Source organism: Noviherbaspirillum sp. (assembly GCF_036563305.1).
GTDB lineage: Bacteria > Pseudomonadota > Gammaproteobacteria > Burkholderiales > Burkholderiaceae_D > Noviherbaspirillum.
In genome coordinates this window covers 1-57,671 of the sequence record NZ_DATCMQ010000017.1, presented here as the reverse complement: position 1 = coordinate 57,671, position 57,671 = coordinate 1, and the positions used below count along the sequence as shown (strand labels likewise).

Sequence of the window (57,671 nt, the reverse complement as noted above, 5' to 3'; positions counted from 1 at the left end):
GGTCATGATCGCCTTCATTTCCTTCACCGCATTCTTCCAGCCGATGAAAACCGCCTGGGCGACGATCGCATGGCCGATGTTGAGCTCGGCGATTTCCGGAATCGCGGCAATTGCCTGCACGTTCGTGTAATGCAGTCCATGACCGGCGTTCACCTTCATCCCGTACTTGAGGCCCTCCAACACGGCCGACTGCACCCGCTCTAGCTGCTGCCGGGCCTCGCCTTCCGTCCGGGCCTCCGCGTATTGGCCGGTATGCAGTTCGATCACGGGCGCGCCCGCTTCCGCGGCCGCCTTCACCTGGGCGGCATCGGGATCGATGAAGAGGCTGACCCGGATGCCCGCCGTCTGCAACTGGCGGACCACGCCCTGCACCTGGGTGAAGTAGCGCACCACGTCCAGTCCGCCTTCGGTGGTAATCTCTTCCCGCCGCTCCGGCACCAGGCATACATCCTGGGGCCGCAGCCGCAGCGCGAAGTCGATCATTTCGGTCGTGATGGCGGACTCGAGGTTCATGCGCGTGCGCAGCTGCGGCAGGATCGCCTCGACGTCCGCGTCCCTGATGTGCCGGCGGTCTTCCCGCAGGTGGAGCGTGATGCAGTCCGCACCGGCCTCCTCCGCCAGCAAGGCGGCCTGGATGGGATCGGGATAGTTCGTGCCGCGCGCATTGCGCAGGGTCGCGACGTGGTCGATGTTGACGCCGAGATCGATGACGGGCTTGTGGGGATGTAAGAGACTCATGAGAGACGCCTTGGCTATAACTGCGTTAAATCTATCAGAATCTGCCTGGTATTGAGCTGCGCGCCGCCGAGATGATGGGCCAGCAGGAAGCGCATCAGGAACTTGCTTTGCGATTGCGTTATTGCGTCGGAATAATCGTCCCTGTCCATGTCGAGCAGCGTCTTGCCGGCGACCCTCGGTATGTCGTCGGCCGGGCGTGCCGGGCGGGGTCCGCGCTCCGGGTCGACGACGTACAGCTTGTCGGGCAACACCGGCCCGCCGCTCGCCGTGCACAGCGTCAGGTTGCTTCCAACCCCGGTTTCCTTGAGCAGCGCCCGCTCGAAGCGGCGCAGGACGATGGGGGCGGGTTCGCCGTGGGCAAGTTCGTTCAGGGTCGCAATGTACTGCCCGAAGAGTGCGGGATGCGGATCGTCACGGGCCAGCAGCTTGACCAGCAGTTCGTTCAGGTAAAACCCGCACAGCAGGGCCGACTTTTCCAGCGGCGGCATGCCCCCGACCCATTCCGCATCGGTCAGCGTGCGGACCTCCGCCTTGCCGGTCCAGCTCACCGCCAGCGGCTGGAATGTCTGCAGGACGCCGCGCAGTTTCGAATGGGGCCGCTTGGCGCCCTTGGCCACAAGCGCAATGCGCCCGAAGTCGCGCGTGAAGACCTCGACGATCAGGCTGGTTTCCTTGTACGGATAGCTGTGCAACACGAAACCCGGCTGGGCCGCGATCTTGCCTTCCTTCTCCCGACGCGCGGGCGCAGGCCGCCTTTGCGGCCCTGCAGGCTGGCCGCGGGACGGGCCGGCATCCTCCGGAGAATCCGTTATCGTGATCGGCAAAGTCATTGCTTGAGGTTCCCGTGCGAATGGGCGTGCGCGCCAAACACTGCGGATTTCGCTACTCGTAGCCGTAGGCACGCAGCCCCGCCTCGTTGTCTGCCCAGCCGGACTTCACCTTCACCCAGATTTCGAGGTAGACCGGCCCTCCGAACAACCGCTCCATGTCGAGGCGCGCCTGGGTCGAAATCTCCTTGAGCTTCGCCCCCTTCTGGCCGATCACCATCGCCTTGTGGCCGTCGCGCTCGACGAGGATCGCAGCGAAGATCCGACGCAGATTGCCTTCCTGTTCGAACTTTTCAATCAGGACGGTGCTCGTGTACGGAAGTTCCTCGCCGACGAAACGGAACACCTTCTCGCGCACGATCTCCGAGGCCAGGAATTTCTCGCTGCGGTCAGTGATGTCATCCTCATCGAACATCGGCGGGTTTTCCGGCAACAGCTTCTCGATTTCCGATTCGAGCACATCGAGCTGGAATGCCTGCTTGGCGGATACCGGCACGACCGAGGCGAACGCGGCGTCGGCACTCACCTGCTGGGTGAAGGCGACCAGGGATTTCTTGTCCTTGATGCGGTCCCACTTGTTCATCACGAGGATGCACGGCACGTTCTTCGGCAGCAGGTCGAGCACCTGCTTGTCCGCCGGGCCATAGGTCCCGGCCTCCACGATGTACAGGATGACATCCGCGGCGGTCAGGGTGGTCGTGACGGTGCGGTTCAGTGTCCGGTTCAGCGCATTCGAATGCCGGGTCTGGAAGCCGGGCGTATCGACATAGACGAACTGTGCCGAGGGACGGGTCTGGATCCCGGTGATCCTGTGGCGGGTCGTCTGCGCCTTGCGCGAGGTGATGCTTACTTTTGCGCCTACCAGCGCATTCATCAACGTCGATTTGCCGACGTTCGGACGCCCGACGATCGCAATGTAGCCGCATCGGAAGGCATTGGAAGCATCTTGAGGATTCATGCAGTCTTGGTTTGAGTGGGCGCGCCGGCAGCGGCAGCGACATGCCCATCATCCGGATCCGGCGCGGTTCCGGTGGCGGCAACAGCGGGAGCACCTGCCTTGAGATCGAGTTTGCTCTGCTTGGCTTCCGCACCCCTGTGCTCGGGTTTCGGTTCGGACTTCGGTTCGGTTCTCAGTTCGGGCTTCGTCTCGGGCTTGGCTTCGGATTTGACCGGCTTCGCGCGCTTCTTGCCTTCATCCTCGATGGGCGCATCAGGCTGTATGGTCGCGATGCCGGCCAACTTGAGTTGCGAGGAACGCGGCCGGCTCTTGCGGCCCGCGGCCGCCGTCTTCGCCATTGCCGCCTGCACCGCCTCCAGTGCCAGCTTGGCCGCAGCCTGTTCCCCTGCCCGCCGGCTTCCGCCCGTGCCGAAAACCTGGATCTCAAGCTTGGGAATCAGGCATTCGATCTCGAACTCCTGGTTGTGGGCGGCACCATGGGTCGCCACGACGTTGTACTGCGGCAGGGCGATCTTCTTGGCCTGCAGGTACTCCTGCAGCAGGGTTTTGGCATCCTTGCCCAGGGTCTTCGGGTCGACGGTGTCCAGGATCGGGATGTAGAGGGCCCGAATGACATCGCGGGCGGCGTCGAAGCCGGCGTCGAGAAAGGTGGCGCCAAACAGTGCTTCAAGCGTGTCTGCGAGGATCGACGGGCGACGGAAGCCGCCCGACTTCAGTTCGCCCTCGCCGAGACGCAGGAACTGAGAGAGCTCGAGCCGCTGCGCGATCTCATACAGCGACTGCTGCTTGACCAGATTGGCGCGCAGGCGCGACAGGTCGCCCTCGTCGATCTTGTTGTAGCGCTCGAAGAGCAGGGACGCGACCACGCAGTTCAGAACGGAATCGCCGAGGAACTCAAGCCTTTCGTTATGCACGCTGCTATGGCTGCGATGGGTCAAGGCCTGCTGCAGCAGAACAGCATCCCTGAACGTGTGGCCCAACCGGTTTTGCAATAGCTTGAGATCCATCTGTTAGTCGCTTACTTCCCCTTTTACTGCACAACCTTCTGCGGACGGCCGGTGCCGGTGGTCGCCTCGTAATCAAGAACGAGGCTGGCCGGTCCGACCAGTTCAATTTTCTTCTGATACGCCACGCTGACCTCGAAGCCTTCGCCGGTCTTCGTGATATCGAGATCCTTGCCGGTCACCGACTCGATGTAGGCGGTGACCCGCTGCTTCTCGAACGATTCCTGGATTTCCCGCGGGGTCGTACCCGCATTCTTCGCGGTGACGATCGCCTTCTTGATGGCCGCGTATTCGACGACCGTGGGCACGACCTTCATCGCGAGAACCGCAAGCAGCGCCACGATGACGATGACAAAAAGAAAACCGACCAGCGAAAAGCCCCGCGGCCGACACTTGCGGCCCATATTGCCAACCATACATTCCCCCTGCTTCTAGTTATATCCCGCAGTCCGCCTACTCGAATCCGCCGATGCGGGTAAGGTCGCCCAGGTTCATCCAGATGAAGAATGCCTTTCCGACAATATTCTGATCCGGGACGAATCCCCAGTACCGGCTATCCAAACTGTTATCCCGATTATCCCCCATCACGAAGTAATGTCCAGCGGGGACGGTACAGGCAAATCCTTCCACGTTGTAGCTGCAATTTTCCCGCGACGGGAACGGATCCGGGTTCTGGACATAGGAGGGAGCGCGCTCGTCGTTCAGGATGCGGTGTGGCGCTGCACCCGGCAGCAACTCGCGGAACTGCTTCGAATAGCTCAGATGCTCCTCGTCCAGGTAATCATCCAGCGGCTCGTAGGAAACCACTTTACCATTGATCGCTAGGCGTTTGTTTTTGTACACAATTTTGTCGCCCGGGATCGCGACGACACGCTTGATGTAGTCGAGGGACATGTCCTTCGGATACTTGAAGACCATGACGTCGCCGCGCTGCGGGTCGTTGATCTCGATGATCTTCTTGTTGATGATCGGCAGCCGGATCCCATAGGTGAATTTGTTGACCAGGATGAGATCGCCGATCTCGAGGGTGGGCACCATGGAACTGGAAGGGATCTTGAACGGTTCGTACAGGAAGGAGCGCAGAAAGAAGACCAGCGCGATGACCGGGAAGAAGCTGCCGGAGTATTCGATCCAGGTCGGCTGCCGCAGCATCTCGGCTTCCAGCCGTGAACGGTCGCCCTGGTCCACCTTGATGCCATCGGCGCGGAGCTTCTCCTGTCGCGCGTCGTACTCCGCGAGTGCATGGGCGGCACGCATCCGGCGGCGCGGCGCCAGGTAGAAGACGTCCATGAACCAGACGATGCCGGTGGCGACAGTGAGAATGAACAGGATCAGTGCAAAGTTGCCAAGGATCGCTTGCAATGTCATTTATCTTCCACTTGTAAAATCGCGAGAAATGCTTCCTGGGGCACTTCCACCGAACCCACCTGTTTCATGCGCTTCTTGCCGGCCTTCTGCTTTTCGAGCAGTTTGCGCTTGCGTGTGATGTCCCCGCCATAGCACTTCGCCAGCACGTTCTTGCGCATCGCCTTCACGTTCTCCCGGGCGATGATGTTGGAGCCGATTGCTGCCTGAATCGCCACGTCGAACATCTGCCGGGGAATCAGTTCGCGCATTTTCGCCGCGACTGCCCGGCCGCGGTATTGACTGTTCGTGCGATGAACGATGATAGCGAGGGCGTCCACCTTGTCGCCGTTGATGAGCATGTCCACCTTCACGACGTCGGCGGCGCGGTACTCCTTGAACTCGTATTCCATCGACGCGTACCCGCGCGAGGTCGATTTCAGCCGGTCAAAGAAGTCGAGCACGATTTCCGCCATCGGCATTTCGTAGGTCAGCATGACCTGCTTGCCGTGGTAACTCATGTTGACCTGTACCCCGCGCTTCTGGGTGCAGAGCGTGATTACCGCGCCGACGTACTCCTGCGGCATGTAGAGATTGACGTTGACGATCGGCTCGCGGATCTCCTCGATCTTGGACGGTTCGGGCATCTTCGACGGGTTGTCGACCATGATCGTCGTGCCGTCGCGCTGCACCACCTCGTACACGACCGTAGGTGCGGTCGTGATCAGGTCCATGTCGAATTCGCGCTCAAGTCGCTCCTGCACGATCTCCATGTGCAGCAGGCCGAGGAAGCCGCAGCGGAAACCGAACCCCAGCGCCTGGGACACTTCCGGCTCGTACTGCAGGGCCGCGTCGTTCAGCTTGAGTTTTTCGAGCGATTCGCGCAGTGCGTCGTACTGGTTTGCCTCGACCGGAAACAGGCCGGCGAACACCTGCGGCTGGATTTCCTTGAAGCCGGGCAGCGGCGCGGGCGCCGGCTTGCCCGCGAGCGTAATGGTGTCACCGACGCGCGCAGCCTTCAGTTCCTTGATACCGGCGATCACGAAGCCCACTTGCCCTGCCGCAAGTACGTCACGCGCCTGGGATTTGGGCGTGAATACCCCGATGCTTTCGGTGAGGTACTGCGCGCCGGTCGCCATCAGCGAAATCTTTTCCTTCGGACGGAGGGTGCCGTTCACGATACGCACCAGCATCACCACGCCGACGTAGTTGTCGAACCAGGAATCGATGATCAGTGCCTGCAGCGGGGCACTGGGGTCGCCCTTGGGCGGCGGGACCTTGGTGATGAGGGCCTCCAGCACGTCCTCGACGCCAAGGCCGGTCTTGGCCGAGCAGCGGACCGCGTCGCTGGCGTCGATGCCGATGACATCCTCGATTTCGCCACTGGCGTTTTCGGGATCGGCGGACGGCAGGTCGATCTTGTTCAGTACCGGGACGACTTCGACATTCAGGTCGAGTGCGGTATAGCAGTTGGCGACGGTCTGGGCTTCCACGCCCTGCGACGCGTCAACCACGAGCAGCGCGCCCTCGCATGCGGACAGCGACCGGCTCACTTCGTAGCTGAAGTCGACGTGGCCCGGCGTGTCGATCAGGTTCAGGTTGTAGACCTTGCCGTCGCGGGCCTTGTACGACAGCGCCGCGGTCTGCGCCTTGATCGTAATGCCCCGCTCGCGCTCCAGATCCATGGAGTCCAGCACCTGCGCCTCCATCTCGCGGTCGGAGAGTCCGCCGCAGATCTGGATGATGCGATCTGCCAGCGTCGACTTGCCGTGGTCGATGTGAGCGATGATCGAGAAGTTGCGGATGTTGTCCATTAAATAAGATTCAATTACAAAAAAGGCGCTCCGAACGGGGAAGCATCCCCAAGCGAGCGCCTAAGACAGAACGTTGTTCGATGGCCGCCATTCTACCGGATTTCGGAGCGGAAAACCGGCTGGCGCGGTGGTTAGCCCTCAGTTTTGCTGCCTTTCGACGCAGGCCGACGCAAGCTAGATTGCGGCGAGGAACGCCCGGGTTTTCGGCTCGTCAAGGAAGTAATGGCATAGCTGGACTGTGTCGCCGTCCTCCCTGCGTCCGAACAGTACCGGCACGAGTTCGTCGAACTGGGCAACGAGGCTCTCGTCGCCGTCGATGTCGATGATCTCGACTGTGAACGGATATTCTCCGCTCAACGACTGCAGGGCTTCCAGCATGTCGTCGCAAAGATGGCAGTAGGACCGCCCGTAGAGGGTGAAATGGATCACGGAAGTGGAAACGAAGGCCGGATATTCAGCCGACGCATGCAATGAAAGACCTCATTGTACCTTCCTCCGTTTGGCTCGGAGGGTGTTGGCGGGATGGCTACGTCAGCCGTCCCGCCAACCACTTATTGTCCTGCCGGTCGAATCGGCACGAACTGGGAAGCGTCGCCGCGGCGTACCAGGACCACTGCCAGCTTGCGGGGTTCAAGCTTGGCGACGAGGGCATTGAACTGGCGCGCGTCCTTCACGTCGCTGTTGTTCAGACGGAGGATGATGTCGCCGGTCCGCAGCCCTGCACGCGCAGCCGCCCCCTCGGATGCGTCGACAATGACGCCGCCGTCCACCTTCAGTTCCTTGCGTTGCGCCTCCGAAAGGTCGCTCACCACGAGCCCGAGCGCGTTAGGCGTCTGCTCAGGCTTGGACTTGCGTTCTTCCTTCTTGGCAACGGCCTCGGGCTCCAATTCGGCAACCGTCAGCGGCAGCTCCTTGCTCGCCCCCTTGCGCCAGACCGTCACCGTCGAGCGGGTGCCCGGCTTGGTCGCGCCCACCAGCCGTGGCAGGTCGGACGACTTTTCGATTTGCGCGCCGTTGTATCGCAGGATGATGTCACCCGCTTCCAGCCCACCTTTTTCAGCCGGCCCGCCGGGTTCCACCCGTTGTACCAGTGCGCCCTGCGCCCGGGCCAGGCCGAGCGATTCCGCGACGTCCTTGGTCACTTCGCCGATCTGCACGCCGATACGGCCACGGGTGACGCGACCCGCCGTACGCAATTGCTCGGCCACGCGCATCGCCTCGTCAATCGGAACGGCAAACGAAATCCCCATGTAGCCGCCGGACCGGCTGTAGATCTGCGAATTGATCCCGATGACCTCGCCGCGCATGTTGATCAGCGGCCCACCGGAATTGCCGGGATTGACAGCGACGTCGGTCTGGATCAGCGGCAGGTAGTCGCCGGTATCGCGGGCTTTCGCCGACACGATGCCGGCGGTAACGGTATTGTCGAGGCCGAACGGCGAGCCAATGGCAATCACCCATTCTCCCGCCCGCAACTTGCTTGGGTCCCCGATCGTGAGGCGCGGCAGGTTTTGGCCCTCGATCTTCACGACTGCAACGTCGGTGCGCTTGTCGACGCCGATGATCTTCGCCTTGAATTCGCGCTTGTCCGTGAGCGTCACATAGACCTCGTCGGCACCCTCGACCACGTGCGCATTGGTGAGGACGAAGCCATCAGGAGAGATGATGAACCCGGATCCGACGCCGCGCGGCACTTCCTCCTCCTGCTGCGGCCCTTGCTTGCGGCGCGGCTGGCGATCCGGCTGGGGCGCCTTCGGCATGGGTACGCCGAAGAAGCGGCGGAAGAATTCCTGCATCTCTTCGTCTTCTGCACCCGGTGCGGCGCCCTGCCCTGGCTTGACGCGCTCGGTAGTACGGATGTTGACGACCGCCGGGCCGGTGCGGTCCACCAGATCGGCGAAATCGGGAAGGCCGGCTACGCTCGGCGCTGCCTGCGCGGTTTGCGCCACGCCACTGACCGGCACAGCGAGGACTGTGCACGCCGCGACGAGGACGGAAAGGATCAGGCTCTGGGCGGGCAAGATTGTCTTTTTGGCATCCATGTTCTTGTACTATCTAGACTTGAACTCCACCGAATTGGCTACCTGCCGGATCGCAGCCAGGGGCACTTCGCCTACGATGGTAAGCCAGTAGTCGCCCTGACGCTTGCCGACAATATTAACAGCCCCCTGCTGCATCGATCCTTCCGTGCGGCTCTGGCTGCCGGGCTCGATGAAGACCGAGATGGCGGCAAGTCCGTCCGAGTACACGATCTGTGACACGTCCCGCTGTACCGATTGCCCCCCGGCGGTCGAGGTATCCGACACGAGGCGTTTCACTTCCCTCACCTTGCGAAAGCCCGGGGGAAGCGACTTGACGCTCCATGCGGACAGGTTCACCTGGCTCATCAACGCGTTCTCCACGCGCCAGCCTTCTGTGTTAGGGAAGCTCGGCTTCACTTTAGATCGATCAGCGTCACCAATCGATATATGGGTGAACGCGATTTGTTCAACGGTCTCGCCCTTGTCGTTCAGCGTCTGTGCCCGCAGCAGCAGGCCCGATGCCTTGTCCGCCCAGAGCTTGTAGCCATATCGCAGCTTGTCTTTCGGCTCCAGCAGGATGGCCTGACACTCGCGGCCTGCAACGCGACCGCTTTCCGCCCGGCGGACGTCGTAGAGCTCTCCCAGTTCGTCCGAATTGGTCGCAAGGATCGCGGGGAAGACGTCGTGGGCCGTCCTTTTCTCGACAAGCAGGGTTTTGGTCTCCGGTACGTAGCAGATGACTTCGTCATTCTTGCGGATGTACTCGCGGGGCCTGCCATCCAGTACCTCGAGCTTCTCGAGCTCGCCCTTGCTGTCCTGGATATGCGTGATGCGGGAGGTGCGCATCTCGCTGCCCTGCTGGTAGACGAATGTGCCTGTGTAATTCAGGTGCTGTGCCGCCGTCTGGATCTTCTTCAGCCAGCCCCTCGCGTTGCGCGCCTCTGCCGCCGGGTCAGCGGTTTCGGCCGAGGCGGAAAACGTGAGGAAAACCGACAGGGTGACGACAAACCTGAGCACTGCGTGTGTTTGCCGCATACAGATTATTTACCGGGTTCAGTTGCAAGCGTCGCGGACCGAGCGTAATGCGCGCTGCTGAATACAGACGGGGAATAGCGCTGGTGCGCGAAAAGATAGTCATCGATCCGTGCGTCGCGCAGTACGACTTCGCCAGCGGCGGTAGCTCCGGCGCCCTGCGTCAACTGTGTGGTGCCTTCCACCGGCTGGACTTCGGCCACGATTGCCTGGCCCGCTTCCAGGGAAGGCGTGCCGTTGATCGCGACCATCAGCTGTGGCGTCGTGAAGAAGGCAACACCGGCCATTGCTGCGGCTGCGGCAAAGCCGGGAACTGCCCATCGGCGGACATTCGCGGGTGCGGGTGATTCGTCCTTCGCGGGCAGCGCGGTCGGTGCGATGATCGTCGGTTCGGCATCCAGGCGGGCGGCAAACCGGGCGGAGAAGTCCGGTCGCAGTTCGACGTCCGCAATCTCCTCGGAACGCAGCGCGTCACCGATCCGATGGTAGAGCTCCCAATCGTCCCTGGCTGCCCCATCCCGCAGTGCGGCCAATGCCTGGTCCAGCTGTGCATCAACCAGCTCCCCATCGGCCAGTGCAGAAATTTGTTCCCGTCGTGTGTCGTTCGTGTTCATCCCTACCTCATCGAGGCTGCACCAACCTCATTGTTGTTACGCCGTCCGCATCCCTGTCGGCAATGCTACCAGCGCTTGTCGATTGCTGTTCCGAGCAAGGGTCGGAGCTTCTCGGCGATCGCCTCTCGTGCGCGGAAAATCCGACTGCGAACAGTGCCGATCGGACATCCCATTGCTTCAGCGATTTCATCGTAGCTCAAGCCTTCTATTTCGCGCAATGTAATCGCTATCCGCAGCTCGTCCGGCAGTGCATCCATTGCCACATTTACTGTCTCTGCAATCTGCTTTGTCGCCAGCATCGACTCAGGGGTATTGATGTCCCTGAGGTGTTCGCCGTCATCAAACGTCTCGGCCTCCTCTGCGTCGGCCTCGGTCGATGTCGGCGCACGCCTTCCCTGGGTGACCAGATAATTTTTCGCCGTATTGATGCCGATGCGGTAGAGCCAGGTATAAAAGGCCGAGTCGCCACGGAACTGCGGCAGCGCGCGATAGGCCTTGATAAAGGCTTCCTGCACGACGTCCTCCGCTTCCGCCTGGTCGCGAACCAGCCGCGATACGAGCCGCATCAGCTTCCGTTGATATTTGGTCACCAATAGCTCGAACGCTTTTTTATCGCCGCGCTGTACACGCTCGACAAGCAGTTGATCGATATCGCGTTCTGTCGTCAATCCCCGTTCCCTTGTTTCATTGCAACATTCACGCGGCTGGTGTAGTTGACCTGAGGAAATGTATTTAGTTCAACCCGGAATGCAGAAAAATCTAGGCCTGCGCATTGTCGGTCGAACTGCGCTGGCTGAGTATCCAGCGGCACGCGACGGACAGCGTTCGAAAGCCGTCCGGCGAGACACAGTCGGGCATGACAGGCACGTTGATGATTCTCCCGGTCTCGGTACGAAGGCGCAGTAGAAGCAACTGGCGCCACAGCGTGGAACTCGGCAGCAGATGGACTACTTGACCATTCTTCTTAAGGTGAGGCCGATCAGCAGCAGAACAAGCCCCAGTTTCGTCCACTTCTACAAGGCGAATCTGCCCCGTACCTGAGATATCGATATGTTGGTGTTTCCGGTGCTGGACACCATGATAAAACCCAAAAAAGCCGAGGAAAATGCTTGAGGCCGAGAGCAGCAATTGCGGTAACGAAGGCAGCTCGCCTATCTGACTGGATGCGATGAGAACGCCGATCACGACGGCACCGAGCGACATCAGCCAGCCCATCGCCGACAGGGTCGGCGACGCGCGTACGATAACGGTAGTCGCGATGGACATGACGGCAGAGACGGACTTCCTTCGCTTGTGCGAAGGAAGCGCCGTATCAGGCCTTGCCGAAGATGAGGGTACCGTTCGTACCCCCGAATCCGAACGAGTTCTTGACTGCGACGTTGATCGGCATCTTGCGGGCCGTATTGGCGCAATAGTCGAGGTCGCAGGCCGGATCCTGATTGAAGATGTTGATGGTCGGCGGCGAGATTTGATGGTGGACGGCGAGGACGGTGAATACCGATTCCAGCCCGCCTGCACCGCCAAGCAGGTGTCCTGTCATGGACTTCGTCGAATTCACGACCACGCTCTTTGCCCGCTCGCCAAGCGCGCGCTTGATCGCGATGGTCTCGGCAACGTCGCCGAGCGGGGTCGAGGTGCCGTGCGCATTCACGTAGTCGACCTGGCTGGCATCGATCTGTGCGTTTTTCAGGGCGGCCACCATGCAGCGCCGGGCGCCGTCGCCATCTTCCAGCGGCGCCGTCATGTGATAAGCATCGGCGCTCATGCCAAAGCCGAGCACTTCCGCGTAGATCTTCGCACCGCGCGCCTTCGCGTGCTCATACTCTTCGAGCACCATGACGCCGGCGCCCTCGCCGAGGACGAAGCCGTCGCGATCCTTGTCCCAAGGGCGGGACGCGGTCGCCGGATCGTCGTTGCGCGCCGACAGGGCACGGGCAGCAGCGAAGCCGCCGACGCCAAGCGGCGAAACGGTCGATTCCGCGCCGCCGGCAATCATGACGTCGGCGTCGCCGTACTCGATCATGCGTGCCGCCGCGCCGATGCAATGCAGACCGGTGGTGCATGCAGTGACGATTGCGATGTTCGGCCCCTTGAGGCCGTACTTGATCGAGAGATGGCCGGAGATCATGTTGATGATTGACGCCGGCACGAAGAAGGGGCTGATGCGCCTCGGACCACGGTTCGTGAGCTCGGCGTGCGTCTCTTCGATCATCGGCAGACCGCCGATGCCGGAGCCGACGATGACGCCGATGCGCTCGGCATTCTCGTCGGTCACCGTCAAGCCGCTGTCCTGCATCGCCTGGATGCCCGCCGCCATGCCGTAGTGGATGAAGGTATCCATGTGGCGCGCCTCCTTACCGGGGATGTACTCCTCGATATTGAAGCCCTTCACTTCACCGGCGAAACGGGTCGAGAAAGGCGTAGCGTCAAATTTAGTGATGGTGGCAATGCCTGATTTGCCTTCGATAAGTGCGGACCACGCATCGGCGACGGTATTGCCGACGGGGGAAACACAACCGAGACCAGTCACTACGACGCGACGTTCACGTGAGCGGCTCAAGCGGTTCTCCTGGATTCTGTCAAAACGGTGTTAGGCCGGTATCAGGCCTTGACGTGCGCCTTGGCGTAGTCGATCGCCTGCTGCACGGTGGTGATCTTCTCGGCCTGCTCGTCCGGGATCTCCATCTCAAATTCGTCCTCGAGTGCCATCACGAGCTCAACGGTGTCGAGAGAGTCGGCGCCGAGGTCATCGACGAAGGACGACTCGTTCTTGATGTCCGCTTCAGCGACACCCAGTTGTTCGGCTACGATCTTCTTAACGCGTTGTTCGATATCGGACATATTATCCCTCCAGTGGGTTACAGAAAGTGCGCGCATTTTATCAGGTTTGCGCAGTGAAAATGCAGTTTCGGCTTTTGTTCCGAACAAGTCGGAAACACCAGCCAAAACACTCAAAAAGGCGCTAGGCCATGTACATGCCGCCGTTCACGTGCAGTGTCGTGCCGGTAATGTAAGCGGCTTGCGGCGATGCAAGAAAGGCGACTGCTGCTGCGATATCCTCGGGAAGGCCGAAGCGGCCAAGCGGGATCTGCTGCATGAGCGCGGCGACCTGTTGCTCGCCGAGCTCGCGCGTCATGTCCGTATCGATGAAACCGGGCGCAACGCAATTGACGGTGATGTTGCGACTGCCGATTTCCCTTGCCAGGGCACGGCTCATCCCGGCGACCCCGGCCTTTGCGGCCGCGTAGTTCATCTGCCCCGCGTTACCTGCGGAGCCGACGACGGAGGTGATGTTGATGATGCGACCCGACTTGGCCTTCATCATCCCGCGCAGTACGGCACGGGACAGACGTCCCACTGCGGTGAGGTTGGTTGCGATGACCGCGTCCCATTCCTCTTCCTTCATGCGCATCGCAAGCTGGTCCTGGGTGATGCCGGCATTGTTGACAAGGATGGAGAGGCCGCCAAACTCCTTCTGGACCTTGTCGACGATTGCCGTACAGGCTTCGGCGTCGGTCACATTGAGCACCGCTCCGGCGCCAGCATCCGGCCGGACTGCCCGCAGGTATTCCGTGATCGCAGCAGCCCCTGCCTCAGAAGTGGCAGTCCCTACCACCCGCGCGCCCTGGCGCGCCAGTTCGGTGGCGATGGCGCGGCCGATGCCGCGAGAGGCGCCGGTGACCAGCGCAACTTGATTCGTCAGGTTCACGAGAACTGCTCCAGTAACTTGTCAAGGGAGGCCTGGTCGACGATCGCTTCGCCCACCAGCTCGGCGTCGATCCGCTTCGTCAGGCCCGCCAGCACCTTGCCGGGGCCGCACTCGACCACATGGGTAACGCCTTCAGCACGCATCTTCTGAACGGTCTCCACCCAGCGCACCGGGCTGGCCGCCTGTCGCACCAGCGCGTCCTTGATGGCGGCCACATCGTTGTTGACCGTCACATCGACATTGTTGATCAGCGGGATTTGCGGGACAGAGAAGGTCAGGCCCTGCATGTAGTCGCGCAGGCGGTCGGATGCCGGCCGCAGCAGCGACGAGTGGAACGGCGCCGAAACCGGCAGGGGCAGCGCACGCTTTGCTCCCCTGGCCTTCGCCGCTTCACACGCACGCTCGACCGCCGCCTTGTGTCCGGCGATCACTACCTGCGCCGGCGCGTTGAAGTTCACCGCCTCGACCACTTCGCCTTGACCTGCCTCTGCGCAGGCGGCATGGACATCTGCATCCGACAGGCCGAGGATGGCTGCCATCCCCCCTTGCCCGACCGGCACCGCCTCCTGCATTGCCTGCGCGCGGAAGCGCACGAGCGGGACAGCGTCCCTGAATGCGATCACGCCCGCCGCGACGAGTGCCGAGTACTCGCCCAGGCTATGCCCGGCGACCATGGCAGGCGCCTGCCCGCCAGCCGCCTGCCATGCGCGATAGAAGGCAACGGCAGCGGTCAGCATGACGGGCTGTGTATTGGTGGTCAGGTCGAGCTGCTCCTTCGGTCCCTCGGCAATGAGCTTGGCCAGGTCGAGCTGCAAGGCATCGGATGCTTCGGCGACCGTCTGCTGCACGGCAGGATTCCCGGCAAAGCCGTTCAGCATACCGATGGCCTGCGATCCCTGGCCCGGAAAAACAAACGCTAATTTGGTCATGCGATTGGATGAGATAGTTGTTACATGCGTGCGAGAACCGCACCCCAGGTGAAGCCGCCCCCGACGCCTTCCATCAGCACATGCTGACCGCGCTTGACGCGGCCGTCGCGCACCGCGGCGTCGAGTGCCAGCGGAATGGACGCGGCAGACGTATTGCCGTGCTGGTCCACCGTAACGACCATTCGCGACAGCGGAAGGTCGAGCTTCTTCGCCGTGCCCTGCATGATGCGGATGTTCGCCTGGTGCGGGATCAGCCAGTCAACCTGCGATGCCTCCATGCCGGCGGCGTGCAAGGCTTCGTTGGCCACCTTCTCGAGAACGGACACGGCCAGCTTGAAGACGGCCTGCCCATCCATGTAGAGGAACGCGCTCCCGTCGACCACGCCATTGTTGACGTTGCCGGGTACACAGAGAATGTCGCCATGCGAGCCGTCCGAGTGCAGCTTGGTGGCAAGAATGCCGGGTTGGTCGGAGGCGCTGAGGACGATGGCGCCGGCGCCGTCGCCAAACAGCACGCAGGTCGTCCTGTCTTCGAAATTCAGGATGCGGGAAAACACTTCCGCGCCGATCACGAGCACATTCCTGTGCGCGCCGGCCTTGATGAAGTTGTCTGCCACCGACACGGCGTACACGAAGCCGCTGCAGACCGCCTGCACGTCCATGGCCGGGCAGCCATTGGTGATTTCCAGCTTGCGCTGCACGACGCAGGCCGTGCTGGGGAATCCGCCGAAGTGATCCGGCGTCGACGTTGCAAGGATGATGAGGTCGATGTCGTTCGGTTTCAGCCCTGCCATCTCGATCGCCCGCCGCGATGCCTCGACGGCAAGATCGCTCGACTGAACGCCCGCGTCCGCGTAATGCCTGGCGGAGATGCCGCTACGGGAAACGATCCATTCATCCGACGTCTCGATGCCCTTCGCGGCCAGCTGCTGCGCGAGTTCATCGTTCGTCACGCGCCGCGGGGGGAGATGGCTCCCTGTGCCGATGATTTTGCTGTAGACAGTCATTCCGTTATCTATCGAGTTAGTTCTGTTCGGCGTCCGGCACTGCAGTGACGGGCGCGGCGGTTTGCTGCACGGGCATCAGCTCCGCGATGGCTGCGGTGATGCGGGCAAGAAGGTCGTGGTTGGCGGCCTCGTAGGCACGCTTGATCGCCCATTCGAAACCGTAGGCGTCCTCTCCGCCATGGCTTTTGAACACCAGGCCGCGAAGGCCGAGCAGGCTCGCGCCGTTGTAGCGAGACGGATTCATCCGTTGGGAAAAAGCCTTGATTGCGCCTCGTGCAATCAGGGCGCCCAGCAGGTTGAGCGGATTGCGCTTGAATTCCGAGGTCAGCGCGCTCTTCACAAACCGCCCCAGTCCCTCGGACGCCTTGAGCACCACGTTGCCGACGAAGCCATCGCAGACGACGATGTCCGTCGTGCCCTTGAAGATGTCGTTGCCCTCGACATTGCCGTAGAAATTCAGCAGACCGCGTTCGTGATCCGCGCGCAGCAAGGCTGCCGTCTGCTTGACGACCTCGTTGCCCTTGATCTCTTCCTCGCCGTTGTTGAGCAGGCCGACAGTTGGCCGCGGCTTGTCGTCGAGAGCCGACACCAGCGCCGAACCCATCAGTGCGAACTGGTGCAGGTGCTGCGGTTCGCAATCGACGTTGGCGCCGAGGTCGAGCATGTAGGTGGGCGCGTCCTTCTGATTCGGGATGAGCGCGCAGATCGCGGGACGGTCGACGCCGGGAATGGTTTTCAGCACGTAGCGGGACACCGCCATCAGTGCCCCCGTGTTCCCCGCCGACACGCAGGCATGCGCAGCGCCGTCCTTGACCAGGTTGATCGCGACGCGCATCGACGAGTCCTTCTTGCGGCGCAGGGCGACTTCCAGCGGGTCATCCATCGTCACGACTTCCGTTGCATTGACGACGCTGAGCCGCGGGTGGTCGGCTGCCCGATGCTTCTTCAATTCGGCGCGAACGAGTTCTTCGGGACCGACCAGAACCAGTTCGGCACCGGGCTCATGTTCGACGAAGGAGACAGCGGCTGGGATGGTGACCGACGGGCCGTGGTCACCGCCCATGCAGTCGATGGAAATTTTTATTGTCATTGTTTTGACTCAGTGCCTCGCCCCAACCGTAAGCGGGCCAGATTCGGCGCGATTCAAAATGACGCAGTACGCTGTTGCAGCATATGAAAAAACGGCGCCAAGTCAAACTTCCGCGCCGCTTTTGCTATGTGAATGACCGAGGATTACTCGTCGTTCTTGGTCTTGAGCACCTTGCGACCACGATAGTAGCCGTTCGGGCTGATGTGGTGACGCAGGTGCGTCTCGCCCGTCGTCGGCTCAACTGCCAGCGGCGGAACGGACAGGTGGTCGTGCGAACGGTGCATGCCACGCTTGGACGGGGACTTCTTGTTTTGCTGAACGGCCATGATGACTCCTAAACCTTAAGATCTGAAATTTTAACATACCCCGTCCGCCAACTTCTTGCCGTCCAGGAATTCTCGCTGCGTCCATCAATTCACGATCGCGCGTCGCAGCTGCGGCATCGCTACTTCTTCAAATTCTTGAGCACCGCGAACGGTGACTCTTTCTTTATTTCCGGCGCCTCCTCGATGACCCGCGGCGCATCGGGACAGGCATCGTGTTTCGGCGACAGGGGTATTGCGAGCAACGCCTCGTCTTCGATCACCTGACGCATATCGAAACTGTGGCTGCCGACGATAACCTCGACCGCCTCGTCGTCGAGCTGGACATCGATGTCGTCCGCGCTCTTCTCGTCCGGCGCCAGCACAAGCACCGAGCTCGAGTCGATCGCGAATTCCAGCGGCCCGAGGCATCGTTGGCACACCAGGTGCACGGCACCCGCGATCGCGAGTTCGAGCTGCGGGTGACCATGCCGCTCCGTGCCACCGTGGAGTGTCCACCGCACGGAACCGGCCTTGTCGACCGATTCCTCTGCAAGCCTCGGCAGATCGGCAACGGCTATCTCGCCTTCCCGGCGCTCTCTCGACCGGCAGAACTCGAATGCATCGATTACGAGATCATTCATACGATAATCCGAACCCGGAAAACCTGCGATAATAGCAGGCTTTTCCCTTATTCGTCAAAGTGTTAGGCTGATTTTTTCAGCCAAGCAGGAGACCACCCCCAGCATGACTGCCCCAACCTCCCGCCCGCGCCTCATCCTGGCCTCCAGCTCCATCTACAGGAAGGAGTTGCTGAGCAGGCTGCACATTCCGTTCCAGGTCGCGGTACCGGATGTCGATGAGACGCCGCTGCCGGATGAACGCCCTGAAGATACCGCGCTGCGCCTGGCACGGGACAAGGCGGGCGTGATCGCCAGGAGCAATCCTGATGCGCTTGTAATCGGTTCGGACCAGGTTGCGACCCTGGACGGCGCGCAGATTGGAAAGCCTGGCAACCACGAACGCGCGATGCAGCAGCTGCGGGCAATGCGCGGAAGAGAGGTTATTTTCCACACTGCCCTGTGCCTACGGGATGCGCGCCGCGGGGACAGCGAAGGCGCTGTACATATCTGCAATGTCCAGACCCTGGTCAGGTTCCGCGATCTGCCCGATCATGAGCTCGATGCGTATCTGCGCATTGAGCAACCCTACGACTGCGCGGGCAGCGCAAAGAACGAAGGCCTGGGCATTGCCATTCTTGAAAAGATCGAAAGCCAGGATCCGACCGCACTGACCGGCCTGCCCCTGATCGCCCTGACCTCGATGCTGCGGCAGGCGGGGCTTCCTTTCTTTGTGAGCTGAAGAGAGATGACCGGCATTCTATACCTCATTCCGAACACGCTAGGGCCTGTCGGAACAGGCGAAGCCGATCCCCTGCTGCCTGTTCTGCCTGCCCCGGTGCAGGCGATCGCCGCGCAGCTTGACTATTTCATTGCGGAGAATGCCAAGTCTGCAAGAGCATTCCTGAAGCTCATCGCGAACAACCGGCCATTGGCCCGGCCGCTGCAGGAGATCCGTATCAGCGAGCTGAACATACAGACGGACGCCGCGGCGCTGCCCTCCCTGCTTGCGCCGCTGCGCGCAGGAATGCACGCCGGTCTTATTTCAGAAGCGGGTGTCCCGGCGGTAGCCGATCCGGGCGCGAACCTGGTCCGCCTGGCCCATCAGGAAGGCATTGTCGTCAAGCCACTGGTCGGTCCTTCGTCCCTGCTGCTGGCGCTGATGGCGAGCGGCCTGAATGGGCAGAGCTTTGCGTTCCATGGCTACCTGCCGACTGACCCCGCAGCCCGCAGCAAGCGTGTCCGCATGCTGGAGGACCGCTCGCGTTCTGAAAAGCAGACGCAGTTGTTTATCGAGACACCGTACCGGAACCTCACCATGCTGGAGGCGCTGGCGTCGACCTGCCGCGCGGACACGTTGCTGTGCGTCGCAACCGACCTCACGCTGGCGTCGGAAACGGTAGTGACGCAACCGGCAGGCGTATGGCTGAAATCGATCAAGGCTGGCAAGGGTCCGGACATACACAAGAAGCCGACGGTCTTCCTGTTGCTCGCCGCTTGACGCAGAAACGCAAAACGGCGGTGTGCACCGCCGTTTTGCAGGCCCGATCGGGCAGATCGCATCGGGAAGAGTCTGTCATCCCGCTCCGCGTCCGAGACGCGGTTTTCAGCGCCTGGTCTTTGCATTTTTCCGGCGGCATACTTGTTTTGGGTAGCCAGGATCGAAGCAGCAACCAGACGTCTGCAGTATAGGCCGGTGCGATACGGTTTCAAGGTCTCCGTGCGCAGCAACGAGGCGGCAGGTTACCGCATCGAAGCGCGTCCGGCCTGGGACCAGACGGCCTGTGCGGCAGCGCTGCCGACGGCGCCGCCGAACCGCTTGAGAAGGCGTTCGGACAGTCCCTCGCGCTGGGTATAGTCGACGATCTCCTCCGCTTTCAGTTCGTCGCGGGCTACCGTGTCCACGGTGCCGAAACCATCGGCGAGTCCGATTTCCACTGCCTTCGATCCGCTCCAGAACAGACCCGAGAAAGTTTCCGGTGTTTCCTTGAGTCGGCTTCCCCGCCCCTGCCGCACCACATCGATGAATTGCTGGTGGACTTCGTCCAGCATCTCCTGCGCATAGTTTTTCTGTTTGGCACTCTGCGGGCTGAACGGGTCCATGAACCCCTTGTTCTCACCGGCGGTCATCAAGCGTCGTTCGACGCCGACCTTGTCCATCAGGCCGGTGAAGCCGAAGCCTTCCATCAGGACGCCGATGGAGCCCACGATGCTGGCCTTGTTGACGAAAATCTTGTCCGCCGCGGCGGCGATGTAATAGCCGCCCGAGGCGCACATCTCGTCGACCACGACGTAGAGCGGCTTCTTCGGATACTGCTTGCGCAGGCGCACGATTTCGTCATTGATGATGCCGGCCTGGACCGGGCTTCCGCCGGGACTGTTGATGCGCAGGATGATGCCCACGGCGGTGTCGTCCGCGTAGGCGCGGTTAAGGGCGGGAACCACGTTGTCGGCTGCACCCGAGGTGCCCGACTCGATTGTGCCGTCGATGTCGATCAGGGCCGTGTGGGGCCCGACTGCCTCATCCTCTGCGACGCCGCTGCCCAGTGCAAGCCACAGGCCCGCGAGGACCAGCACCAGCATCGCACAGCGGAAGAAGATGTTCCAGCGGCGCCGTGCGCGCTGCTCCTTGAGCGCGGCGAATGCGAGCCTCTCGAGCAGGTCGCGCTCCCATTCCCGGCCCCGTTCCGGCGCCGCACCGCTTGCATTCCGATTGCCGCTTTCGAAATTGTCATCAGCCATGTTTCTCATTCATTCAAGGACGGGGGTTGCACCCCCAGGGGTTTTACGTAGTCATCCGGCTGCCAGAATATCTGGCCGTCGACTTCCAGGACGCTGATGGGGCGCAAACGTCCGTTGCGACAAGGACCGCCCGCGCATCGGCCGCTGTCGGGCTCATAGAGCGCGCCGTGCGTGGAACACATCAGGTACAAGCCGCTCGATTCAAAGAACTCGCCCTCGTTCCAGTCCAGCTCGATCGGCACATGCGCGCACCTGTTGAGATAGGCGACTACCCTGCCGTCGTAACGCACTGCGAAGCCGGTGCTTGGCGTGCCGCCGGCACTGACGGGAAAACGCCAGCCCTTTCCCCCCTCGGTCAGCACCTCCGATGCGCAGATCGGGATGGCCCCATCGGCAGGGGTTGCACTATGCATTGTCGATCAGCCAGCGATGGAGCTCGGCAACGGAAGACGCCGAATACACGGGATTGAGCGCTTCCAGCTCGTGGACCGCATGGGCGCCGTAATGGACGGCGATCCCGGCGGCACCCGCATTGATCGCCATCTGCAGATCGTGCGTCGTGTCGCCGATCATGACCGTGCGCTCGATGTCCTGGCCGAGTTCGCGCGTCAGTTCCTGCAGCATTGCCGGATGGGGTTTGGAAAACGTCTCGTCAGCGCACCGGGTTGCATCAAACACCGACAGCAGGTTCGCCGCGTCGAGCGCCCGATTGAGGCCAACGCGGCTCTTGCCGGTGGCGATGGCCAGGAAATAGCCTCGCTGGGACAGGTCGGCGAGCATGTCGCGCACGCCGTCAAACAGCGTGAGCCCCTTGTCCTTGGCCAGGTAGTGATAGCGGTAGCGCTCGACCACCCGGGGGTAATGGCGGGGTTCGAGATCGGGCAAGGCAGCCTGCATGGCCTCCTGGAGGCCAAGCCCGATGACATAGGACGCCTGGCGATTGCTGGGTACGGCCAGCCCAAGGTCCTTCGCGGCCGCCTGGATGCAAGCGGCGATCGTCGCCGTGCTGTCCATCAGGGTGCCGTCCCAGTCGAAAACAATCAGGTCGAACCGTTTTTTTGTCATGTTTTGCGATGAATCGGATTGTATCCGGCGGTGTTTCAGGCCGACCCGGACTCGAGGCTGCGCAGGAATAGCCGGCATTCCGGCGGCAACGGCGCAGACAGCGTGACGCTCTCATTCGATCCGGGATGGACGAATGTCAGCTGATGTGCGTGCAGGAACATCCGCTTGAGCGCTGCGCGGTTTCCATCCGCCTTCTGCAGCGCCCGGTTGAGACCGAAGTCCCCATACTTGTCGTCCCCCGCAATGGGAAATCCGCTGGAGGCCAGATGGACCCGGATCTGGTGGGTCCGCCCGGTCTTCAATTCCGCTTCCAGCAAGGCATAGCCGCCATAGCGCCGTACCAGATTGAAGACGGTATGCGACGGCTGCCCGTCCGCCTGCACCCTCACCCGCCGCTCGCCATCGGGCGTCGTGTATTTAAACAGAGGCAATTTGACATGCTGCCGCGCATTCTGCCATTCCCCGTGGACCAGTGCAAAATACCGCTTGTCCAGCCGCCCCTCCCGGATCTGTTCATGCAGGTGCACCAGCGCGGAACGTTTCTTGGCCAGCATCAGGATGCCCGAGGTTTCGCGGTCCAGCCGGTGCACGAGCTCCAGGAATTTCGCCTCGGGACGCGAGGCCCTCAACTGCTCGATCACGCCGAAGCTGACGCCGGACCCGCCGTGGACGGCCACGCCCGCCGGCTTGTCCACGACGAGCACGTGCGCATCTTCGAGCAGGACCGTGAACTCCGCCGGGGGAACGCTGTGTTTTGCCTTTTCGGCAACCCGGATCGGCGGAATGCGGACGACGTCGCCTTCCTGCAGACGGTAGGTCTGGTCGATGCGCCCCTTGTTGACGCGGACCTCCCCTGACCTCAGCACCCGGTAGATATGGCTCTTCGGTACTCCCTTGCATTCCCGAAGCAGGTAATTGTCGATGCGCTGGTCCGCCTCCTCGCTGGAAATGGTGACCACTCGGACCTGCGCTGCGGCCTGCGAGGACTGGCTGAGCGTACCCGTTTCTGTCCGATCGCCAGAAAATCTCGCTAAGTCCTTCATTTTGCTTATATAATTGTTTCGCATCGGTTACACCCGATGCGTGTGTAAGAATAAAAAGCACATTCTACACAGGGGCGTCTCCATCGGCCCCGCGTTGCAGCAAATTCAATGGAAAAGATGTGTACGCATCGTATTCGCGCCGCTCAGGGTTGCACCGCAGTTGTAATCGGAGATGCGCGATCGCGATGGACAAGATTGCTTGAAATTCAAGGATAAGTCCGGCAAGCACTTCCTGATACAGGATGCTTGCTGGTTGATGTACCGGGACCCTGTTTGCCGTTAATGTTGGACTCCATGTTCTTGCTGGCTCCATCTGTCTGTGCGTTGCCCGTTGCGACGCACAGTCCTCCGCTCTCCCCGCCCGTGGCGGTGACAGCGGCTACCCGGCATTCGCGTCACGGACATCCGCGCCCCGTTGCGGCTCTGGCGTTTTCGTTCTGCGCTTCCGCACACTGAAGGCAATTCCCTCCTCAAGCACTCCGACCTCGCGTACATCCATATACATCCCGCACTGCCGGCGCTGCCGCTTGCGGGCTTGAAGATGACCTTAGAGTCACGGAGCGAGAAAAATGAAACGCATGTTGTTCAATGCCACGCAGCAGGAAGAGCTGCGCGTGGCCATCGTCGATGGGCAGAAGCTCATCGATATCGATATCGAGACCGCCGGGCGCGAGCAGCGCAAGTCGAACATCTACAAAGGTGTGATTACCCGGATCGAACCTTCCCTGGAAGCCTGCTTCGTCAACTACGGCGAGGAGCGTCATGGCTTCCTCCCGTTCAAGGAAGTCGCTCGGAGCTATTTCAAGGAAGGCGTGGATGTCCGCAACGCGACCATCAAGGACGCGCTGCGCGAGGGCCAGGAGATCATGGTCCAGGTGGAGAAGGAAGAGCGCGGCAACAAGGGCGCGGCACTGACCTCCTTCATCTCGCTGGCGGGACGCTACCTCGTCCTGATGCCGAACAATCCGCGCGGCGGTGGCGTTTCCCGTCGCGTGGAAGGCGAAGACCGCCAGGAATTGCGCGAGACCATGGACAAGCTCGACCTCCCGTCGGGCATGTCGGTCATTGCCCGCACTGCCGGCATCGGCCGCAACGTCGAGGAACTGCAGTGGGACCTGAACTACCTGATGCAGCTGTGGCGTGCGATCGAGGGCGCCGGCCAGTCGGCGCCGGGCGCCTTCCTCATCTACCAGGAATCGTCCCTGGTCATCCGCGCCATCCGCGACTATTTCCAGCCTGATATCGGCGAGATCCTGATCGACACCGACGATATCTACGAGCAGGCGCAGCAGTTCATGTCGCATGTGATGCCGGACATGGTGCACCGCGTAAAGCGCTATCGCGACGACGTGCCGCTGTTCTCGCGCTTCCAGATCGAACACCAGATCGAGACCGCCTATTCCCGCACGGTCCCGCTGCCCTCCGGCGGCGCCATCGTGATCGACCACACGGAAGCACTGGTGTCGATCGACGTCAACTCGGCGCGGGCCACGCGCGGCAGCGACATCGAGACTACTGCCCTCAACACCAATCTCGAGGCCGCCGACGAAGTTGCACGCCAGTTGCGCCTGCGCGACCTGGGCGGCCTGATCGTGATCGATTTCATCGACATGGAGAACGCGAAGAACCAGCGCGAAGTCGAGAATCGCCTGAAGGACGCGCTGCGCTTCGACCGCGCCCGCGTACAGATGGGCAAGATTTCCCGCTTCGGCCTGATGGAACTGTCGCGCCAGCGCCTGCGCCCCTCGCTGTCCGATGGCAGCCACGTCACCTGCCCCCGTTGCAACGGCACCGGCCATATCCGCGATACCGAGTCCTCCGCGCTGCAGGTGCTGCGCATCATCCAGGAGGAAGCGATGAAGGAAAACTCGGCCGCGATCCATGTACAGGCGCCGGTGGACGTCGCCGCCTTCCTGCTGAACGAGAAGCGCGGCGAGATCCTGAAGATTGAGACCCGTCACCGCGTGACGGTCATCATGATTCCGAACAAGCACCTCGAAACCCCGCATTACAAGCTCGAGCGGATCAAGCATGACGATCCGCGCCTGGAAGATGCGCAGGCAAGCTATGCCATGGCCGAGGAAGTCGATACGGAGATCAGCTACGGCAAGCGCCAGAAGGAAGAAGCACGTCCGCGCCAGGAAGCGGTGGTCAAGGGCATTACTCCCGACCAGCCCGCGCCTATCGTCGAGCGCAAGCCGGTAGAGGTCGCGCCCGCACCAGTTGCCGCGCCTCCCGTTCCGGTCGAGGAAGAAGGCTTCCTGAGCCGGGTCTTCGGCTTCTTCCGCAAGAAGCGTGTTGCGCCGGAAGCGGCGCCAGCGCCCGCAGCCGAGGAGAAACCCCAGCAGAACCGGGAGCGCAATGAGCGCAATGGACGGGGACGTAACCGTGGCCGCGGTCGTGGCCGTGAGCGCGGCGAAGAGCGTGAAGACAGCGCGAAGCAGGCCGCCGGAGCCACGGCAGCAGCACCGCGGCCTGCGCGTGAGCCGCGCGAGCCGCGCGAGGGTCGCGAGCCGCGTGCGCCCCGCGAGCAACGTGAGCCGCGAGAGATCCGCGAGCCGCGTGAAGCGCGCGAGCCGCGCGAAACCAGGGAGCCGCGCGAAGCACGTGAGCCGCGCGAAGTGCGTGAGCCGCGCGAGCCGCGGGAAACACGTGAGCCGCGCGAAACCAGGGAGCAAGGCGAAAACCGCCGGGAACGTGCTTCTCGCCAACGCGAAGAACGCAAGGAAGTCACTGCTGATGAAGCGTTGGCAGCGGCCGTCATCGACAGCGTCGCCATGCCCGCAGTCGCAGAGGTCCCGGTTACCGTTGCCGACGAGGCCGACGAGGTGCTTGCAGGCGCTGCCGGCGACGAGACCGGTGGCGAGCAGGGCGAAGAGCGCCGCCGCCGCCGCCGCCGCGGTGGCCGCAACCGCAATCGCCGTGATCGCGAAACCGGCGAACTGATCGGGGAAAGCGGCGAAGGCGCCGCCGAAGCCGGCGGCATCGAGGACGCCGCCGTAGCCGAGCCCGAAGTGCAGGTGGAGCCAGTCGGTCTCGACGCCACGCCCGACCAGCGCGAAGTCGCAGTGCCTGCTCTTGCGCCGGCCGCAACGCTGCCTGAGGAGGAACCCGAGACAGGTTACATCGCGCCGCAGCTTGCAACCGGATTCGAGGCGGTCAAATCCGGCGATGCCGACACCGTAGATGCCGATGCCGACGCAGAAGTTGCGGCGGAAGAGCCGGTGCCGCCGGCTCCGGTTGTGATCGAGCCGGCTGCTGCCGCTCCGGCTGCTGCTGCCCCGGCTGCTGCTGCCCCGGCTGCTGCAATTGCGCCGGCGCCCTTGCCGCTCGATAACCTCGAAACGGTTCTGGCTGCTGCCGGCCTCACGCTTGCCGTCACCGACCCTGTCAAGCTGCGCGCAGCCCAGGAAGCTGCTGCCAAGCTGGTACCGGCACCTCGCGTCCCCCGTGAGCGCAAACCGCTGCCGCCGCTGTCGACGGAGCCGCTGGTTCAGGTCGAAACCCGGCGTTGATTGCCGATGCGCGTGCCGCGGTCCTTCGATTGCGGCACGTCGACTGAAAGCCAAGGGGAGCAGCAATGCTCCCCTTTTTCTTTCCCGCCATTTCTGCCGACACGACAAATGCAACGCGCCCCTTCCACCCCGCCACCTGCAGTCAGCCTTCGCGAGGCGTTCCGATATTGGCTGAAACTGGGTTTCATCAGCTTCGGCGGACCGGCGGGACAAATCGCGATCATGCACGCCGATCTGGTCGAACGCCGCCGCTGGATTTCGGAACAACGTTTCCTGCACGCCCTGAACTATTGCATGCTGCTGCCGGGGCCGGAGGCGACCCAACTGGCGATCTATATCGGCTGGCTGATGCACAGGACCGCAGGCGGCGTGATCGCCGGCGTGCTGTTCGTGCTGCCTTCGCTGCTGACCCTCGGCCTGCTTTCATGGGTCTACCTCGCCTATGGCCACCTGGCGCTGATTGCCGGCATGCTGTACGGGATCAAGCCGGCAGTGGTTGCCATCGTGCTTGCCGCTGCCTGGCGCATCGGCAGCCGTACGCTCAGGAACCGCTTGCTGGTCGCCATTGCACTTGCCGCGTTTGCCGCCATTCTCGCGGGCCTGCCGTTTCCGGCCATTGTGCTGGGGGCAGGCATCATCGGCCTGTTCGGCGGTCGCCTGCTGCCGGATGGCTTTCGCACCGTACACAGGACAGGCAGGACACCATCCATGGCTCACCCGCCTGCGCTGATCGATGACGACACACCCACGCCGGCCCATGCCCGCAATACGGCGGCGCACGTTGTCATGCCGGCCGTGGCCGGGATCATCCTGGGCGCAGTCGCCTGGGCGTGCCTTGCATGGCAGTACGGAACGGGCTCGACGCTGGCAGGCATGGCATGGTTCTTCACCAAGGCGGCATTCATGACGTTCGGCGGCGCCTATGCGGTGCTGCCCTACGTTTACCAAGGCGCGGTGGACGCGTTCCAGTGGCTGACCCCGGCGCAGATGATCGACGGCCTTGCACTGGGCGAGACCACGCCGGGCCCGCTGATCATGGTGGTCGCCTTCGTTGGCTTCGTCGGCGGATGGACCAAGGCCCTGTTCGGTCCTGACGCCCTGCTTCTGGCAGGCGCGGCAGGCGCCGCCGTCGCGACCTTTTTCACCTTCCTGCCCTCGTTCGTTTTCATCCTTGCCGGCGGACCGGTCGTCGAGTCGACCCGGGGCGATATCCGCTTCACGGCGCCGTTGACGGCGATCTCGGCCGCCGTGGTCGGCGTCATGCTCAGCCTGGCGGTGTTCTTTGCCGAACATGTGTTCCGGCTCAAGGCGCCCTACCCGGACTGGGACTTCGGCGCCATGGCCATCACTGCCGGGGCGGCGCTTGCCCTCCTGCGATGGAAGGTCGGAACGATCACCCTGATCGGCGGCTGTGCAGTTCTGGGCCTCGTGCTATCTTATCTTCGTTAGCCGCCCGGGCTCCCGTATCCACCTCTCGCACATGGCAGAGAAATTCATACCTGTCGCCGACCACCGCGTCCTGCACCCCGTGCCGGTGGTGCCAGCGCGACTGGAAGCGCCTGCCGGCCTCCTCGCGGATGCGCTGGCGCGCCCCTTGCACGACCTGCGGATTTCGGTGACCGACCGGTGCAACTTCCGTTGCGTGTACTGCATGCCGAAGGAGGTATTCGACAAGGACCACGCCTTCCTTCCCCAGTCCTCGCTGCTGACCTTTGAGGAAGTCACCCGCGTTGCGCGGCTTTTCATCGCCCACGGCGTCCACAAGATCCGGCTGACGGGGGGAGAGCCGCTGCTGCGCAGGCATTTGGACAAGCTGATTGCCATGCTGGCCGCCCTGCGGACGCCGTCGGGCGATCCCCTGGACCTGACGCTCACCACCAATGCGTCGTTGCTTGCACGCCAGGCACAGGCGCTGAAGGATGCGGGCCTGAAGCGGGTTACGGTTTCACTGGACGCGCTCGAGGAGCGCACCTTCCGGCGCATGAACGACGTGGATTTCCCGGTGGCGGATGTGCTGCGTGGCATTGATGCCGCCCATCGGGTGGGACTCGGCCCGATCAAGATCAACATGGTTGTCAAGCGGGGCATGAACGACCACCAGATCCTGCCGATGGCCCGCCATTTCAAGGGTTCGCCATTCATCCTGCGCTTCATCGAGTACATGGATGTCGGCGCAAGCAATGGCTGGAAGCTGGATGAGGTGGTCCCGTCGTCGGAGGTGGTCAGGATGATCAGCGAAGAGATGCCGCTGCTGCCGGTCGATTCGAATTACAGCGGCGAGACCGCTGCGCGCTGGCGGTATGCCGATGGCGGCGGCGAGATCGGGGTCATCTCGAGTGTCACGCGCGCGTTCTGCAGCGATTGCACACGCATCCGCCTGTCCACCGAAGGAAAACTCTACACCTGCCTGTTCGCGACGGCCGGTCACGACCTGCGTACCCTGATGCGACAGGGGCGCAATGACGAAGAAATATCGACTGTCATCGCTCACCTGTGGCGCGCCCGCGCGGACCGCTACTCGGAGATCCGCAGCCTCGCGACCGAGGCGCTTGCCCTGCGAGGTCCGAAGGTGGAGATGTCGTATATCGGCGGCTGAGCCGCGGCAGTCACGCCGCTCCCAAATCAGACCGCGGGTGTCCTAGGCGGCAGGTTCGTCGACCGGCTCCGGAACGCCCGGCTTCGGACGTGCCAGGACCTTGTCGATGCGCTTGCCGTCAAGATCGACGATCTCGAAGATCCACCCTTCCCATTCGCACTGGTCGGTGGTTTGCGGCAGGCGGCCGAGCAGGAGCATCACCATTCCGCTCAGCGTGTTGTAGCGGCCACGTTCCTCCTCCGGCACACCCTGCAGGCCGAGCCGGTCCTTCAGTTCCGGCACCGGGATCAGGCCGTCAAGCAGCCAGGAACCGTCTTCCCGTTGCACCGCCCATGCATCTTCGGCCCGATGCGTCTTGAATTCGCCGGTGATCGCTTCCATCACGTCCTGCAGCGTTACGATACCCTGCACTTCGCCGTACTCATCGACGATGAACGCGAGCTGGACACCCGAGTTCTTGAAGTTTTCCAGCAATTCCATGCCGGTCAGGGACTCGGGAACATAGACCGCCGGCAGCAGGCTGGTCATCAGCGACGGCTTCTCGCCCCGCAGCGTCTGCGCCAGGAGCTGACGGGCATTGGCCACGCCGAGCACCTCGTCCCAGCCTCCGCGCAGCACCGGGTAGCGCGAATGATCGCTCTGCTCGAAACGCTTGAGGTTCGTCTCGAGCGGCTCGTTGACATCGAAATACACGACGTCGCTGCGTGGCACCATGAGCGACGCAATCTGGCGGTCGTCCAGGCGGAACACGTTGCGCACCATCTGATGCTCATGATGCTCGATCACGCCGGCGCTCGAACCTTCCGCCAGCATCATGTTGATCTCTTCCTGGGTAACGGACGGCTCGTTCGTCTCCTTGATGCCCACGATGCGCAGCACCAGCTGGGTCGACCCCGACAGGAACTTGACGAAGGGCTTGGTCAGCGTGGCCAGCAGGAGCATCGGCCTTGCCACCAGGCGCGCGATCGGCTCCGGACTGATTTGTCCGATACGCTTCGGCACCAGTTCGCCGAGGACGATGGTGAAATAGGTGATGCTGACGACCACCAGGCCGGTGGCGAGGTAGTCCGAGAGGGGGCTTTCCACCCCCATGCTCTGCATCCAGATGCTGAACGGCTTGGACAGCGTGGCCTCGCCGACAATACCGTTGAGGACGCCGATGGAAGTGATGCCGATCTGCACGGTGGACAAGAAGCGGTTTGGATCGTCGCCAAGTCGGATTGCTGCTTCGGCGGCGGCATCGCCGGTTTCCGCAAGGCGTTGGAGACGGGCCTTGCGGGCGGTGACCAGTGCAATCTCGGACATGGCGAATACGCCATTGAGCAGGATCAGGCCGAGGAGTATCGCTATTTCCATCAGGGTGTGTCAGTCTTGGGAGAAGTTTATGCTTGGGGATTAAGAACATGCCGTGCCGAGGCCGGCGCCGGAATGACAAGTTATCACAATTAATGTAGTCGCAAGACTGCCGCTTGCGGCATCGGCGGCGGCGTCCGGACCTAGTCATCCGCGGGGCCAGCGGTGCCGAGAAGGAAATCCGCCTTGTCTACCGGCAAGGCTTCCACGGATTTCAGCTTGCGCGTCATCTGGCGGGTGCGCGTCTCGGCCTGCTCGATATTCTTTGCCGCCCGCTCGAGCGTGCTTCGCGTCGCAGCCAGCACCTCGCCGAACTTGCCGAACTCGGTCTTGACCGCTCCCAGCACCTCCCAGACCTCGGAAGAACGGCGCTCGAGCGCAATCGAGCGAAAACCCATCTGCAGACTGTTGAGCAATGCCGACAAGGTGGACGGTCCCGCAATGCTGACACGGCAGTTTCGCTGCAATTCATCAGCCAGGCCAGGGCGCCGCATGACCTCGGCATACAGCCCCTCCGTCGGCAGGAAGAGGATGGCGAAGTCCGTGGTAAGCGGCGGCGACAGGTATTTGGAGGCGATGGTCTTGGCCTCCTGCCGCACTGCCCTTTCCAGGTCGCGCCCGGCGGCGGCCACGCCGTCGGCATCAGCGGCCTCCGCCGCCTCGACCAGCCGCTCGTACTGCTCCTTCGGGAACTTGGCATCGACGGGCAGCCAGACCGGGCGATCCTGCTCCTGCTGCCCGGGAAGCCGGATCGCGAATTCGACGCGCTCGCCCGAACCGGGCACCGTCTCGACGTTCTTTCCGTACTGGTCCGGCGTCAACACCTGGTCCAGCAGCATGCCGAGCTGCATCTCACCCCAGGTACCGCGTGTCTTCACATTGGTCAGAACACGCTTCAGGTCGCCCACGCCGATGGCGAGCTTCTGCATCTCCCCGAGGCCCTGGTGCACCTTGTCGAGCCGGTCCGACACCAGCCTGAATGACTCGCCGAGGCGCTGTTCGAGCGTGGCATGCAACTTCTCATCGACCGTGCGCCGCATCTCCTCCAGCCGTGACCCGTTGTCCGCCTGCAGCTCCCTGATCCGGTTTTCAAGCGTAGACCGGATCTCCGCCATGCGATTGGCATTCGACTCCGTCAACGCCGCCAGCGACTGGTTGATCATCTCGCCGAAACGCCCCAGCGAGGCCGCCTGCTCTTCGCGTCCTGCGTGCGCCTGTTCGGCGATCGACTTTCGCATGGCGTCCTGGTGCTGGGCGTTCGCTTCCGTGACCGCGGCAAGCTGCTTGGAGAAGGCATCGATCTGGTTGTTCTGTAGCGTGGCGACGCTGGTCAGCTGGGCGATCAAGGCCTGCTGGAATTGCACCAGATTACCGGTCAGTTCCTGGCGGCCGCTCTGGGCGCTGCCCAGGACCTGATTGCGCAGCTCTCGCTCAAGGCGCTCGCAAGCCGACTCGTGATGCCGCTGCAACGCCTCCTGCAAGAGTTGCATGCGGCCGGCGTCATCCGAGGTGCGCGTCCGGAAAAGAAGCAGGAGCTGCAGGACGACGATCGCGGCCAGCAGCGACAGGAGAATGATTTCAGTGAGGTTCATGCATGCCCGACGTGATTTTGGAAGGACGCAGCAGTCAGCCGGCCTTATTGCGCATCCAGTCGGCGGTGTTGAAGAAAGAATGCATCAGCCTCATGCGCAAGGCTTCATCGATGCCGCAATCCTGCATTGCCCATGCCATGCAGCGCAGCCACTGATCGCGCTCGCCGGACCCGATGGCGAACGGCAGGTGACGCGCCCTTAGCCTTGGGTGGCCGAAACGCTCCACGAACATGTCCGGTCCGCCCAGCCACCCGCACAGGAACCAGAACAGTTTGTCGCGCGACCCGTCGAGGACGGGCGGGTGCATGGCGCGTATTCCGGCGAACTCATGCTCGAGATCCATCAGGTCGTAGAACCGGTCCACCACTTCGCGAACCTTGTACTCCCCTCCGATCGCGTCGAACACCGTAGGGGCAGCAGAATCATCTGTCGTCATGGATGAATGATAGCGCAAGCGCTGCCACACGGGAATTTAGTTCCCTTTGGTAACTGGCTTGCTGCCGGCAATGGTCGCGGTCCTCCGCAAAAAAGCAAGCTGCACACCGAGTCCAGCTTCCCTTCCGTTAGGAAAATTCTGTATCGGGTAGGCAGTGGCTGTCGCTTTTTGACACTAAACAACAGCCTGTTTGAGCACCGGCAATGCCGGATTTGAGGGAGGACAAGCAAACCATACTTTACAAATTCCGCCTTGGCTTAATAGCTACCATTGCCTAAAAGGTAATAGATGAAAGGACTCGGAGGAGAGCCTGCCGGCGTGATTGCCGGCCCTTCAGGGTGGGGTTGCAGCAGGAACCGGCCCTCTCGCGAGTGCCCGGCAAGCCCGCCAGGGAAACGTTTCAACATCGAATCAGAAAAATAGCCATGCGCGACTTGATCATCACAAACTCTTCCCGGCTCGAACTCTCCATGCGGCTGATGGACGTACTGGTCCTCGAGTTGGCCGGCGCCATCGCCGGCATCCTGCACTTCCACATTCCATTAAGCGAAACGCCGCCGATCCACACGGTCCTGCTGCACTTCTGCAGTGCCCTGGCATTCCTGCTCTTCCCGCAGTTCCAACTCTACGTGTCCTGGCGCGGCCGCTCGCTCCCCGACATGTTCGTTCGCCTCGTCGGCTCATGGGGTGTTGTGCTGCTCATCGGGCTCTTCTTCAGTTTCCTGATCCATCACGTCGGCAATGTTTCCCGACTCTGGATGTTCTACTGGTATGCGCTTGGCGTCGCCTTCCTGATCATCTTCCGCTTCGCGGTCTACTATGCCCTGCGCACGCTGCGTGCAAAAGGACTGAACAGCAAGCGCGTGATCATCGTCGGCTATGGCAGCACCGGAAAGGAGATGCACCGCCGCGCAATGCAGCAGGACTGGACCGGCTACGACGTCAAGGCAGTATGCGCGGACCCGCTCGACTCCGGCAAGATCGTGGATCCCGGCATTGCCCGTCTATCCAGCTTGCAGGAGGTACACGCCTACGCCGTTGCCAATCACATTCATGAAATCTGGGTCACGCTTCCGCTTACGGCGTCGTCTCGCCTGCAGGAGCTGCAATACCTGATGCGCAACACCTTTGTGGATATCCGGTGGGTGCCGGATGTCCTTGGCCTGCAGATGCTCAGCAATCGCATGGGCAATTTCCTCGGCCTGCCCGTCGTCGACCTCAACCAGCCCATCACCACCGGGATTCACGGCATCGTGAAGGAGATCTTCGACCGCAGCTTTGCGCTGGTTACCCTGTTCCTGCTGCTTCCGCTGTTCGTCGTCATCGGGATCATGATCAAGCGTACGTCGCCAGGGCCGGTATTCTTCAAGCAGCCTCGCCTCGGCCTGAATGGCCGCCAGTTCAACGTCTACAAGTTCCGCACGATGAAGGTGCACCAGGAGCAGAATGCCGTGACCCAGGCGACCAAGAACGACCCGCGGCTCACCCCCATCGGCGGCTTCCTTCGGCGCACCAGCCTGGACGAACTGCCCCAGTTCATCAACGTACTGCTCGGCGACATGTCGGTCGTCGGACCGCGCCCGCATGCAATGCAGCACAACGAGATCTACAAGGACCTGCTGGAGACCTACATGCTGCGCCATCGCGTGAAGCCGGGAATAACCGGCTGGGCGCAGATCCACGGTCATCGCGGCGAGACGGAAACGCTCGACAAGATGGCCACCCGCGTCGAGTTCGACCTGCACTACATTCAGCACTGGTCGATCTGGATGGACCTGCGCATCATCGCCTGGACTGCCTTCAAGGGATGGACTGGGAAGAACGCCTACTGAGCAGGTCTGCGATCTCGCGCGAGATGGTTTCTACAGGAGCGCGGTTTGTGCGCAGTTCCCCCGGGCCCTGCGCGCCGGACACGCCAGCGCGGCCTGCATGAACGCCCTCCTCGTCTTCACCGGCCGCGGCCCGCACTCCACGACCCGGCTGCAGCGCTTGCGCTGACTCGGTCGCCGCCCGGAAGCCGCAATCACAAGGATAAACAGGAAGGACTCACGAATGAACAGCGCAACAGAGGGGCACGATAGCGCCGGCAAGTCCAGCCAGCGCACCGACCGGAAGGTCGCCATGATTACCGGCGTCAGCGGACAGGATGGCGCCTACCTTGCCGAGTTCCTGCTCACCAAGGACTACATCGTCCATGGCGTGAAGCGCCGGACCTCGCGCTTCAACACGGACCGGATCGACCACCTGTACCAGGACCCGCAGGAGCGCGAGCGTCGCTTCATCCTGTACCACGGCGACATGACCGATTCTTCGTCGCTGCTGCGGATCATTCAGGAGACCCAGCCGGACGAGATCTACAACCTTGCCGCACAGAGCCATGTGGCGGTCTCGTTCGACGAGCCGGAGTACACGGCCAATTCGGACGCGCTTGGCCCGCTGCGCATCCTGGAAACACTGCGGCGACTCGGCATGGAAAAGAAAACCCGCTTCTACCAGGCCTCCACCGCCGAGATGTTCGGTACGTCACGGGATTTCCCCCAGCACGAGGAGACGCCGTTCCGGCCGCGCAGCCCGTACGCCGCCGCCAAGCTGTACGCCTACTGGATAACGGTCAACTACCGGGAGGCGTACGGCATGCATGCATCCAACGGCATCATGTTCAGCCATGAGTCGCCGCTGCGCGGCGAAACCTTCGTGACCCGCAAGATTACGCGGGGACTGGCCCGGGTGGTGATGGGCCACCAGGACTGCATCTACCTCGGCAACCTCGATGCACGACGCGACTGGGGACACGCGCGCGACTACGTGGAGATGATGTGGCGCATCGTGCAGCAGGACAAGGCCGACGACTACGTGGTTGCCACCGGCGAACAACATAGCGTACGCGATTTCGTCACCGCCTCGGCAGAGGAACTGGGCATGGTATTGCGGTGGGAAGGAAGCGGAATGGATGAAGTGGCAGTGGTCGTTGACCCGGGAAAACACACGAGTGTTGCCAAGGATCAGGTGATTGTCCGCGTCGACGCGCGATACTTCAGACCGACCGATGTGGACAGCATGCTCGGCGACGCCAGCAAGGCCCGTGAACTGCTCGACTGGAAACCCAGGGTCGGGTTCAGGGAGCTGGTCCGGGAGATGCTGCAGGCCGATCTCGAGTCGGCGGGCAAGGACCACCTGTTCCAGTCGCACGAACATCTGTCCAGTCTCTATCACAACTGAAATCCCTGACGTGCACCGCCCGTCTTCGCCAGGAAAGAGGAAGCAAATGAAGAACAACCTGAACAAGCGCATCTACGTGGCAGGCCACCGCGGCCTGGTCGGCTCCGCCATCGTCCGGGCCTTGCGCAAACGCGATTACAGTACGATCCTGACAAGGAGCCATGCCGAGCTCGACCTGAAGGACCAGGCTGCCGTTCGGGCCTTCTTCGCCGAGAACCAGGTTGACGAGGTCTACCTCGCGGCGGCGAAGGTAGGCGGCATTCATGCCAACAACAGCTATCCGGCCGAATTCATTTACGACAACCTGATGGTGCAGTCCAACGTCATCCACGAAGCCTGGCGGGCCGGTGTGAAGAAGCTGTTGTTTCTCGGCTCTTCCTGCATCTACCCGCGCCTGGCGGAGCAACCGATCCGCGAAGAATATCTGATGAACGGCGCACTCGAGCCGACCAATGAACCGTACGCGATTGCCAAGATCGCCGGCATCAAGATGTGCGAAAGCTACAACCGTCAGTACGGCACGGACTTCCGCAGCGTCATGCCGACCAACCTGTACGGCCCCGGCGACAACTACCACCCGGAGAACAGCCACGTCATTCCGGCACTCATTCGGCGCTTCCACGAGGCGCGCAAGGCGGGCGCGGACAAGGTCGTTATCTGGGGCACGGGAACGCCCCGGCGGGAATTCCTGCATGTCGACGACATGGCAGATGCCTGCGTACACGTGATGGAGCTGGAAAGGCCGACATATGAACAGCACACCTCACCGATGTTGTCACACATCAATGTCGGGACGGGCGAGGACGTCACAATACGCGAAGTTGCCGAAATAATAAGGGATGCAGTCGGTTTTAAGGGTGAAATCGAGTATGACACCAGCAGGCCCGACGGCACGCCGCGGAAGCTCATGAATACCGGGAAGCTCTCGGCGCTCGGCTGGCAGCCGTCGATCCGGCTGACGGACGGAATCAGGGGCACCTACGAGAGCTTCAAGTCGGAGGTGGATGCATAGGTTCGGGGCCGCGGCGAAAACCGGTCGACCGCATCGCCGCCGGGAAGCTGCGTCCGCCGGTGCGGACGACGGCCGAACTGTGCGGCTGACGGGACGGGTCGCGGAACACGCAGCGGCAGGAACCGGACCCGCACCATCGAGAAGCGAACCAACAGCACATCATGATCACACCACCACTTACCAGTCCTTCGGAAGTCGTCACGAACCTCGTCGGCGCACTGTTCGTCATCCCGATCATCTTCGGAATCTTCATCAAGGCGCCGAAACTGGTGATCTTCGGCTTCATCGGCGTGCTGTTCTGCTTCTCTGACTCGACGTGGGGAGAGCTGCAAACCAGCAGCAACATCTATTCGCGCGGCGTCGGCATGTTCTACTTCTCGCTGCTGAACCTCGTACTGATCACGGCGGCGGTCGCTGCCCTGATCAAACGCCTCGCCAATCCGGCCGGACAGCCGGTGGCACCGCAGATGAACAAGTATTTCCTCGCCTTCTTCTTTCTCATGCTGGGCCACGTGGTGGTGGGCCTCATGAGCGGGATCGACCTCGACGTCATCCTCGGCTACGGCGGAATGCTGAACCTGCTGAACATGATGCTGTTCATGTACCTGGTCATCGTGGCATTCGAATCCGACAAGGACGTCAAGCTGCTGCTGTTCACGGTCATTGCGCTGGCCATGGCGCGCGCGATCTTCGGCGCAATCCGGTATTTCGTCTTCGACGGCGACTCGGCCAACCCGTACCGGAACTTCGAAGGCCTGGACATCAAGATCTTCTTCTTCGACATCAGCGACAACTACGTGGCGGCGCTCGCCGCATTTGTCGCCGCCTGGCTGCTCACGACGCCCACCCTCCGGATTTCGCTGTTCTGGAAGGTTTTCCTGCTCGGCTTGCTGGCACTCGAGATCGCGGCCGTCGCGCTCTCGTTCCGTCGGTCTTCCCTGATCGGCATGGCGCTCATGTTCGTCTTCCTGTTCCTGAACCTTCCCGGACGTCGCAAGATCTTCTTTGCCATGCTGGCCGCCGTGGCGCTGGCAAGCGTCGCCGGTGTCTTCTTCGAGCAGCGCCTGCAGTTCAATACCTCGGGCGGCATCCTCGAGTCGCTGATCTATGACATTTCCCCTGGCCGCGGCGGGATCAAGGATGGTCGCTTCTACGAACTGTATGCCGCGGCACAGAGCATGGAAGGCCACTGGCTGTTCGGACGCGGCACCTGGGGTACCTTCTATGGCGATTTCGGCCGGCTTGAGTACCATGGCTCCAACTTCGGCTTCGTGCACAGCGGATTCGGCCATATCGTCCTCAAGGCGGGTATCGTCGGACTTGTCCTGTTCGTGGCATTCCTCGGCGCCTTCATCCGGTACTACTTCAAGAACCGCAAGTACCTGACCGGTACGGCGCTGCTGGTGGCCGACGCCGGCTTCGCAGGCTTCCTGTTCTGGATTCCCACGCTGCTCATCGGCACGCCAATCATCGAATTCCGCACGATGCTGCTGTTCGGCTTCACCATTGCCATGCCGTTTGTCGGCGTCGCCATGCAGGGCTACCAGTACCGCCGGTACGTCGCGGCGCCGCAATACGCGCCGACTGGCCAACTCGACGCCCGTCCCGCCTGACAATGACAATGTTGATGCCCACGCCCACCCAACCTGACGCGGCCGCCGGCAGGCCGGCCGCGCCATCTGCCCAGGACACGGCAAATGCTGTTGCGTAACTCACTCTGGAACCTGAGCGGCTCGGCCATCCCCATGGTCGTTGCGCTGGCCACCGTTCCCCTCCTGATCGGCGCCCTCGGTGTCGAGGGGTTCGGGATCGTCACCCTCGTCGGCTCCGTCATCGGCTATTTCGGCGTACTCGATATCAATCTCAGTGCGGGATCGATCAAGTATCTTGCCGAGCATCACGCCGCGAACGACCGCGAGCGATTTGCGGAGACCTTCTGGTTCGGTACGCTGTTCTATGGCTGCCTGGGCCTGCTCGGCGCCAGCATCCTTTACTTCTCCTCGGACTTCCTGATCGCCCGCTTCTTCGAGGTGTCGCCGGCGATGCGCGCGGACACGATACTTGCATTCCAGCTTGGCGCGGTCGGCTTTGCGCTGACCCAGGCCCAGAACTACCTGCTGGTCGTGCCGCAGGCGCTGCAGCGCTACGACCGCTCGGCACAGAGCGAGGCCTTTTTTGGCGTGCTGGTGAATCTTGCCTCGGTTGCCGCGGCGCTCGCCGGTACCGGGATTGTCGGCGTCATTCTCGCCCGGGTATCGGTCGCCGCTGCCAACGTGCTCTACCTCGCATGGCTGATCGGCACCTTCGAATTGTCCCTGTCGCCGCGCTGGCCCCGGCGCGACGTGCGCGCCGCGCTTACCTCCTTCAGTGCCTATGCCTACCTCAGCAAGATCGCATCCACCCTGCACCAGCATGCGGACAAGCTGATCGTCGGCGCGATCGCAGGGCCGGTGGCGCTGACGTTCTATACCGTGCCAGTGACCTTGGCGGGCCGCATCCTCGGACTCACCTATCGCCTGTCCAGCGTGATCTACCCGCGGGCGTCCGCCCTTGCCGGCGCCGGGCGAATCAACGAGTTGCGGCCGGTGTACTTCGGTGTGCTCCGTTATGTTACCTATATCAATCTTGCTGCCCTTGGCATCATCGTCCTTGCCGGCGACGAGTTCCTGCGTCGCTGGGTCGGTGAGGAATTCGTTCAGCAGGGATACCTCGTGCTCGTCCTGATGACGCTCGCGTTGCTGATCGATTCGCTGACCAACGTGCCTTCGCTGGTCAACGACGCACTCGGCCATCCACGCGTTACCGGCAGGTTCGCCCTTGCCAACGGCCTGCTTGGCGTCGGCATGGTGTACCTGGGCACGAAGTTCGGCGGGATTACGGGAGCGGCGGCAGGACATCTGTTTTCCTCGCTGACGCTCGGACTGACCTTCCTGCTGTTCGTGCACGGACGGACTGTACCTATTGCCTTCAATGACACGCTGCGCCAGGGATTCGGCCGTAGCCTCGCTGTCGGCGCACTGATCATCTGCGTGCTTGCGCCACTGAAGTGGCTGGTCCCGGAGGGCATCACCAGCACCGTCGTGATCGTGTCCACCGCCATCGTCACGCTGGGGGTCGCCGGCCTTTTCTTCATCGTCAGTGTCGACGAGCGCGCGGCAGTGCTATCGCGCGCCCGGCGGCTGCGGTCCTGAGGACGATATGCGCATCCTGATCGTCAGCGAGGACATCCCTTACCCGAGCATGGGCGGCCTGGCAAAGCACGCCCTGAACCTGGCGCGCGCCCTGGTGCGCGCGGGGCACCAGGTCGACCTGGTCGGAAACAATGAGCATCCCATTGAGGTGTGCGGCGACGAAGGTCGTTTCGGCGGGCGCTTCTTCGGCGAACTGCATGGACACAACGCCGGCTGGAAGGAGTCCCGGCTCGGCATGTACTTGCCGCCGAAGCGGACGGTGATCGCCAAGCGGTTTGCTGCCATCATCCTCAGGCACGCACCGAACTATGACGTGGTCCACTATCACGGCCATGTTCCTAACCTTGCCCGGTTCCTTCCGGCCGGCGTCAACTTCGTGCAGACACGCCACGACCAGGGCAGCGACTGCTTCCAGCATACGCGTTTCCGCGACGGCAAGGTCTGCGTGTCCGTCGACCCGGAAGAGTGCGCTTCCTGCATCACCGCGCGGCCCAACCGCTTGCAGCGCGCCGTATCGACGACGGCCGTCATCCGGTTCCGTCGCGAAGTCGCAGAAGGATTCAGGCGCCACAAGACGGTGTTCGTGTCCGACATGCTGGCAAACAATCTGGAGCGTTCGTTCGGCCCGGGTCCATGGGGAACCACCGTCCATAACTTCACCGACCGGACCGCGCTGGAGCACATCCGCCAGGATTCTTCCCTGCTGCCGGCAGCGCCGGGTCTCCACGTCTTCATTGCCGCCAAGCTCTACCCGGCGAAGGGAGTCGAGCAATTCCTGCGCACACTCGCACCGCGCATGCCCGCCCACCTGTCCGTTACGGTAGCGGGCGATGGCCCGGACGAGGCAAGGCTGCGCGAGGATTTCGGCGGAAGCCAAGTGGACTTCATCGGTTGGTGCTCGCCCGAGAAGACGCTCCGTCTCGCCGCACAGGCAAGCGCGGTAGTGGTTCCCTCCGTATGGGAAGAGCCGTGCGCCACGACGGTCCTCGAAGGACTCTTCCTCGGCAAGGCTACTTTCGCGCTGCAGCGCGGAGGCACGCCGGAACTGGCGATCTATGGCGCAAGTCCGGACCAGCTCCGCCTCCATCCCACCATGCAGAGCCTCGTGGAAGACCTCGTGCGCTTCGATCCGCGGACGCGCTTCGGTTACGCCCCGCCCGGGCTCGGCGGGGCCGACATGGCGGCACGCAGGCTCGTGCAGATCTACCAGTTGCCACATCGTCACCCAGCAAGCTGAAAGGAAGTAGCCGTGCCGCTTACGATTTCCGTCATCACCTGTACCTGGAACAGCGAGACCTACCTCGGTGAGTCGATCGCCTCGCTCCTGGCACAGGACTACCCTCACATCGAATACATCTTCGTCGACGGCGGATCGACTGACCGTACCCTGGAACAAATCCGTGCGTTGCCCCGCCCCTACCAGCTGCTCGAGAACGTGCGGGGCGGCGTGAGCAGGGCAATGAACGAGGGCTTGCGCATCGCCACCGGCGACGTCATCGCCTACCTCCATTCGGATGATTATTATCTGCGCCCGGACGTGCTGTCGACCGTCGCCCGGGAAATGGAACAAAGCGGCCGCAAATGGCTGTTTGGGCGGACCATGACCTGCATCGACGGCACCCTGCATGCCGATGACTATGTCGCTCCCCGTTTCAGCTATGCGAGCCTCCTGAAGGGCAACTACGTGCCACACCCGGCCACTTTTGTTCGTCGCGAGCTGATGATGCAAGCCGGCGGCTTTGATACCAGCCTGAAGTACGCGATGGACTATGACCTGTGGCTGAAGATCGCCAGGACCAACCCGCCGGTGCAGCTGGATGAGGCGCTGACCGCCTTCCGGGAACACGAGGGCAGCCTTTCCAGTTCGTCCCGCACGCGCCTCGCCGCCATGGCGGAGGATTTCCGTGTCCGTCTTAAGTACGCGGGCTACAACCCGGTGGAGCGTTTGGCCCACTATGCCCGGTACTTCGTGCGCAGGCAGCGCGTCATCAATGCGAAAGGTCATGCATGAGAACACCAGACATCTCCCTTATCCTTGCCACCGTCGGGCGTACTGACGAGCTGTCACGACTGTTCGACTCGCTCGCGGCACAGACTTTCAGCAACTTCGAAGTCATCGTGGTGGACCAGAACGACGATGACCGGCTGCATCCGCATCTCGAACGCGCCCGCTATCTCGGCATGTCGGTGCGGCACCTGCGTCATCACCCTGCCAACCTGGCGGCCGCACGCAACGTCGGTATTGAAGCGGCGCGCGGCAAGTGGATCGGCTTCCCCGATGACGATTGCTGGTATTCGCCGCGGCTGCTGGAACGCGTCTCGGCGCGCTATTCGGCCGGTGATGCGCCGGCCGGCATTATCGTGCGGTGGGTGGAACAGGATGAACAACCCCTCTCCGCTGCCGACCTCTCCTGGGAACGGTCCCGCGCATTCCGTGACATCCCGGTCAGTTCCATCACCCTCTTCTGCGAGCGCAAGCTGTTCAAGGACATCGGCGGTTTCGACAGCCGTCTCGGCGTCGGACAATGGTTCGGCGCCGGCGAAGAGACCGACTTCGTGATGCGTGCGCTGCGCGCCGGCGCCCTCTTCACCTATGAGCCTCTTGGCGAGGTCCATCATGCAGTCAATCCCCAGAAACCGGTGGCGAACACCAAGACCCGCCTGGCGGTGCGACATCGTGCACGCGGCACCGGCGCACTGTATGCAAAGCATCGCCTGCCCGCCTGGGTCATCCTGCGCGGGCTGGCCGCGCCCTTGCTCAGGCCATTGCTGAAAGGCGCCTTCGGCGCCGAACTTGCGCTCGGCTATGCAACCATGCGGGGCCGCATCGACGGACTGCTCGGCTGGCGGCGTACCCATCAATCCTGATAAAGCGCCTTGTACCCACCGGCTCGGCAGGCTGCCTTCACAAGGCCATGCCGGGTCCGGGAATGGACAATGGTGTCCGTAGCCTCTAGATCTGGAGCAAACGGGACATACAAGAATTCTTACAAACTCGTCGCCCCGGGAATCACGTTCCTTTGATTTTTGCGGTGCCGTTCCAGCGCGTGGCATTCACAATGCCAACATTGATCGCGCGAATGACGCCGTCGGTCATCACATGCAGAAGAACACAAATACAACACCGGCTGCAGGAAGTCATATCCGCGCCGGGATCCGGAGTACAAAATGCAGAAGGCAAGGGCTAACGCGGGAAACCACGCCGCGCCGCGCTACGAACAATCCGAAAGGCGGGCAAGGACGTTTCGTGACGCCGGCCACGGTGTCCGGCGATCCTGCTCGCGGCGGCCTTCAAGTACAGCCCGCATTCGGAGCCGCAGCGCCTTTCGCCCAGCCCAGCACCGCTCAGTATGTACGGCTGTCAGCCCAATCGCTGCAGACTCGATGCCGGAGCGGCGGTCATCCCGTGCTCGCGTCGTACCGCGGGTAACGGCAGGCGGCGGAGAATCATGAGAATCCTCGTTGCACACAATGCGTATCAACATCGCGGCGGCGAGGACGTCGTGGTCGATGCGGAAGTCGAACTGTTGCGTTCACGTGGTCACACTGTCGAGCTCTATCTGCAGCATAACGATGCGCTGAACGACATGCCCCGCACCCGGGCGGCGGCGAATACGATCTGGTCCCTCAGGACGCCTGCGGATATCAAGCAGCTGTGCAGCGATTTTCGTCCCGAGGTGATTCACGTCCACAACACCTTTCCCCTGATCTCGCCTTCCCTCTATTGGACGGCCGACCGGTTGGGGATTCCGCTCGTGCAGACCCTGCATAACTTCCGCCTGCTATGTCCGCAGGCAATCTTCCTTCGGGAGGAAAAGATCTGCGAAGACTGCCTGGGCAAGGTGCCTTGGCGCGCTGTCACACGGAAATGCTATCGTCAATCCGCCGCGCAGTCCGCGGTACTGACAAGCATGTTGGTCGCCCACCGCGCGCTCGGCACCTATCAGACCCGTATCACCCGCTATATCGCCCTGAACGATTTCGCACTCGAGAAATATGTCGAAGGCGGCCTTCCCAGGGAGCGATTCCGGATCAAGCCCAACTTCGTCGCGTCGGCCCGCAGGCCGGAGGCGGGCGAGCGACGCGGCGGGATGTATGTCGGTCGCCTGTCATCCGAGAAGGGACTCGACGTGCTGGTCGGAGCAGCACGTCTCCATCCTGCGCTCGACGTGGAGGTGATCGGCAGCGGCCCGATGGAAAGCATGGCGAGAGAGGCATTCGGCGATCGCTATCTTGGCCAGCGCAGCCTGGGCGACATCATGGCGCGCATGGAGCGCGCCCGCTACATGGTCCTGCCAAGCATCTGCTACGAGAACTCGCCTCGCACCATCGTCGAAGCCTACGCATCCGGCCTCCCCGTCATTGCCAGCCGTCTCGGCGCCCTCGCAGGCATTGTGAAGGACGGTGTCACCGGCCTGCTGTTCAAGGCCGGCGACGCGGCCGACCTCGCGGATAAGCTGGCGTGGGCAGAAGGGCACCCGGTTGAGATGGCGCGCATGGGCAAGGCGGCGCGCGCCGAGTACGAGGCGAAGTACACGCCTGAACGCAACTATGAACTGCTGATGGACATATATGAAGATGCAATTTCCACACTACGACGAAAACGTGATGCCGCGGACCGGGCAGCCTGTGCTTGAAGCGTTCATCGACGCCGTTACCTGGGACGAGGCACTGGCGCGCATCACCAATTGGGGCGCCGCCCACGAGTCGCGCTATGTCTGTATCTGCAATGTACACTCGGTGGTCACCACGACGCGAGACGTCGAGTTCAAGATCGCCGTCAACAATGCAGACATGGCGACGCCGGACGGTGCGCCCATTGCATGGGCCCTGCGCAGGCTTGGCCATGCCAATCAGGAGCGCATCAACGGTCCCGACCTGATGATGAAGTACCTGAAGGAGGCGGAGCGCCTCGGCCAGGTCGTGTATTTCTACGGCAGCACGGAATCCACCCTGGCCAAACTCAGGTTGCAGCTCGCGCGCGAATTTCCGCGCCTGCAGATCGGCGGCGCCGTCTCACCGCCGTTCCGCCCGCTGACGCGGGATGAGGACGAGGCGGTCGTCAACGGCATCAACGCGAGCGGCGCCAACGTGGTCTTTGTCGGACTCGGTTGTCCGAAGCAGGAAAAATGGATGGCCGACCATCGCGGCCGCGTCAACGCCGTCATGATCGGCGTTGGCGCCGCCTTCGATTATCACGCCGGTGTGATCAAGCGTGCGCCGGTCTGGTGGCAGCGGAACGGCCTCGAGTGGCTGTATCGCCTCGGCGCGGAGCCGCGGCGCTTGTTCAAGCGCTACATGGTGACGAATACCTTGTTCGTGATAGGCCTGGCTCGTCAGCTCGTTGCGGCCAAGCTCCCGGCGAGCGAGCTCTGATGCAAGGCGCTTTGCCAACGAGGCAAAGCGCTCCTGCCTGTTGATGTAGTGCCGCCCGAACGATGGTCGTCAGGGCTGTTGATCGCGCGGGCGCGAACAAGTACTTTTTCCTTCGTGACGTGATGTCGCCGAAATAGCTCCACGACGGTCAAGGAGCGTGTCCTGCCGTCGGGAGTCTGGCGCCGCGCGCGGCGAGAATCGGGTGTCTGCTTCAGGCAGACTTTACAATCGGCGCAGCAGAGGCGTAGAGCGACCGCGCAGCAAGCTGTTCATTGGTGAGCCGGTTCTGGAACGGGACACGGGCGGCAACATGGGCGAAGAACGCGTCGAGTTCGGTCCAGGCGTTCAGCTCATCGAATTGCTTCGAGTGCCCCCAGAGGTGGAAGGTTTTGCCGTGGCGGCACGCATAATCGAACATCGCGTAGAGCCGGCGAATCCAGTCGCCATGTTGCAGCGCCAGCCTCAAGCCTTCGACCCGCTGAAGCCAGTTGCCAGAGCCCGCGAAGTTGCGAACGTATACGGCGCGGTCGTGCGGGTACAGCTGAACGGTGGTCGGCATCTCATACGGCCTGTTGCCGGCATCGAAACGCAGGTTCATCGTCGTGCGCGCATAAGTGAAACGGCATGCCTTGACCAGCTCCACATCGCGCGCGGTGTAGCGGCCGCCCGGATAGCAGAAGCCGTTGACCTGCACTCCCAGCATGTCTTCCAGACGCGACTTTCCGTCGTTGATCTGGTGGTAGGCGTGCCAGATGTCGACCTTCTTCAGGTAGCGATGGTCCATCGTATGGGAGCCAATCTCGAAATGCCGCCCCAGTTCGCAGATCTTCTCGTCGGGAAGTACCTCGTCGCCCTCGCAGTTCCGGATCGGAACAAAGAACGTGCCGCGCAGCCCATGCTTGCCCAGAAGCTCGGCCGTCTTCATGTCCGACGGATGGCCGTCGTCGATTGAGCAGGTAAATACTGGTTCCATCATCAGCTCCGCTTGGAACAGCCGCCCGAGTGCAGCATCGGGGTGTCCCGCATGTTCCTGTTTTTGTCCTGGTGAATAGGTGGTTGGGTTCCTGCCTGATGGCCTTCTACAAGGTTTTCCCCGCAGGGCGACGCTGGCTGGCCGGCTGCTTTCCGGCGAGCGCCAGGTTGCACGCCTGGACCACCCCGTCGGCAGCATTGTCGAAGGTATATTCGCGTACCAGGGACAGGCTTCGCCGGGAGAACTGCGACCAGCGGACCGGGTCGGCCAACAGACGCGCTGCTGCATCGGCCCATCGTTCGGCATCCAGGGGGCAGATATAGCCGTTCTCCCCATCGACGATCAGCTCCCCGGCTACACCGGCATGCGGCGACACGATGACCGGCAGGCCGGCGGCACATGCCTCGTTTGCGACGACCCCCCAAACGTCGGCGGCAGTCGGAAACAGGAACAGCCGCGCAGACTTGTATAGTGCCGGAAGCTCGCCCTGCTTAGCAAACCCGTGGAAATGGGCATGGACCTGGTCCTTCCTCGCCTGCGCTGCTTCGCGCACGCGCTGCTCTTCACTGCCCGCGCCAACGAAAAGGATGCTGGCCTGGCGCCCCAGCTTCCTCGCCACGCCCTCCGCAACGTCCAGTGCAAACATCGGCCCTTTGTCCGGTACCATGCGGCCACAGAAAATAAGGTCGTGGACCGTGCCGGCCGGTGCCTCGACGCGCCGATAGGCGTCATTATCGATGCAGAGGTAGGACCGGAAGCATTTTTCCGGGTCCGCTCCATAGCTTTCGAAAAGTCGCTGTCCGCCGTTGCTCGCCGAGAGGAACGCCGCAGACCTGCCGTAGACGATGCGCCGCACCAGCTTGTGCACGCCGCTCAGCCCCTGCTCCGAAAGATCCGTCCCGTCGGTGAGAGGCACGTGCGGGATATTGCGGAAGTAGGCATACCCGAATCCGTACAGCTGGGTCGGATTCAGGCCGTCGCTGACGATCACGTCGGGTGCAAAGCGGCGCAACGCCGGCACGACATCGGGGTTGTTGTGGATGTATCGCCCCTTGACCGTGGTGATTCTCTCCTTCAGGAAGACATGATCGAATTCGAAAGGCGGCAGGTCCCACTCGCGATTCGGTTCGCGGCGCGCGCAGAATATCACTCGCAACTGTACTCCCGGCGTTGCCGCGATGCGGTTGAAAACAGGAATACGGTACGGCGGAGGTTCGTTCGTGACAATTGCAATTTTTATCATGCGCTAATGGTAGTGGGTGTGAATTTGCAACAGATGACGTACATCATGAAAGCAGGACGTTCCCTTTCCGCGCGGTGCACGCGCGGATCCATCTCCTTATGTTGCCGGCAGTTTATAAGACGGCGGCAACACGGAGAATGACGTAGCTCATGCCTGCGGTCGTATCCGGCCGTATCGGCGTCAAGCCGGACTGCGTCCGTGAGGCAGCAAGGTTGAGACATTGCGGCGGAGGTCGCGCGCCCGCTCCACCATCCTGCGGATCATCTTCGCCATGTCCGTCTCTTCGTACTTCAGCCATACCTTGGCCTGTCTTCGGTAGCCTTCCGCCGCTTCGTGCCAGGCAAGTCTTCCATTCAGCAGTAGCTGCAGCCGCGATCGGTAGACCGTCACGTTGTCGAGATCGCGCTGCACCGCTCCCAACGCGATCTTGTAGTCGTACCGTCCCCAAAGGAAGTGGAACTCCGTTCCCCCGCGCGCGATGCAGCTCGCCACGGTCTCGTAGCAGCAGAGAAAGCCCGCCCAGTAGTCGTCGAACCGGGGATCGTGGGCAAGGATGTTCAGGAAATAGTTGGTTCCCGCGCGGTAGCTGATGGCTCCGGCGACAACCTCGCCCTCGATCGTCAGCAAGCCGACATGTCCACACGCATGCGTGAGCTCGACGATGCGACGGGTTTCTTCCTCGTCAATCACGGAGGCGATGTTCTTGTTCGCCATGCGCGAACGATTGAAATCGATAAGGGCGCGAATGTGCTGCTCCGGCACCGCATCCTTTTCGTAGATCTCAAAACGGCAGGAAGGAAAGGTTTTGCGCAAGCGCTCCCCATAGCGCTTGATGTTGCGTCGCGTGTTCTTGCCGAGCGATGCCAGGTATGCATCGACGGTAGAAGGGAGGGCCAGCGTGAAGTCTTCAAGGTGATTGAAGCGCTGATGGGGGAACGGAAGCGCACGTACGTCGGTTTCGATTGCCTTGAAGCTGATGACGCTGACATCAGCGTATCTGGAAAAGATGTAGCGCGAAAACCGGTCCAGCTCTTCCTTGTCGATACGTATCGATTCGTTGAGAACGCGCACCCTCCCCTTGCGTCGCTCGAACAGGAACATGGCGCGCGTTTCGTTCCCGGTCCGAGCGACATACGTGCTGGTTTCTCCTCCCTTCCAGCCGTACACCCTGAACTCGCGTAGTGAAGAAAAGATATTGCCGTACAACTGCTCTACCGCAGACTCCACGAATGGAGGGACCTCATTTTCGTAGCAGACGATTCCGTTATTGTTGGTTTCCATGGTTTGGCTGGCACCGCATTGGCTGATTGACGAAAACCGCATGAATGGGCGTCATGCAGACGCACATTTCATAGGCGGCCACATGCGAAATACATGCCCACCTATCAGATGCGCTCTGCGTCAGCGTCTCGGTCCTGCGCGCAACGACTGCTCCAATACACATGCGGGTCGATCATTGACCAGACCAAAAATGAGACTCCACAGAGGGAAGCGTTTATCCCGTCACCGCGCAGTTGTCGGCGCTGGTTTGACGAGCACCAAACCACATGCCGTTGGGCGATGCCTCCAGGTGCGGTTTGCCCTCGTTCGACGTCACTCCGCACCCGGATCGGCTCGGCTGCTTCGCTCGATCCGGCATCCAGCAAAAAAAAATGCCGGCCCAGGGCCGGCACTTCGTCGCGCTTCGCAGGAAAGCGAAGCGGCATTTTCTACTCACGAGGCGTCGTTACTTGAACTGCCATGCACGAACATAGTTGACTTCATACGAGTTCGACTTGCCCTGCGGAGTCGAATTGTCCGGCGTTCCCGAGGCGCTGCCATACCAGAGGTCGAGCATCAGGTACATCGGATCGCCCATGCTTACATTCAGCACCAGCACTTCCTTGCCGTCGAAGTAGTAGGTCTGCTTGTTCGGCTCCCACTTCACCGCGTACTTGTGGAAGCCGGCGGACAGGTCCATGCCGGTGTCGTACTGTCGCGAGCCGACCAGCTGGCCTTCGCGATCACCCTTCCACACGGTCGGCGCATATGCCTGCGGGTGCGCCACGCCGTTCACGTTGAAGCCCCACGGCGCCGCGCCGCCTGCATATGCCTCCATCACGTCCATCTCGGGGCGACGCTCGTTGATGTGGTTGAACAGCCAGAAGGCGGGCCAGGTGCCTTTGCCGACCGGGAGCTTGGCTTCGACTTCGAAGTAGCCGTAGGTCTGGTAGTACTTGCCGTCGGTGTCGATGGTGCGGTTGAAGAATTTGCCGGATGCGTCGCGCTGCGGCCAGATCTTCAGCTTGCCGTCCTCGACGGTGTAGTTCTTCGTCGCGTTCGGCGTCTCATACCAGATGTGGTCGTTCCACAGGCTGGTGTTGAAGCTGTTGAATTCCTCGTTGAAGGTCAGCTTGTAGGCCGAGGGATCCTGGCCGTGCGGCACCGGGGCGGCGCCGTCAGGCGTAGATGTCGCGGGTGTCGTGGAAGGCTTGGAAGGCGTGTTCGATTCGGTGCTGGTTCCGCCGGTGGACGCAGTGCTCTCCGTAGCAGTCTGGGTTGTCACGGTTGCCGTGCCCTGGACCGACGACTGCGACGAAGCAGGTTCGGAGGATGAGCCGCCACCGCCGCCGCACGCGGCAAGCAAAACGGCGCTGCAAGCGCAGGCAAGTGAGAGGGTGAACTGCTTGGAGAGTGACTTTTGCATGGCGGACCTTTTTCAAGTAAAGCTGCACATTCCCGGCAGCAACGTTGTATCTGAGCATTGCTACGTGGAATTGGTTCCTGCCGCCTGTCAAGAAAATGCGCGATTTTTCAGGTGCTTTTCGTTCTTTTGCCGACAAATAAGCAACAGTTCGCATTGAAGAGGCGCCCTGCGCAGCGGCGCGCAGAAACAAAAAAAGCCGGCTTTTCAGCCGGCTTTCCCTATCCATGCATGACGGGTCAGTTGAACTTCCAGGCGCGCACGTACTTGACCTCGAACGAGTTCGACTTGCCCTGGGGGGTCGAATCGTCTGGCGTCCCGGAGGCGCTGCCGTACCAGAGGTCGAGCATCAGGTACATCGGATCCCCCATCGTCACATTGACGACGAGGACTTCCTTGCCATCAAAGTAATAGGTCTGCTTGTTCGGCTCCCACTTCACCGCGTAGCGGTGGAAGTCGGCAGACAGATCCAGGCCGGTATCGAACTGCCGCGTGCCGACCAGCTGGCCTTCCTTGTCACCCTTCCAGACGGTCGGTGCGTAGGCTTGCGGATGGGCGACGCCGTCCTTCTCAAAGCCCCACGGCGCTGCGCCGCCCGCATATGCTTCCATCACGTCCATCTCGGGACGACGCTCGTTGATGTGGTTGAACAGCCAGAAGGCGGGCCAGGTGCCTTTGCCGACCGGGAGCTTGGCTTCGATCTCGAAGTAGCCGTAGGTCTGGTAGAACTTGCCGTCGGTGTCGATGGTGCGGTTGAAGAACTTGCCTTCCGCGTCGCGCTGCGGCCAGATCTTCAGCTTGCCGTCCTCGACAGCGTAGTTCTTCGTCGCGTTCGAAGTCTCATACCACATGTGGTCATTCCAAAGGCCGCTGTTATAGCTGTTGAACTCTTCATTGAAGGTCAAGGTATAAGCGCTGGCATCCTGGCCGTAGGGGCCGGTGGATTCGGATGCTTGAGTAGCCTCAGGAATGCTCGAGGTGGAACCGGTACCGGCGGCAGCGGCGGAAGTGCCGGCAGTCGCCGAGGTTTGCGCAGGAGCGGCCGCCGTTTCAGCGGAGCCGCCACCGCCACCGCCGCAAGCGGTAAGCAATGCCGTGGCACAGGCGCAACACAGGGTGGAAATAGCGAATCGATAGTCGGTGAAATTAAACAAAGCAGTTCCTCTTTCGTTAGATTGATGGTAGCCAATAATCCTCACTGGCAACGCACGGTCAGAGCTTACTTTGCGGAAAATGGTTCCGGAGAAATGCGCAAAAGAATGCTTTTTCTTGTCCTGGTGAACTTTGTCTCTTGCGAGGCAACAAAGACGGTTCGGCTTTTTTCTGGGTGCCCCCTTCTGCGGACATTTAGTGCCGTCACGACATGCTTCGGTAACAGAATGGAATAAAAAAGGCCGGTGCATCTGCACCGGCCTTTTCGCTCACAGCATCGCGCTGTTGTCAGTCATGCCTTATTACTTGAACTTCCATGCACGAACATAGTTGACTTCGTACGAGTTCGACTTGCCCTGGGGAGTCGAATTGTCCGGCGTTCCCGAGGCGCTGCCAAACCAGAGGTCGAGCATCAGGTACATCGGATCGCCCATGCTTACATTCAGCACCAGCACTTCCTTGCCGTCGAAGTAGTAGGTCTGCTTGTTCGGCTCCCACTTCACCGCGTACTTGTGAAAGCCGGCGGACAGGTCCATGCCGGTGTCGTACTGGCGCGAGCCGACCAGCTGGCCTTCATAGTCGCCCTTCCACACGGTCGGCGCATATGCCTGCGGGTGCGCCACGCCGTTCACGTTGAAGCCCCACGGCGCCGCGCCGCCTGCATACGCCTCCATCACATCCATCTCGGGACGACGGCTGCCAATATGGTTGAACAGCCAGAAGGCGGGCCAGGTGCCCTTGCCGACCGGGAGCTTGGCTTCGACTTCGAAGTAGCCGTAGGTCTGGTAGTACTTGCCGTCGGTGTCGATGGTGCGGTTGAAGAATTTGCCGGATGCGTCGCGCTGCGGCCATATCTTCAGCTTGCCGTCCTCGACGGTGTAGTTCTTCGTCGCGTTCGGCGTTTCATACCAGATGTGGTCGTTCCACAGGCTGGTGTTGAAGCTGTTGAATTCCTCGTTGAAGGTCAGCGTATAGGCGCCGGCGTCCTGTCCAAATGGTACGGCGCCAGTTGACGGCGCGGGCGCGGGCGCGGGCGCAGGCGCAGGTGCCGGAGCAGGCGTCGGGGCCGGAGCGGTAGTGGTCGAGTTCGCATACTCGCAAACCTTGTTCGCGCCGGGCAGAGGATCACCGAACACGTTGTTGTTGCACGCGATCGAGCCGGTTGCGGTCCGGGTTGCCCACGTTGTGTTCAGGCCGTAGCGCACCTGGCGCGTACCGCTGAACGAGCAGGTGCCGTATTCAGAGGCACACCGGGTCCAGCCAGACGATGGTGCGGGAGACGGTGCCGGTGCGGGCGCCGGTGCCGGGGTGGGAGCAGGCGCGGTGGTGGTGGTCGCATACTCGCAGACCTTGTTGGCGCCGGGCGACGGATCGCCGAACACACTGTTGTTGCAGGCGATCGAGCCGGTCGCGGTCCGGGTTGCCCATTTGCCGTTCAACCCGTAGCGGACCTGCTTGGTGCCGGAGAAATTGCAGGTGCCATATTCAGCGGCGCATCGCGTCCAGGTTGTCGTCGTGACCGGTGCCGGGGCCGGGGCCGGGGCCGGGGCCGGCGCGGGCGCGGGCGCAGGTGACGGCGTGGTCGTCGTCGTGGTCGTGGCGTATTCGCAGATCTTGTCCGCGCCGGGAGCGGGATCGCCAAAGACTTCGTTTGTGCAGGCAATGGAGCCTGTCGCCGTGCGGGTTGCGAACTGCCCGTTCAGGCCGTAACGAACCTGCCGCGTGCCGGAGAACGAGCAGGTCTGGTTTTCGGCCGCGCAGCGGGTCCAGGTGGTGACGGTGGTCGCAGCGGCGAGCTGCGTAGCGCCAGAAGAAGCAGACACGGCGTCGGCACTGTCGTCGCCAGAACCGCCGCCGCAAGCTGCCAGCAGTACGGCTGCCGCACAAGCGATTGCAGTCGTCGCGTGACGTTGAGTTGCAGAATTGAACAAGATGATTTCCTTCCAAGAAAATTCTCGCCCCGTTGCGGTAATGGGCGAGTGCTTTCCTCAGAGCATTTCTGTCGAGAAATGGTTCCGGAAATCATTACACTTTTTTTGAAGAAGCTTCCGCGCTACGCTTTTAGAAAAAGGGAAGTGAGGTTACAAGCGGAAACAATTACAAACGATGAGGATTGGCATAGGTGACGCCCTCTGCTCTTCGCGGCGTCAGCATGCAATACTTGAAACAGAAAAGACGCGCCGCGCCCGCCGTGCCAGCCTGCATGCGATCGGCCCGCATCGCGCAGGCAAGGCACGAAATGAGAGGAATACCGGCGTGTTACGCGGCGCTCAGCAGCGGACGAGAAGGTATCGAGCCGTAGCCCGGCGAAGTGGTAGCAGGTGCATCGCCGAGGACGATGCGCTAGTTGCCGGCGCCCTTGAAGCGCCATGCACGAACGTAGTTGACCTCGAAGGAATTGGATTTTCCCTGGGGCGTCGTCTCGTCGGGGTCGCCACTCGAACTGCCGAACCACAGGTCGAGCATCAGGTACATCGCGTCGTTCATCTGTGCCTTCACCGTATGCACGAGCTTCCCGTCAAAATAGAAGCTCTGTTGATGGGGCTCCCACTTCACTGCGTACTTGTGAAACCGGGCCGACAAGTCCTTGCCCGTATCGTACTGACGGGTGCCGGCCTGCGCGCCCTCGTCGTACCAGACCGTCGAGCCGTAGGCACGTGGCCGCGCAACGCCGTCCGCATCGACGAACCCCCAGGGATCGACACCGCCAGGGTAGGCTTCCATGATATCGATCTCCGGCCGCCGATTCTCCGGGTGTGCAAAAAGCCAGAAGGCAGGCCAGGTGCCCTTGCCGCGCGGGAGCTTCGCTTCCATCTCGAAGTAGCCATAGCGCTGCTCGAACTTCCCGTCGGTGTCGATCGTGCGGTTGAAGAATTTTCCGCTCGCATCACGCTGGGGCCAGATTTTCAGCACGCCGTTCTCGACCGTGAAGTTGCGGGTCGGATTCGGCTTCTCATACCAGATATGGTCGTTCCAGAGGTCGGGATTGAAACGATCGAACTCCTCTGCAAACGTCAGCACGTACTCGGACGGATCCTGTCCATATGGCGCCTTGGCGGTAGGCGCCTTCTTGGCCGCGGCGAGCTTGTTCGCAGCCAGCAGGGTCCGTTCATCGAAGGCCGTGTCCTGGCTGCAGGCGGAAACGCCGAACATCGCGCACGCACCAAGGAGTATGGCGCGGAGGACGTTTTTCCCGATTGATTGCATCGCTAAGCTCCCTCGCCTGACTTCATGTCCCAAACCCCTGGGGATTACTGCTCTGCCAGCGCCAATGATCGGCGCACATTTCGTCGAGTCCTTTCTCGGCGCGCCAGCCGAGCAGCTCGGCAGCACGGGCCGGGTCGGCATAGCAGACCGCAATGTCGCCCGGTCGGCGACCGACGACCTGGTACGGCACGGCACGCCCACTTGCCTTCTCAAACGCGTTCACCATCTCGAGCACGCTGTAGCCCTGCCCGGTGCCGAGGTTTACCGTAAAACCGCGGCCGGTCGCAAAGAGCTGGTCGAGCGCAGCGACATGGCCGCGCGCGAGATCCACCACGTGTATGTAATCCCGCACCCCGGTACCGTCCGGCGTCGGGTAGTCGTTGCCGAAGACCGAGAGTCGCTCCCGGCGACCAATCGCCACCTGGGCGACATAGGGCATGAGGTTGTTCGGTATGCCGCGCGGATCTTCGCCGATGCGTCCGCTGGGATGCGCGCCGGCCGGGTTGAAGTAGCGCAGCGCTCCGATCGCCCAAGTCGCGTCCGATGCGGCGAGGTCCTCAAGGATCTGCTCGACCATCAGCTTCGACCGGCCGTACGGGTTGGTCGTCGACAGGCGAGCCGATTCACGGATGGGCACCGATTCAGGATCGCCATAGACCGTCGCGGATGAGCTGAACAGAAACTTCTTCACGCTCGCTTGTCCAAGCGCCTGCAGCAAGGTAACCGTCCCCGCCACATTGTTCTCGAAATAGGCGAGCGGCTTTTCCACCGATTCACCGACTGCCTTCAAGCCGGCGAAGTGGATGGCGGCATCGACCGGGTTCCGGGCAAGAAGATCATCCAGCGCCGCACGATCCCTGATGTCGATCTCGTGGAATGGAATGGATTGGCCTGCGATCTCTTCCACCCGGCGCAAGGATTCGCGTGAGCTGTTGCAGAGGTTGTCGAGCGCGATGACCGAGTAACCGGACGCGAGTAACTCGACGCACGTGTGCGAGCCAATGTAGCCGGCTGCGCCGGTGACCAGGACTGTCTTCTGATTGTTCATTCCAGGGATTTCAACTTTGCTTCAGGGATGTGCGCTTCTGCATGCGCGGCGCGCCCGATGCAAGGCACCGGCAACCGGGCCGGCGTCCTGCATCGTCGCAAAAAGACAGCTTGCTATGCAGCCTCCATCGCAAGGTCTGCTGCCGGCGTCCTGACCTCGTGCGCCAGGTGATCGGACAGGCGGAACGCCAGCGCAGCCAGCGTGATCGTCGGGAAGTTGGCCCCGCAAGTCGGAAACACCGAGCTTCCAGCGACGTACAGGTTGCTCATGCCGTGCACCTTGCAGTTCCGGTCGACCACGCCATGCTTCGGCGAGTCGTGCATGCGTGTGGTGCCCATGTGGTGCCAGGTGCCTTCGAGATCGGACGGCCATTTCTTGCCCTCGATTTCCGGATCCAGCTCGACCTCGGCGACGCCGCTGCGGCGCATGTCGTCGGCGAGAATTGCCAGCGTGCGGTCGAACGTGCGCTGGACCCGCGAAGTGAGGCGCCAGTCGACGCGGACGCGGTTCATGCCGAGCTGGTCCTTCTGCGAAGGCGACAGCATCACGCGGCTGTTCGGATCCGGTTCCGGTTCGACGATCAGCTGGAACTTGACGCCCTGGATCATCCAGCGCGGCTGGAACAGGCGGGTATAGCCGTATCCCAGGGTGTCCAGCGGATTGGCGAGCATGGTCAGCACATCCTTGGTCAGGCTCCAGTCCTGCTGATCCTTCTGCAGCAGCGCCTGCTTGATGCGGAACAGGGCAAGCGCCCCTTCGCTGCCCTCGCCCGGGAAGATGGAGTTGAACCAGACGCGCGCGTTGAGGATCTCTTCCTTCTCCAGGGTTTCCGGCGTCAGCGCGAACTGGTGCGCAATATGGGTCCCGTGCGCGGCAACGGCCGAGTTCATGTAGTGATACTTCACGTCCGACAGCTTGTTGCGCGACCAGTCCCGGGTGAACTTGATGTTGCCGGTCAAGAGGCGCGGATGATCCATGAAGAAGCGACCCACCAGGTCATTGCCGTTGCCGAGTCCGGACGGTTGCACCTTGTTCGAGGCCAGCAGCAGGCGGGCATTCTCGATGCCGCCCGTGGCCAGGATGTAGTGTTTCGCCTTGACGTCGATGTTCTTTCCGGTCAGGGTGGCCACCTGGATCCGGGTCACGTTCTGCGCCGGACGATCGGTATCGATGTTGGTCGCGTTCGCATACAGGTAGACCCTGATGCGCTGTGAATTCTTCAGCGTCTCGCGATACAGTTTCCCGAAACGCGCCGGCGGGCTGAACTGCGAGATCGTGTCGCGCACCTTGCCGCTGGCGAGGGGCATGCGGCGGACGTCCGGTCGTCCGATGGAGCGTTCCCAGAAGTCCGGATCGAAGTTGTTGGGTCCGAGCTTGAGCAGCGCATGCGTCCTGTCGTAGTACGGAAGCATTTCGTTCAGTCCAAACGGCCATCCGGAATGCGCGACCCAGTGCCGCTTCTCGAAATCCCACGGATCCAGCGGACGGCACCAGCCACCCCAGCAGTTGCTGCTGCCGCCGAGGAAGCGGCTACGACAACCGTCGGCGAAGTTGTAGCGCCACTCGCCCACATCCTCGCCGCGATACAGATCGCGCGTACCGTCATCCGGTGCGAAGCCGCCACTCTCCAGCAGTACTACATCGATCCCCTGCTTGTCGAGCTCCATCGCGAGCGTGATCCCCGCGACACCGCCGCCGATGATGCACACCGTGCTTTCAACGACGCTGCCTTGTTCAACTCGTCTCGTATCGATAAACATTGTTCTTCTGTGCTTTCAATGAATGAAAATCGAATTCCTGCCTTCCAGCTTCGCTTCAGCCGAAGGCCGGTGCCTCGTTCGTTCCGCCGGAGGCACTTGCATGCTGCTCGCTATATGAGCGATGACGGGCTGCAATCAAGATAGATTGCGGCGCATTACTTCACATTGACGAATGTTAGAAAATGTTCGCATCAGAAGGAGAGCACGGCATCCGGTTTGCTGGCGAGGATTGCGCGCTTGAACTCGGCCTGTATCCGCGCCAGCGCCTGTTCGGTCTCGCCCTCGAAGCGCATCACCACCACCGGCGTGGTATTGGACGAGCGGGCCAGGCCGAAGCCGTCCGCATACTCGACCCGCAGGCCGTCGATCGTCACGATCTGTTCCGCGCCCGGAAAGCTGGCCTCCTTCTGCAGTTTGGCGATCAGCGCCACGTTCTCGCCCTCCTCCAGCTTCAGG

52 protein-coding genes and 1 pseudogene (1 of these 53 running past the window's edge) are annotated in these 57,671 nt (G+C 62.0%); 15 read left to right on the top strand and 38 right to left on the bottom strand.

From position 1 onward, the window contains the following. The 21 genes from pdxJ to VIM12_RS19815 form a co-directional block, all read right to left on the bottom strand. Positions 1–738, bottom strand: partial view of a pyridoxine 5'-phosphate synthase gene (pdxJ, locus tag VIM12_RS19915; protein ID WP_331944008.1) — the 5' portion only. Its footprint begins 30 nt before the window's first position; the window shows 738 of its 768 coding nt (coding positions 1–738); its start codon is at positions 736–738; the stop codon falls past the left edge of the window. Positions 739–752: 14 nt separating this feature from the next. Then, positions 753–1,568, bottom strand: coding sequence for a DNA repair protein RecO (gene recO / locus VIM12_RS19910; protein WP_331944006.1), 816 nt, complete (start codon positions 1,566–1,568; stop codon positions 753–755). Positions 1,569–1,620: 52 nt separating this feature from the next. Next, positions 1,621–2,523 (bottom strand): GTPase Era, encoded by a 903-nt coding sequence (gene era, locus VIM12_RS19905; RefSeq protein ID WP_331944004.1) that lies wholly within the window; start codon positions 2,521–2,523, stop codon positions 1,621–1,623. Then, on the bottom strand, positions 2,520–3,530 hold the full coding sequence (gene rnc / locus VIM12_RS19900; RefSeq protein ID WP_331944002.1) for a ribonuclease III: 1,011 nt from the start codon (positions 3,528–3,530) through the stop codon (positions 2,520–2,522). Before rnc ends, era begins: the two co-directional genes overlap by 4 nt. Positions 3,531–3,553: 23 nt before the next feature. Next, positions 3,554–3,943: a DUF4845 domain-containing protein gene (locus tag VIM12_RS19895; RefSeq protein ID WP_331944000.1), complete on the bottom strand. Its 390-nt coding sequence runs from the start codon at positions 3,941–3,943 to the stop codon at positions 3,554–3,556. 37 nt (positions 3,944–3,980) lie between these two features. Then, positions 3,981–4,895, bottom strand: a complete 915-nt coding sequence (lepB, locus tag VIM12_RS19890) for a signal peptidase I (RefSeq protein WP_331943998.1) — start codon at positions 4,893–4,895, stop codon at positions 3,981–3,983. After that, positions 4,892–6,685 carry a translation elongation factor 4 gene (lepA, locus tag VIM12_RS19885; protein WP_331943996.1) on the bottom strand — a complete coding sequence of 598 codons (1,794 nt, stop codon included), beginning with the start codon at positions 6,683–6,685 and terminating at the stop codon, positions 4,892–4,894. Before lepA ends, lepB begins: the two co-directional genes overlap by 4 nt. 174 nt (positions 6,686–6,859) lie before the next feature. Beyond that, complete coding sequence (locus tag VIM12_RS19880; RefSeq protein ID WP_331943994.1) at positions 6,860–7,156, bottom strand: glutaredoxin family protein; 297 nt, start codon at positions 7,154–7,156, stop codon at positions 6,860–6,862. 80 nt (positions 7,157–7,236) lie between these two features. Beyond that, a complete protein-coding gene (locus tag VIM12_RS19875; protein WP_331943992.1) occupies positions 7,237–8,727 on the bottom strand; it encodes a DegQ family serine endoprotease in 1,491 nt (496 codons plus the stop codon). A 9-nt stretch (positions 8,728–8,736) separates the two neighbouring features. Further along, positions 8,737–9,741 (bottom strand): MucB/RseB C-terminal domain-containing protein, encoded by a 1,005-nt coding sequence (locus tag VIM12_RS19870; RefSeq protein WP_414691813.1) that lies wholly within the window; start codon positions 9,739–9,741, stop codon positions 8,737–8,739. A 5-nt stretch (positions 9,742–9,746) separates the two neighbouring features. Then, complete coding sequence (locus VIM12_RS19865; RefSeq protein ID WP_331943988.1) at positions 9,747–10,352, bottom strand: sigma-E factor negative regulatory protein; 606 nt, start codon at positions 10,350–10,352, stop codon at positions 9,747–9,749. A gap of 65 nt (positions 10,353–10,417) precedes the next feature. Next, a complete protein-coding gene (gene rpoE, locus VIM12_RS19860; RefSeq protein WP_040041344.1) occupies positions 10,418–11,020 on the bottom strand; it encodes an RNA polymerase sigma factor RpoE in 603 nt (200 codons plus the stop codon). 91 nt (positions 11,021–11,111) lie between these two features. Then, a complete protein-coding gene (locus VIM12_RS19855) occupies positions 11,112–11,618 on the bottom strand; it encodes a protein YgfX (RefSeq protein ID WP_331943986.1) in 507 nt (168 codons plus the stop codon). Between the two features lie 46 nt (positions 11,619–11,664). After that, positions 11,665–12,912 carry a beta-ketoacyl-ACP synthase II gene (gene fabF, locus VIM12_RS19850; RefSeq protein ID WP_331943984.1) on the bottom strand — a complete coding sequence of 416 codons (1,248 nt, stop codon included), beginning with the start codon at positions 12,910–12,912 and terminating at the stop codon, positions 11,665–11,667. 41 nt (positions 12,913–12,953) lie between these two features. Then, a complete protein-coding gene (acpP, locus tag VIM12_RS19845; protein ID WP_040041346.1) occupies positions 12,954–13,193 on the bottom strand; it encodes an acyl carrier protein in 240 nt (79 codons plus the stop codon). A 121-nt stretch (positions 13,194–13,314) separates the two neighbouring features. Next, positions 13,315–14,061: a 3-oxoacyl-ACP reductase FabG gene (gene fabG / locus VIM12_RS19840; protein WP_331943978.1), complete on the bottom strand. Its 747-nt coding sequence runs from the start codon at positions 14,059–14,061 to the stop codon at positions 13,315–13,317. Beyond that, positions 14,058–14,990 (bottom strand): ACP S-malonyltransferase, encoded by a 933-nt coding sequence (gene fabD / locus VIM12_RS19835; RefSeq protein WP_331943976.1) that lies wholly within the window; start codon positions 14,988–14,990, stop codon positions 14,058–14,060. Before fabD ends, fabG begins: the two co-directional genes overlap by 4 nt. A 20-nt stretch (positions 14,991–15,010) precedes the next feature. Then, positions 15,011–15,997, bottom strand: a complete 987-nt coding sequence (locus VIM12_RS19830) for a beta-ketoacyl-ACP synthase III (protein WP_331943974.1) — start codon at positions 15,995–15,997, stop codon at positions 15,011–15,013. Positions 15,998–16,013: 16 nt separating this feature from the next. Further along, entirely contained in the window at positions 16,014–17,087 is a 1,074-nt protein-coding gene (gene plsX / locus VIM12_RS19825) for a phosphate acyltransferase PlsX (RefSeq protein WP_331943972.1), read from the bottom strand. A gap of 143 nt (positions 17,088–17,230) precedes the next feature. Beyond that, a complete protein-coding gene (gene rpmF / locus VIM12_RS19820; protein ID WP_057293158.1) occupies positions 17,231–17,413 on the bottom strand; it encodes a 50S ribosomal protein L32 in 183 nt (60 codons plus the stop codon). A gap of 119 nt (positions 17,414–17,532) precedes the next feature. Beyond that, entirely contained in the window at positions 17,533–18,033 is a 501-nt protein-coding gene (locus VIM12_RS19815) for a YceD family protein (protein WP_331943964.1), read from the bottom strand. Positions 18,034–18,136: 103 nt separating this feature from the next. Between VIM12_RS19815 and VIM12_RS19810 the strand changes: the two genes are divergently transcribed. Together VIM12_RS19810 and VIM12_RS19805 are read left to right on the top strand one after the other, a co-directional pair. Then, on the top strand, positions 18,137–18,751 hold the full coding sequence (locus tag VIM12_RS19810; protein WP_331943962.1) for a Maf-like protein: 615 nt from the start codon (positions 18,137–18,139) through the stop codon (positions 18,749–18,751). Positions 18,752–18,757: 6 nt separating this feature from the next. Beyond that, the gene (locus VIM12_RS19805; protein ID WP_331943960.1) at positions 18,758–19,510 is read left to right on the top strand and encodes an SAM-dependent methyltransferase; all 753 of its coding nucleotides are present in this window, start codon (positions 18,758–18,760) and stop codon (positions 19,508–19,510) included. 242 nt (positions 19,511–19,752) lie between these two features. On the opposite strand, the gene VIM12_RS19800 is transcribed toward VIM12_RS19805, so the two are convergent. From VIM12_RS19800 to VIM12_RS19785, 4 genes are read right to left on the bottom strand one after another with little or no spacing between them, the layout of a single operon-like run. Further along, positions 19,753–20,760 (bottom strand): S49 family peptidase, encoded by a 1,008-nt coding sequence (locus VIM12_RS19800; protein WP_414691812.1) that lies wholly within the window; start codon positions 20,758–20,760, stop codon positions 19,753–19,755. Then, positions 20,757–21,164 (bottom strand): Rieske (2Fe-2S) protein, encoded by a 408-nt coding sequence (locus VIM12_RS19795; RefSeq protein WP_331943956.1) that lies wholly within the window; start codon positions 21,162–21,164, stop codon positions 20,757–20,759. Before VIM12_RS19795 ends, VIM12_RS19800 begins: the two co-directional genes overlap by 4 nt. Continuing rightward, positions 21,157–21,816: an HAD-IIIA family hydrolase gene (locus tag VIM12_RS19790; RefSeq protein ID WP_331943954.1), complete on the bottom strand. Its 660-nt coding sequence runs from the start codon at positions 21,814–21,816 to the stop codon at positions 21,157–21,159. Before VIM12_RS19790 ends, VIM12_RS19795 begins: the two co-directional genes overlap by 8 nt. A gap of 35 nt (positions 21,817–21,851) precedes the next feature. Then, positions 21,852–22,859 (bottom strand): RluA family pseudouridine synthase, encoded by a 1,008-nt coding sequence (locus tag VIM12_RS19785; RefSeq protein WP_331943952.1) that lies wholly within the window; start codon positions 22,857–22,859, stop codon positions 21,852–21,854. Between the two features lie 569 nt (positions 22,860–23,428). On the opposite strand from VIM12_RS19785, the gene VIM12_RS19780 reads away from it, so the two are divergent. The 3 genes from VIM12_RS19780 to moaA all read left to right on the top strand — a co-directional run bounded on the left by VIM12_RS19780 (position 23,429) and on the right by moaA (position 28,970). Further along, positions 23,429–26,374 (top strand): Rne/Rng family ribonuclease, encoded by a 2,946-nt coding sequence (locus tag VIM12_RS19780; RefSeq protein WP_331943950.1) that lies wholly within the window; start codon positions 23,429–23,431, stop codon positions 26,372–26,374. Positions 26,375–26,482: 108 nt separating this feature from the next. Next, entirely contained in the window at positions 26,483–27,823 is a 1,341-nt protein-coding gene (gene chrA, locus VIM12_RS19775) for a chromate efflux transporter (protein WP_331943948.1), read from the top strand. A gap of 31 nt (positions 27,824–27,854) precedes the next feature. After that, positions 27,855–28,970, top strand: a complete 1,116-nt coding sequence (gene moaA / locus VIM12_RS19770) for a GTP 3',8-cyclase MoaA (RefSeq protein ID WP_331943946.1) — start codon at positions 27,855–27,857, stop codon at positions 28,968–28,970. A gap of 42 nt (positions 28,971–29,012) precedes the next feature. Here moaA and VIM12_RS19765 read toward each other — a convergent pair whose 3' ends face one another. The 3 genes from VIM12_RS19765 to VIM12_RS19755 form a co-directional block, all read right to left on the bottom strand. After that, positions 29,013–30,326 (bottom strand): hemolysin family protein, encoded by a 1,314-nt coding sequence (locus VIM12_RS19765; protein ID WP_331943944.1) that lies wholly within the window; start codon positions 30,324–30,326, stop codon positions 29,013–29,015. Positions 30,327–30,466: 140 nt separating this feature from the next. Further along, positions 30,467–31,915: a DNA recombination protein RmuC gene (locus tag VIM12_RS19760; protein WP_331943942.1), complete on the bottom strand. Its 1,449-nt coding sequence runs from the start codon at positions 31,913–31,915 to the stop codon at positions 30,467–30,469. 34 nt (positions 31,916–31,949) lie between these two features. Beyond that, positions 31,950–32,351 (bottom strand): group II truncated hemoglobin, encoded by a 402-nt coding sequence (locus tag VIM12_RS19755; RefSeq protein ID WP_331943940.1) that lies wholly within the window; start codon positions 32,349–32,351, stop codon positions 31,950–31,952. Positions 32,352–32,776: 425 nt separating this feature from the next. Here VIM12_RS19755 and VIM12_RS19750 point away from each other — a divergent pair, with 425 nt between their 5' ends. From VIM12_RS19750 to VIM12_RS19705, 10 genes are all read left to right on the top strand, one after another. Further along, positions 32,777–34,183: an undecaprenyl-phosphate glucose phosphotransferase gene (locus VIM12_RS19750; protein WP_331943938.1), complete on the top strand. Its 1,407-nt coding sequence runs from the start codon at positions 32,777–32,779 to the stop codon at positions 34,181–34,183. A 220-nt stretch (positions 34,184–34,403) separates the two neighbouring features. Next, positions 34,404–35,570 (top strand): GDP-mannose 4,6-dehydratase, encoded by a 1,167-nt coding sequence (gmd, locus tag VIM12_RS19745; protein ID WP_331943936.1) that lies wholly within the window; start codon positions 34,404–34,406, stop codon positions 35,568–35,570. A 46-nt stretch (positions 35,571–35,616) separates the two neighbouring features. After that, the gene (fcl, locus tag VIM12_RS19740; RefSeq protein WP_331943934.1) at positions 35,617–36,582 is read left to right on the top strand and encodes a GDP-L-fucose synthase; all 966 of its coding nucleotides are present in this window, start codon (positions 35,617–35,619) and stop codon (positions 36,580–36,582) included. Positions 36,583–36,743: 161 nt separating this feature from the next. After that, complete coding sequence (locus VIM12_RS19735; RefSeq protein WP_331943932.1) at positions 36,744–38,195, top strand: O-antigen ligase family protein; 1,452 nt, start codon at positions 36,744–36,746, stop codon at positions 38,193–38,195. An 84-nt stretch (positions 38,196–38,279) separates the two neighbouring features. Then, positions 38,280–39,773, top strand: coding sequence for an oligosaccharide flippase family protein (locus tag VIM12_RS19730; protein ID WP_331943930.1), 1,494 nt, complete (start codon positions 38,280–38,282; stop codon positions 39,771–39,773). Between the two features lie 7 nt (positions 39,774–39,780). Further along, on the top strand, positions 39,781–41,010 hold the full coding sequence (locus VIM12_RS19725) for a glycosyltransferase family 4 protein (RefSeq protein ID WP_331943928.1): 1,230 nt from the start codon (positions 39,781–39,783) through the stop codon (positions 41,008–41,010). 12 nt (positions 41,011–41,022) lie between these two features. Continuing rightward, positions 41,023–41,784: a glycosyltransferase family 2 protein gene (locus tag VIM12_RS19720; protein WP_331943926.1), complete on the top strand. Its 762-nt coding sequence runs from the start codon at positions 41,023–41,025 to the stop codon at positions 41,782–41,784. Continuing rightward, entirely contained in the window at positions 41,781–42,641 is an 861-nt protein-coding gene (locus tag VIM12_RS19715; protein ID WP_331943925.1) for a glycosyltransferase family A protein, read from the top strand. Before VIM12_RS19720 ends, VIM12_RS19715 begins: the two co-directional genes overlap by 4 nt. Positions 42,642–43,222: 581 nt before the next feature. Continuing rightward, positions 43,223–44,410 (top strand): glycosyltransferase, encoded by a 1,188-nt coding sequence (locus VIM12_RS19710; RefSeq protein WP_331943924.1) that lies wholly within the window; start codon positions 43,223–43,225, stop codon positions 44,408–44,410. Further along, complete coding sequence (locus VIM12_RS19705; protein WP_331943922.1) at positions 44,352–45,149, top strand: WecB/TagA/CpsF family glycosyltransferase; 798 nt, start codon at positions 44,352–44,354, stop codon at positions 45,147–45,149. Before VIM12_RS19710 ends, VIM12_RS19705 begins: the two co-directional genes overlap by 59 nt. Positions 45,150–45,360: 211 nt before the next feature. Here the strand turns inward: VIM12_RS19705 and VIM12_RS19700 are convergent, their stop codons facing one another. The 10 genes and pseudogenes from VIM12_RS19700 to VIM12_RS19655 form a co-directional block, all read right to left on the bottom strand. Continuing rightward, positions 45,361–46,125, bottom strand: a complete 765-nt coding sequence (locus VIM12_RS19700) for a polysaccharide deacetylase family protein (RefSeq protein ID WP_331943920.1) — start codon at positions 46,123–46,125, stop codon at positions 45,361–45,363. 103 nt (positions 46,126–46,228) lie between these two features. Next, entirely contained in the window at positions 46,229–47,113 is an 885-nt protein-coding gene (locus VIM12_RS19695) for a glycosyltransferase (protein ID WP_331943918.1), read from the bottom strand. A gap of 432 nt (positions 47,114–47,545) precedes the next feature. Continuing rightward, on the bottom strand, positions 47,546–48,646 hold the full coding sequence (locus tag VIM12_RS19690; protein ID WP_331943916.1) for a GNAT family N-acetyltransferase: 1,101 nt from the start codon (positions 48,644–48,646) through the stop codon (positions 47,546–47,548). A 445-nt stretch (positions 48,647–49,091) separates the two neighbouring features. After that, positions 49,092–49,910 (bottom strand): glycoside hydrolase family 16 protein, encoded by an 819-nt coding sequence (locus tag VIM12_RS19685; protein ID WP_331943914.1) that lies wholly within the window; start codon positions 49,908–49,910, stop codon positions 49,092–49,094. Between the two features lie 377 nt (positions 49,911–50,287). After that, positions 50,288–50,899, bottom strand: a complete 612-nt coding sequence (locus VIM12_RS19680; protein ID WP_331943912.1) for a glycoside hydrolase family 16 protein — start codon at positions 50,897–50,899, stop codon at positions 50,288–50,290. A gap of 603 nt (positions 50,900–51,502) precedes the next feature. Next, positions 51,503–53,023 (bottom strand): glycoside hydrolase family 16 protein, encoded by a 1,521-nt coding sequence (locus tag VIM12_RS19675; RefSeq protein ID WP_331943910.1) that lies wholly within the window; start codon positions 53,021–53,023, stop codon positions 51,503–51,505. Positions 53,024–53,543: 520 nt separating this feature from the next. Beyond that, the gene (locus VIM12_RS19670; RefSeq protein WP_331943908.1) at positions 53,544–54,407 is read right to left on the bottom strand and encodes a glycoside hydrolase family 16 protein; all 864 of its coding nucleotides are present in this window, start codon (positions 54,405–54,407) and stop codon (positions 53,544–53,546) included. Positions 54,408–54,429: 22 nt separating this feature from the next. Beyond that, positions 54,430–55,455 carry a UDP-glucose 4-epimerase GalE gene (gene galE / locus VIM12_RS19665; RefSeq protein ID WP_331943906.1) on the bottom strand — a complete coding sequence of 342 codons (1,026 nt, stop codon included), beginning with the start codon at positions 55,453–55,455 and terminating at the stop codon, positions 54,430–54,432. Positions 55,456–55,568: 113 nt separating this feature from the next. After that, positions 55,569–57,215 carry a GMC family oxidoreductase gene (locus tag VIM12_RS19660; RefSeq protein ID WP_331943904.1) on the bottom strand — a complete coding sequence of 549 codons (1,647 nt, stop codon included), beginning with the start codon at positions 57,213–57,215 and terminating at the stop codon, positions 55,569–55,571. A 191-nt stretch (positions 57,216–57,406) separates the two neighbouring features. After that, a pseudogene (locus tag VIM12_RS19655) lies at positions 57,407–57,671 on the bottom strand (phosphomannomutase/phosphoglucomutase); the annotation flags it as partial.

Bases quoted from the DNA above. Each gene is read 5' to 3' on its own strand.
- recO (WP_331944006.1), bottom strand. From the start codon at position 1,568: ATGACTTTGCCGATCACGATAACGGATTCTCCGGAGGATGCCGGCCCG.
- era (WP_331944004.1), bottom strand. From the start codon at position 2,523: ATGAATCCTCAAGATGCTTCCAATGCCTTCCGATGCGGCTACATTGCG.
- rnc (WP_331944002.1), bottom strand. From the start codon at position 3,530: ATGGATCTCAAGCTATTGCAAAACCGGTTGGGCCACACGTTCAGGGAT.
- VIM12_RS19895 (WP_331944000.1), bottom strand. From the start codon at position 3,943: ATGGTTGGCAATATGGGCCGCAAGTGTCGGCCGCGGGGCTTTTCGCTG.
- lepB (WP_331943998.1), bottom strand. From the start codon at position 4,895: ATGACATTGCAAGCGATCCTTGGCAACTTTGCACTGATCCTGTTCATT.
- lepA (WP_331943996.1), bottom strand. From the start codon at position 6,685: ATGGACAACATCCGCAACTTCTCGATCATCGCTCACATCGACCACGGC.
- VIM12_RS19875 (WP_331943992.1), bottom strand. From the start codon at position 8,727: ATGGATGCCAAAAAGACAATCTTGCCCGCCCAGAGCCTGATCCTTTCC.
- VIM12_RS19870 (WP_414691813.1), bottom strand. From the start codon at position 9,741: ATGCGGCAAACACACGCAGTGCTCAGGTTTGTCGTCACCCTGTCGGTT.
- VIM12_RS19865 (WP_331943988.1), bottom strand. From the start codon at position 10,352: ATGAACACGAACGACACACGACGGGAACAAATTTCTGCACTGGCCGAT.
- VIM12_RS19855 (WP_331943986.1), bottom strand. From the start codon at position 11,618: ATGTCCATCGCGACTACCGTTATCGTACGCGCGTCGCCGACCCTGTCG.
- acpP (WP_040041346.1), bottom strand. From the start codon at position 13,193: ATGTCCGATATCGAACAACGCGTTAAGAAGATCGTAGCCGAACAACTG.
- fabD (WP_331943976.1), bottom strand. From the start codon at position 14,990: ATGACCAAATTAGCGTTTGTTTTTCCGGGCCAGGGATCGCAGGCCATC.
- VIM12_RS19830 (WP_331943974.1), bottom strand. From the start codon at position 15,997: ATGACTGTCTACAGCAAAATCATCGGCACAGGGAGCCATCTCCCCCCG.
- plsX (WP_331943972.1), bottom strand. From the start codon at position 17,087: ATGACAATAAAAATTTCCATCGACTGCATGGGCGGTGACCACGGCCCG.
- rpmF (WP_057293158.1), bottom strand. From the start codon at position 17,413: ATGGCCGTTCAGCAAAACAAGAAGTCCCCGTCCAAGCGTGGCATGCAC.
- VIM12_RS19815 (WP_331943964.1), bottom strand. From the start codon at position 18,033: ATGAATGATCTCGTAATCGATGCATTCGAGTTCTGCCGGTCGAGAGAG.
- VIM12_RS19810 (WP_331943962.1), top strand. From the start codon at position 18,137: ATGACTGCCCCAACCTCCCGCCCGCGCCTCATCCTGGCCTCCAGCTCC.
- VIM12_RS19805 (WP_331943960.1), top strand. From the start codon at position 18,758: ATGACCGGCATTCTATACCTCATTCCGAACACGCTAGGGCCTGTCGGA.
- VIM12_RS19800 (WP_414691812.1), bottom strand. From the start codon at position 20,760: ATGAGAAACATGGCTGATGACAATTTCGAAAGCGGCAATCGGAATGCA.
- VIM12_RS19795 (WP_331943956.1), bottom strand. From the start codon at position 21,164: ATGCATAGTGCAACCCCTGCCGATGGGGCCATCCCGATCTGCGCATCG.
- VIM12_RS19790 (WP_331943954.1), bottom strand. From the start codon at position 21,816: ATGACAAAAAAACGGTTCGACCTGATTGTTTTCGACTGGGACGGCACC.
- VIM12_RS19785 (WP_331943952.1), bottom strand. From the start codon at position 22,859: ATGAAGGACTTAGCGAGATTTTCTGGCGATCGGACAGAAACGGGTACG.
- VIM12_RS19780 (WP_331943950.1), top strand. From the start codon at position 23,429: ATGAAACGCATGTTGTTCAATGCCACGCAGCAGGAAGAGCTGCGCGTG.
- chrA (WP_331943948.1), top strand. From the start codon at position 26,483: ATGCAACGCGCCCCTTCCACCCCGCCACCTGCAGTCAGCCTTCGCGAG.
- moaA (WP_331943946.1), top strand. From the start codon at position 27,855: ATGGCAGAGAAATTCATACCTGTCGCCGACCACCGCGTCCTGCACCCC.
- VIM12_RS19765 (WP_331943944.1), bottom strand. From the start codon at position 30,326: ATGGAAATAGCGATACTCCTCGGCCTGATCCTGCTCAATGGCGTATTC.
- VIM12_RS19760 (WP_331943942.1), bottom strand. From the start codon at position 31,915: ATGAACCTCACTGAAATCATTCTCCTGTCGCTGCTGGCCGCGATCGTC.
- VIM12_RS19755 (WP_331943940.1), bottom strand. From the start codon at position 32,351: ATGACGACAGATGATTCTGCTGCCCCTACGGTGTTCGACGCGATCGGA.
- VIM12_RS19750 (WP_331943938.1), top strand. From the start codon at position 32,777: ATGCGCGACTTGATCATCACAAACTCTTCCCGGCTCGAACTCTCCATG.
- gmd (WP_331943936.1), top strand. From the start codon at position 34,404: ATGAACAGCGCAACAGAGGGGCACGATAGCGCCGGCAAGTCCAGCCAG.
- fcl (WP_331943934.1), top strand. From the start codon at position 35,617: ATGAAGAACAACCTGAACAAGCGCATCTACGTGGCAGGCCACCGCGGC.
- VIM12_RS19735 (WP_331943932.1), top strand. From the start codon at position 36,744: ATGATCACACCACCACTTACCAGTCCTTCGGAAGTCGTCACGAACCTC.
- VIM12_RS19730 (WP_331943930.1), top strand. From the start codon at position 38,280: ATGCTGTTGCGTAACTCACTCTGGAACCTGAGCGGCTCGGCCATCCCC.
- VIM12_RS19725 (WP_331943928.1), top strand. From the start codon at position 39,781: ATGCGCATCCTGATCGTCAGCGAGGACATCCCTTACCCGAGCATGGGC.
- VIM12_RS19715 (WP_331943925.1), top strand. From the start codon at position 41,781: ATGAGAACACCAGACATCTCCCTTATCCTTGCCACCGTCGGGCGTACT.
- VIM12_RS19710 (WP_331943924.1), top strand. From the start codon at position 43,223: ATGAGAATCCTCGTTGCACACAATGCGTATCAACATCGCGGCGGCGAG.
- VIM12_RS19705 (WP_331943922.1), top strand. From the start codon at position 44,352: ATGCAATTTCCACACTACGACGAAAACGTGATGCCGCGGACCGGGCAG.
- VIM12_RS19700 (WP_331943920.1), bottom strand. From the start codon at position 46,125: ATGATGGAACCAGTATTTACCTGCTCAATCGACGACGGCCATCCGTCG.
- VIM12_RS19690 (WP_331943916.1), bottom strand. From the start codon at position 48,646: ATGGAAACCAACAATAACGGAATCGTCTGCTACGAAAATGAGGTCCCT.
- VIM12_RS19680 (WP_331943912.1), bottom strand. From the start codon at position 50,899: ATGTGGTATGAGACTTCGAACGCGACGAAGAACTACGCTGTCGAGGAC.
- VIM12_RS19670 (WP_331943908.1), bottom strand. From the start codon at position 54,407: ATGCAATCAATCGGGAAAAACGTCCTCCGCGCCATACTCCTTGGTGCG.
- galE (WP_331943906.1), bottom strand. From the start codon at position 55,455: ATGAACAATCAGAAGACAGTCCTGGTCACCGGCGCAGCCGGCTACATT.
- VIM12_RS19660 (WP_331943904.1), bottom strand. From the start codon at position 57,215: ATGTTTATCGATACGAGACGAGTTGAACAAGGCAGCGTCGTTGAAAGC.